Genomic DNA, 56,063 nt, shown 5'->3' with positions numbered 1-56,063 from the left:
ACGTTGTCGGGCGATACCTACAGCGCCAGTGAAGCCAAACAGGTTCAGAGTGTTTCATACGGTACGTTGGTGTCCGTGCGTCCGGTTAAAATTCAGGGCGGCGATGACAGTAACATCATCGGCGCAATCGGCGGTGCGGTGCTGGGTGGCTTCTTAGGCAACACCATCGGCGGTGGCGCAGGACGCAGTCTGGCAACGGCCGGCGGTGCGGTGCTGGGTGGCGTTGCAGGTCAGGGCGTACAAGGTGCGATGAATAAATCTGATGGTGTCGAGCTGGAAATCCGCAAGGATGACGGCAATACCATCATGGTGGTGCAGAAACAGGCGGCCAGTCGTTACTCCGTCGGACAACGTGTGGCAATGGCGACTGACGGCAGCCAGGTTACCGTTTCTCCACGCTAACGCAGTAACCTACCGACGCCAGTGCTGCCGCACTGCGCGTCGGTGTTATTTCTCTTTGTTCTGTAGCTCGAGGATATTCTTCTCAAGGCGTGCAATCAGCGACACCATCTGATTGATTTCATCGCGGCTGATACCGGAGAGGATGTCATCCCGGGTAATATCAATCACGTGTTCAACCTGCTGAATAACCGGCTCTGCCTGCTGCGTCAGTTTGATGCGTTTGGCACGGCGATCGTGCGCACAGGTGGTGCGGGTAATTAACCCTTTTTCTTCCAGTTGATCTAAGGTTCTGACCAGCGAAGGTTGCTCGATGCCAATGGCTTTGGCTAACTGAATTTGTGACTGCTCAGGGGGAAGCTGATGGATATTGTGCAGTGTGACCCAGTGCGTTTGAGTCAGGTCGAGCGGTTTCAGGCGCTGATCTATCAGTGCGCGCCAGATGCGTACCAGTCTGGACAGGTCCGTTCCGAGAGGGGTATCCATGTTATCTCCTTATAATTTAGTATGCTAGCTATCAAGCGGCATTGTATAGTATTTTGCAAGCTTGAAGGTTAAATTACAAATAACTAAGTGAACAGTTTCGGCTGAAAATATTTCACCATCCGGTTCCAGGATGCACCACCATAATGGATATCATCAACCACGGATTTCTTACTGTTCACCCGCTCACGGAACTGATTTTCGGGGCGTCACTTTACTTCCCTCCCCTGTTTAAAGCGGTGCTGGCCGGTTTTTTTCTCTGGTTGCTGATTCACCCACTGCTGCGCGGCTGGCTCGCCTCCGGCGAAGTCTGGCATCCCACACTGTTTGATCTCTCCATGTTCGTGCTGTGCGTAACTGGCTCACTCTGGCTGATGGATCACGGATGAAAAAGATGACATTTTCCGGATTAAAGTACTTCTCCACGCTGATTGTTTTCACCATCGCGTTGCTCAGCGCCTGGTGGGCCTGGAATTACTACATGCAGTCACCCTGGACACGGGATGGAAAAGTCCGTGCCGAGTTGGTGGATATCACACCACAGATATCAGGGCGCATCGTTGCGCTAAAAGTGACAGATAACCAGTTTGTCCATCAGGGAGACACCTTATTCACACTGGACCCGGTGCCGTGGCAGATCGAACTGAACAAAGCCGATGCGCAACTCAGCCAGGCAAAAGCCGACCTCGCCAAAGCCCAACATGAATTCAGCAGACGAAGTAAACTGCCGCGCAATACGATTTCTGGCGAAGATCTGGATGTGGCTCGCCTGAATGCGGATGCGGCGCTGGCCAGCGTGAAAGCCGCGCAGGCACAGCGGGATCAGGCGCAGTGGAATGTGCAGCAAACCACCGTTACTGCCCCCACTGACGGTTGGATAAGTAATCTGACCCTGCGACCCGGTAACTACGCCAGCGCGGGCACGCCGCTCTTTGCCCTTGTCGACAGCCATTCTTATTATGTTGTGGGCTATTTTGAAGAGACCAAGTTGCGCCATATTCATCCCGGCGCCGCTGCCCAGGTGGTACTGTACAGCAGTGGTATGCAGTTGCCCGGCCAGGTCGAAAGCGTGGGACGGGCTATTTACGATCAAAGCCTGGAGGCGGATAACGGTTTACTGCCGGATATCAAACCTAACGTGCCCTGGGTTCGCCTGGCGCAGCGTGTCCCTGTTCGCATTCGCCTCACCGCACTTCCCGATCACGCGCGTTTAATCGCTGGCACGACCTGCACGATTACGATACAGCCATGAATCTCAATGGACTGGCCTGGGGAAACCTGCCCTGGGTGAAGGCGGATCGCAATCAATGGCGCTATGCCCTTCGTAATGCCAGCGCGATGTGTCTTGCCCTGAGCATTGCCTATGGCCTGAATCTGGATGAGCCTTACTGGGCCATGACCTCGGCAGCCGTTGTCAGCTTTCCGACCATCGGCGGTGTGATCAGTAAAAGTCTGGGTCGCATTGTGGGCAGTGTGTTGGGTGCGACGGCTGCCCTGTTGATTGCGGGCCATACGTTGAATGAGCCCTGGCTGTTCGCCTTTTATATTGCCGGCTGGCTGGCGCTGTGCACCTGGGTGGCAAACCACTACCAGAACAACGTGGCGTACGGTTTTTCGCTGGCAGGTTATACCGCGGCGATTATTGCCTTCAGCTGCGTCAATCTCACCGATATCGCCAGCCTGTGGGACATCGCGCAGGCTCGGGTGTGCGAAGTGATTTCCGGGCTGCTGTGCGCGGGCTTTATGATGATGCTCTTGCCCAGCACTTCTGACGGCGATGCGTTAATCAACGCGCTAAAACAGATGCACACTCGCCTGTTGGAGCACGCCACGCTGCTGCTGCAGGACACCCGCAATGACGGGATACGCACGGCGCATGAAGCGGTGATTGGGCAGATCCTCACCATGAATTTATTACGCATTCAGGCCTTCTGGAGTCATTACCGCTTTCGCCGCCAAAATAACGTGCTGAATTACATCCTGCATCAACAGTTACGGTTGACCAGCGTACTGTCCAGCCTGCGTCGTATGCTGCTGAACTGGCCCGACGCGCCTGAGACGGTGTTTGTGGCGTTAGAGAGCCTCACACGTGAGCTGGCGAAACCAGACTGTAATAAGTACCGCCTGGCAGCACTGCTCCGCACCATTACGCCAGCCGGTGACGGCGACTATCGGCAACGCGCTTTTTGTCAGCGGCTGCGCTATTTCTGCTGGATGTATCTCAACGTATTACGCTGGATACGGTTGCTGGAGCACGCCGATGGGGAGAGGCGCTTTCAGCCACCCGCCGTGTCGGCGCTCGCCAGTGAAAGCGACAGTGCGGAAGCGGGCTGGAGTGCACTGCGCACCTTTACTGTGGTGGTTGCGGGCTGCGCATTCTGGATGACGACGCAATGGTCCTCTGGCGCGTCGGCATTGACCTTTACGGCAATTGCCTGCGTGCTTTACGCCTCGGCGCCCTCGCCCACGGGCAGTATCACATTATTACTGAAAACGCTGCTGTGGCTGTTTGCGTTTAGCTTTGTTTTTAAATTCGGTCTTATGGTGCAGTTTGATCAGCTGTGGCAGCTGCTGGCGATCTTATTTCCGCTGCTGTTGACTCTGCAACTGTTTCGGGTGCAACAGAAACAGCGGGCCGCCATGTGGGGCCAGTTTATTGTTTTCCTGGGATCGTTTCTGGCCGTCACCAACCCACCCGACTGGGATTACCAAACGTTTTTTGACGGTAATATCGCCAAAGTGTGTGGCGTGCTGCTGGCCTGGCTGGCGTTTCAGATACTTCGGCCCAGTTCAGACAGCCGCCGTAGCCGACGCCATATTCAGTCTTTACGTATGGCGTTTCTGGATCAGCTTCGTCCCCGACCTCACCTGAGCGAAAACCGCTTCGAGTCACTGATCTATCATAAGATTGGTCAACTCAGCAGCAGTCGGGATGAAACGGCGCGCGTCTGGTTACTGCGCTGGGGCGTGGTCCTGCTCAACTGTTCACATCTCGTCTGGCAGCTGCGCGACTGGCAAACCGGATCATCGAGACTGAATGCCTGCCGCGTGCGCGCGATGCAGGATCTGCAGCACGTGATGAGCCTTCGCGGTGTGCAGCACCGGCAACTGGATGCGGCGCTGGACGCGCTACAGACGATGATCGAGGAAACTCTGCGGGAAAATACCCGCGAAGCCAGCACGCTTGCGGGATTGCTGTGGCGATTACGCTGTTCGCTGGATCAACTGAAGCAGGCGATTCCCGACTGATTACTGGCAATACTGCTGATGCTGCCGGTTAAAATCATCCTGCAGCTGCTGCACGGTTTTTTGTCCTTCAAACCGGGTTTTATCCGCCTCTGATACGGGCTCAATAACCAGTGCTTTTTCGTCAGGAGAGAAAATAAAGCGCCGCGAAATAAAGGTGCCGGTAAAGCTTTTCCCGGTAATCCCCCCACAAATCATCACCGCATTATGATGATAGATAGTGGTATCCGTGAAATTGGTCTCAGTGGCGCTACGCAGAACATTCTGGCAATGCGCGTCTTGAAGTTTTTGCATCACATCCCGACTCAACCGCTCACGCCCTCTCGCGATGTGTTCACACCGAATGCGCGCAGGATTGGTATCAATGGTGCGCTGAAGTTCACGTCCGGTTTCGGTGACCAACTGCGTATCATTCGGTTTATCGCATCCTGCCAGCAGCAAGCACAGTAACCATGCGCCCTTCCATTTCATCTGTCCTGCTCCTCAGGTTGTCAGGCTTTATGACGGGAATCAGTATCATAGGGGGGAATAAGGCGATGATGCTACAACAAATGTTCAACAAGCGAAAAGCATTGCTGGCGGCCACCTGCGCCGCCAGACTGGCCCGTCAGATAACGCCGCAGGCAAACCGGGCACCGCCGCCGCCAAGCGGTTTCGGATGATCTGCATGATTATCGCCACCGACATGGATCATCAGCGCTTTGCCTTTCACCTCACTGAGGGTTTTGATGCGTGGTGCCAGCACGGGGTAGCTTGCCTTGCCCTGCTCATCGACATAGAGAGCAGGCAGATCGCCCAAATGCCCTTCACCGTAAGGCCCGAGGTGTTTACCGGTATTTTCCGGGTCCAGATGGCCCCCCGCAGCCCCTGCGGCTACCGTTTTCCCCTCTGACTCACCGGGTTCACAGCTGCCTTTGGCATGAACATGGAAGCCGTGAATGCCCGGTTTGAGCCCTGTCAGCATGGGCGTAAACGTTAAACCATACTTCGTTTCTTCGATCTTCACCGTCCCCACGGATTTGCCGATCCCCTGCGGCGACACGTCATGAATCGTCACCTCTTCACTCGCGGCCTGGGCGACGCCGCAGGTTAACAGTGTTAATAACGCGATGGCTTTACCTTTCATTGTGGCTCCTTTCTGCTTTGGGTTTCAGCTTAAGCCTGGCCCCGTCCTGCAAAGATTGCCGCAAATTGACGAATGTTTACGCTCAGGGTACGTCATAGCCCAGGGCAGCTTTACGGATGCGGAACCACTGCTGGCGACTGAGCGACAGATCGGCGGCGCCTGCCGCTTCGGTGACGCGATGTGCCTTGCCCGATCCAATAATAGGTAAAGGTTTACTCGGTAAGCGCATAACCCACGCATACACCACCTGTTCCAGGCTGGATGCGCCTGTCTCCTCGCGGATTTGCGCCAGTTCGTCGCGCAAAGGCTGGAAATGGGGATCGCTAAACAGGCGGCCGCCGCCCAGACATGACCAGGCCATCGGGCGCAGGCGATGCTGCTGGCAGTGGTCCAGCGATCCATCCAGCAGGACGTTTTGCTGAACGGGGGAAATTTCAAGTTGGTTAGTCACCAGGCTAAAGGGCAGCCGCGACTGTAACAGCGCAAACTGCGCAGGCGTAAAATTGGATACACCGAAGTGCAGTACCTTACCGGCCTGGCGCAGTTGCTGAAATGCCTCAGCGACCTCGTCGGCGTCCATGAGCGGATCGGGGCGATGAATCAGTAACAGATCGATATGGTCGGTGTTGAAATAGCGAAGTGAACGTTCGGCGCTGGCAAGAATGTGCGCGGTGTCCGTCACGTAATGACCAATCTGATGTTCTGGTTTAGCCCGGGTTGCAATGCCGCATTTGGTGACGATTTGCAGCCGATGGCGCAAAGCCGGCGCGCATTTTAACGCTTCGCCAAACGCCGCCTCACAGCGGTAGTCACCATAAATATCGGCATGATCGACCGTGGAAACCCCCAGTGAAAGATGGTGTTCAATAAATCCCACCAGCTGCTGAGGCGTCATGCCCCACTCCATCAGACGCCAATAGCCCATAATGAGCGGTGAAAAGTCGGGTCCCTGCGGAGCAATGGCTTGCGGTTGTAACATGGTGTTCTCCCTGTGGCACAAAAAGCGGCTGGTTAGGGAGTATAACGGAAATCGCGCAGGGGTCAGAACAAGGTAGGTTGCTGCGGTTCCTGAGGATCGTCTTTATGCTGTTGGCGCAGCTGGCGCAGGCGGCGCTGGTGGCAGAGACGCAGCACCTCGCGCTTTTGGCTGTCGGTGTAGCGCATCCAGTTAAAACGCTCATCACGGCTGCGCAGGCACCCCACACAGTAGCCGCGTGTATCTGTCTGACAAATACTCCGGCATGGACTGGGCACCGGAAAAAACTCTAGCTGCTCTGCCACGACTGCTCCCACTCAAACGTTAATCCTTCTATTGAAGACAGACTGATGCATTTGTGCAAGAAATAATCACCGCACGCGCCATTTATTCACTTTTCGTCCGTGATGATTTAGCACTCTGTGCCTGCGACGCGATTAAGATTTGCATTAGACCGATTGGTCTACCAGGATAAAGCCCATGAATAAGATGCCACAACGTAATGAGACACGGGAACACTTGCTGGCTACGGGCGAATCGCTTTGCCTGCAGCGCGGGTTTACCGCCATGGGCCTGAACCAGTTGCTGACTCAGGCGGCCATCCCGAAGGGATCGTTTTATTACTATTTCCAGTCTAAAGAAGCCTTTGGCGTCGCCCTGCTGGAGCGCTACTTTATCCGCTACCTGCATGAGGTTGAGCAGCAACTGTCTCACCCCGTGGGTAAGGTCAGTGAACGATTGCTGGGCCATTTCAGGCATGCGCTTGAAATCTTTGAACAACAGGGGCATATCGTCGGTTGTCTGAGTGTAAAACTGTCAGCCGAAGTGTGTGACCTGTCTGAGCCCATGCGCATGGCCCTGCAGCAAGGTGCCAGTCATGTTATTGCCGCGTATGCGCGTGCGCTCAAACTGGCACAGCAGGATGAAGGATTGCAATTGCCTCATCCACCCGAGCAACTGGCTGAACTGCTCTATGTGTTGTGGCTCGGCGCCAGTTTGCAGAGCAAGCTTTCCCGTAAAGCACAGCCCATGAGGCTTGCATTTATTACCCTCGAACAGTGGCTGAAAAATCCGCTGGTATAAAAAACCACAGTTTGTAGACGACCGGTCTACTTGAAAGGAGTTGTTATGGCGAGTACGCAGTTGTTTCGTCCGTTAAAAGTGGGCGCAATTACCGTTCCTAACCGTGTATTTATGGCACCACTGACGCGCTTACGCAGCATTGAGCCAGGAGATATCCCTACTCCGCTGATGGCTGAATACTACCGTCAACGCGCAGGTGCTGGCTTAATTATTACCGAAGCAACACAGATCTCTTTCCAGGCCAAAGGCTATGCGGGCGCACCAGGCTTGCACACGCAGCAGCAAATCGCCGCGTGGAAAGCCATCAATGAAGGTATCCATCAGGCAGGCGGACACAGTGCCGTGCAGCTGTGGCACACCGGCCGTATTTCGCATAACAGCGTGCAGCCAGAAGGCAAAGCACCGGTTGCGCCTTCGGCGATTCCGGCAGGCACCCGCACCTCACTGCGTGCTGAAGACGGCAGCGTTTATCGTGAAGATACGTCAACCCCGCGCGAACTGAGCATCAGCGAAATTCAGCAGATCGTGGCCGATTTCGGTCAGGCTGCCGCCAATGCCCGCGAAGCGGACTTTGACATGCTGGAGCTGCACTCAGCCCATGGCTATCTGATGCACCAGTTCCTGTCTCCGTCATCTAATCTGCGCACCGATGAATACGGCGGCAGCGTTGAAAAACGCGGACGTTTTGCGCTGGAAGTGGTTGATGCCGCGATTGCCAACTGGTCAGCAGACCGCGTAGGTATCCGTGTCTCCCCTGTCGGCAGCTTCCAGAATCTGGATAACGGCCCGAACGAAGAAGAAGATGCGCTGTGGTATATCGCTGAACTGGCGAAACGCAACATCGCTTATCTGCACATGTCAGAACCTGACTGGGCAGGTGGTACACCTTACAGCGATGCATTCCGTCAGAAAGTGCGTGACACCTTCCCTGGCGTGATCATTGGCGCTGGCGCTTATACCGTCGAAAAAGCCGATGACCTCATCAGCCGTGGCTTGATCGATGCCGTTGCCTTTGGTCGTGACTATATTGCGAACCCGGATCTGGCGCAGCGGTTACAAAAAGATGCCCCGCTCAATCCACAACGCCCAGAGTCATTCTACGGCGGCGGCGCAGAAGGCTATACTGATTATCCTGCCCTGTAACATGCATGCAGCCGTGAGACGTTCTCACGGCTGCGGTTATTCTTTCACGGTTATCGTCGCTATACTTAGTAGTTGTGTCATCCGGGAATGACGTTTTAAAAAGAGGAAGCTATGCGTTTACTTCACACCATGCTGCGCGTTGGCGATTTGCAACGCTCCATTGATTTCTACACTCGTGTGCTGGGCATGCGCCTGCTGCGTCAAAGCGAAAACGCTGAATATAAATATACCCTGGCGTTTGTTGGCTACACCGAAGAGAGCGAAGGTGCTGTCATTGAGCTGACCTATAACTGGGGCGTTGACAGCTATGACCTTGGCAATGCCTATGGCCATATTGCACTGGGCGTTGACGATGTTGCCGCCACCTGCGAGCGCATCCGTAAAGACGGCGGTAACGTCACGCGTGAAGCCGGCCCGGTTAAAGGCGGCACCACAGTGATTGCCTTCGTTGAAGATCCCGATGGTTATAAAATCGAACTGATCGAAAATAAACATGCTGGACACGGCCTCAGAAGTTAAGCCGTACAATATCAGCCCGCGCCACGCGGGCTGATTCTCGTTTCCCCTCTCTCTACCTGCTGCAGACGGTGCGCTTTTTTGGCATACTACGCGTTGCCCTTTTTCTGCAATGAGATCCTGATGTCTGAATCGTCTTCCCCCAACGCACTTAATCAACGCTTTCGTGGTTTCTATCCCGTGGTTATCGATGTGGAAACGGCGGGCTTTAATGCGCAAACCGATGCGCTGCTGGAAGTCGCCGCCATTACGCTGAAAATGGATGACGAGGGTTGGCTTCTTCACGACCAGACACTGCATTTTCACGTTGAACCTTTTGTTGGCTCCCTGCTGCATCCGGAAGCGCTCGCCTTTACGGGCATTGATCCCAGCAATCCATTGCGGGGTGCGGTAAGTGAATACGATGCGCTGCACGCCATTTTTAAGATGGTGCGCAAAGGCATTAAAGACAACGATTGCAACCGCGCGATTATGGTGGCGCACAATGCGACTTTTGATCTTAATTTTATTAATGCCGCGGCCGAGCGTGCCAGCCTGAAACGTAACCCGTTTCACCCTTTTGCCACCTTTGATACCGCAGCGTTAAGCGGACTGGTGCTAGGTCAGACGGTACTGGCGAAAGCCTGTAAAGCAGCGGGAATGGAATTTGACAGCAGTCAGGCGCACTCTGCCCTTTATGATACGCAGCAGACGGCTACGCTGTTTTGCGAACTGGTAAACCGCTGGAAGCGTTTAGGTGGCTGGCCATTGGCCATCGCTGAAGAGGCAACGGAAGGGAAAGAGACGGCGGAGTAAAATCCAGTCAAAAGAAAAGGCCGACGATGTCGGCCTTTTTTGTTATTCCGCTTCTTTAAACTTCTCAGCGGTTTCTTTCACCAGCGGCTGCAGTTCGCCGCGCTGGAACATCTCAACAATAATGTCGCAGCCGCCGACCAGTTCACCATCCACCCACAACTGCGGAAAGGTTGGCCAGTTGGCAAATTTTGGCAGCTCTGCGCGAATATCCGGGTTCTGCAGAATATCCACGTAAGCGAAGCGCTCACCACAGGCTGACAGCGCCTGAACCGCCTGAGCAGAGAAACCGCAGCTTGGCAGTTTCGGCGAACCTTTCATGTACAGCAGGATCGGGTTTTCTGCGATCTGGCGCTGAATTTTTTCTACAGTACTCATTATTGCCTTCCTTAATTCGTCACTTCGTGTTTCTTTATTGTAGCGACTTCCCTCCAGGACTGAAAACGAGATTTTGTGCCGGCCAGGGGTAAATCGCCATGTTTGTTAAGTCTGCTGGGGGTTTACTCCCGGGACAAGAATGATAGCCGGAATGAACTCATTAATAATTTGCAATAATTTTGCTGACTTAAGCTACTGAAATTGCTTATTTATGCCTGATTTTTACCCAAGTCATTAATTAATAAAAAAAGGACTTACTGTTTTAAAAAAAACTGGACTAGAATGTCCTCGGCACTGATCCTTGATCAGATTTTTCTTACCCTTGTCAGACACCTGTTGGATCTGACAGCTTAACCAGTAAACGGACTATGCGTTCAATTATTACGCTTCTTATTCTGGCTTTTGCGCAACTGTTCTTTAATGTCGCCGCGGCATCACCGCAGGCGCCGGTTAAGGCCAGCTTGCATAAGGTAGAGAAAAAAAGTGCGCGCGAAGATGAGCGGCGCAAACGACGCACGGTTAAAGCCTCGGCGAAAAAGAGCCGTCCCTCTACAGTGCAAAAAGCCAGTAAAACACTTAAAACCAGTAAAAATGCCACTCACACGGTTCCCTCTCATAAAACCCTCACCAAAACAGCGAGTTCACGTAAGGCGCTAACGAAGAAAGTCGCGGCCAACGCCACCAGTAAAAAACGTTACGGTCATCAACGTGCGGTGAAAGTGGCCAGTGCCGACAGCAAAGAAACCGGCACCATCAAAATGAGCAGTGCACACCGCCAGCGTTATCAAAAAGCGCGTGAAACCGCGATGGCGAAGCTGATGGGCCAACTGGGTAAGCGCTATCAGTGGGGCGGTAAATCACCCCATACCGGTTTTGATTGCAGCGGCCTGGTCTGGTACGCGTACAAAGATGTCGTGAAGTTTAAAATCCCACGTACCGCTAACGAAATGTATCATCTGCGTGATGCTGCGCCGGTGAATCGTGAAGCGCTGGAGAAAGGCGATCTGGTGTTCTTCCGCATTAATGGACGAGGCACCGCCGATCACGTTGGGGTTTACCTGGGCAACGGTAAATTTATTCAGTCACCGCGCACCGGTAAAGATATTCAAATCAGTGCGTTAAGCGAAGATTATTGGCAGCGCCACTACATTGGTGCGCGTCGGGTTATGACGCCAAAAACCGTTCGCTAAACGTCATTATTTAAAAAGCCGGGAAAGGGAAACCTTCCCGGCTTTTTTATTAGTTCAGAATAGCGGTAAAGCTAAACGCGATAATCATCAACAGTGCTGCTGCCGTTGTCATTAATGACAGTTTCAAATCGGTACTCATCACAACTCCTTAGCCATGCGTTTTGTAGGGTTAAGGGATTTTCCCATACGCGCGGGTAAAAATCTCGTTTTATCCGTGCAGCCTTGTTAGAATCCCCCCTTTGTTGCGCAACAGCGCGCAACATCGGTTGCACCAGCACTTTTTTCAGACGTTATTTCCTGCCCCGATATCCCATTACCGGCCAGAAAAACGCTTTTTTTGCAGAAATAACCGTCCGCTGACGCAAACGTTTAACAACATGCTTATCAACATGTTAGGTAAGCCCGGGAGTTTGATTTTCATGGCAACAATTAAAGATGTGGCGAAACGCGCAGGTGTGTCCACCACAACCGTTTCTCACGTGATTAATAAAACCCGCTTTGTTGCGGAAAATACTCGCGAAGCAGTATGGGAAGCGATTCGGGAATTACATTATTCGCCAAGCGCCGTGGCACGCAGCCTGAAGGTGAATCACACCAAAACGCTGGGCTTGTTAGCGACGTCCAGCGAAGCGCCCTACTTCGCCGAAATTATCGAAGCCGTTGAGAATCACTGCTTTGAAAAAGGCTATACCCTGATTCTGGGTAACGCGCATAACGACCTGCAAAAACAGCGCGCCTATCTGTCGATGATGGCGCAAAAACGCGTTGATGGGCTGCTGGTGATGTGTTCGGAGTATCCGGATGATTTGCTGCAAATGCTGGAAGCCAACCGCAATATTCCTATGGTAGTCATGGACTGGGGCGAATCACGTGCCGACTTTACCGATACCGTACTGGATAACGCTTTTCAGGGCGGCTACCTGGCCGGTCGCTATTTGATTGAGCGCGGGCATCGTGACATTGGCGCGATTCCGGGGCAGATGGAGCGTAATACCGGCGGCGGTCGTCATGCGGGTTTCCTTAAGGCGCTGGAAGAAGCTGGTATTCAGCCCCGTTCAGAATGGATTGTGCAGGGTGACTTTGAACCAGAATCCGGTTATCAGGCTATGCAGCAAATCCTGTCGCAAAAACAACGGCCCAGTGCCGTCTTCTGCGGAGGCGATATTATGGCCATGGGCGCTATCTGTGCGGCAGATGAAATGGGCCTGCGCGTTCCCCAGGATATTTCGGTGATTGGTTACGACAACGTGCGCAATGCGCGCTACTTCACGCCCGCACTGACAACCGTACATCAGCCCAAAGCGCAGTTAGGCGAGAAAGCGCTGGAGATGCTGCTGGACCGCATCACCAGCAAGCGCGAAGAGTCACAAACTATCGAAGTCCACCCGACGCTGATTGAGCGACGCTCTGTGGGCTATGGCCCTTACCGCGATTACCGCCGTTAATCCTCGCTTAACCACTCCTGATTTAGCGTTTGCGCATCACCCAGGTAATTGAGAAGCCAGCCCAATGCCGGTGATGCGCGATCTTCCGCCCAGCTGACGCAGCAAGGGCTTTCAGGAAAAGCCTGAGGCAAGGCAAGTTCGCTCACCTCGCCGCTATCCAGCAGCGGCCGGGCTAAATGCCCGGGCACCATCGCCACGCAGAGTCCGGCACGAACGCAGTCCAGCCCGGTCTGCCATTCAGGCACCACCAGCCGACGTTGATTATCCAGCGCCCAGGTCATGCGGCGCGGCAAAGCACGCGAGGTGTCTTCCAGCACCAGCGACGGCCAGTTGCGCAACGCATCATCATCCAGTCTGCTCACCTGAGTTAACGGATGCTGTCGCGCGACAATACAGCGCCAGTTCAGGGTGCCCATATCGCGAAACGCAAACCGACCGCCCACCGGAATAGCCTGCGTTGCCCCTATCGCCACATCGACCCGTCCGTCTGCCAACGCATCCCAGACACCGTTAAACACTTCATAACTGATGTGCAGCTCCATATCGGGAAAGTGGCGATAGAAATCCCTGACAAATTGCCGGGTCCGCTGCGGTTTGACAATACAGTCGACGGCTATGCCTATCTGACCGCGCCAGCCATTGGCTAACTGCTGGCACTGCCGCCGGGTGGCATCCATTTTTTTGATGACGCTGCGCCCTTCGCGCACAAAATGTTCTCCCGCAGGGGTTAAAACCACCTCACGGTGCTGACGTTCAAACAGCGGCACGGCCAGCCAGGTTTCAAGCTGGCGGACGGTATAGCTGATAGCAGAAGGCACACGGTGCAACTCCTGTGCGGCGGCACTGAAACTGCCACCGCGCGCGACGGCATCGACCACTTCAAGCGCATATTCAGACCACATATTCTGCCTTCAAATTTTTTAACAGCAACAGGCAAATTTTACCGTTTCACAGCATGAAGTACAGCTTTTACACTCCCCCGCGTTTATCCTGCAAAAAAGAGAATCAGATGTCAGCTTCAAAAGGATTCATTCCCTATCTTGCCGTGCTCAGTATGCTGGGCTTTCTGGCGACCGACATGTATCTGCCTGCCTTCGGGGCTATGCAGCAAAGTTTCAACACCTCTGCGGGTATGATCAGCGCCAGCATGAGCCTGTTTCTGGCGGGTTTTGCCTGCGGTCAACTGGTATGGGGCCCGCTGTCTGACCGTATTGGGCGTAAACCGGTATTGCTTGCCGGTCTGAGCTTGTTTGCCCTGGGTTGCGCAGGGATGCTATGGGTGGAGGATGTGGTGCTGATGCTGGTGCTGCGCTTTATCCAGGCCATTGGCGTGTGCGCGGCCGCCGTCAGTTGGCAGGCACTGGTGGTCGATCGCTATCCTCCGTCCCGTGCCAATAAAGTCTTTGCCACCATTATGCCGCTGGTCGCGTTGTCTCCTGCGTTGGCCCCTTTGCTGGGTGCCTGGCTGATTGGCCATTTTCACTGGCGTTCGATTTTCGTTGTGCTGACCTTTATCGCGGCAGCCCTGATTATAATTACGCTGCGCCTGCCTTCGGTGCAAAAAACAAGCCGTGCAACACCCTCACAGCCCGGGTTTATGACGCTGCTGCGTTCACGCGCCTATAGCGGCAACGTGCTGATCTATTCTGCCTGTTCCGCCAGTTTTTTTGCCTGGCTGACCGGATCGCCGTTTATCCTGGCGGATATTGGCCTGTCGCCCGCCGATATTGGCTTAAGTTACATCCCGCAGACGATTGCCTTTTTAATCGGTGGTTTTGGCTGCCGCGCGCTGCTTAACCGTTTTAACGGCGCTCGGCTACTGCCGTGGCTGCTGCTCGTCTACAGCCTGAGCGTGCTGGCGCTGTTCGCCGTCGCACTCTCAGGCAGCGTTTCGCTGGCCGCTTTGCTGGTGCCGTTTTGCGGCATGGCAATGGCTAATGGCGCGATTTATCCCATCGTGGTGTCCAGTGCCCTTCTCCCGTTCCCGCATGCCACTGGCAAAGCCGCCGCCCTGCAAAACACATTGCAGCTTGGCCTGTGTTTTGTCGCCAGCCTGGCCGTATCGGCGGGACTGAGCCACGCGCTGTTGACCACCACGCTCATTATGGCGATAACGATTATACTGGCGCTGATGGGCTATCAGTTCCAGCGCCGCGTCTGCGCACAAACTGATATTGCCTCCGCGGCGCATCCCTGCCAGGATAATCACTGAGGCAACGACTTTCTGTCGTCGCAGTGATCAACACGTGATGGGCCCGCCAGCGCCTCCTGTGCCGGGCCCTGACTCGCAGTATCATCATAATAAATAGTGAATCGCAGCGTCGTTGCTGTGACGGTGTCGGTGTGGGCAATGCCCTCTGCGGACATCGGTTTGATGTCATTTCTCTGTACTCTTTTGTTGTCTGGCGCAAGGCGTCATCTGTGACTTTTCTCATAACCCTGAGAAACGGCTCCTGCTCTTCCTCAGGTTCTGACAGTTCTGGTGATGGAGTGGCTATGAGTTCATCATGTGTAGCAGAAGTGGATATTGAACGAAACCATTGGTACCGCATCGTTCATGAGTTACTGCAAAAAGCAGATATCGACATTAACGGTTCGCGTCCGTGGGATATTCAGGTTAAACATCCCGATTTTTTCAAACGCGTCCTGCAAAAAGGCTCTCTCGGGCTGGGCGAGAGTTATATGGATGGCTGGTGGGAGTGCGAACGGCTGGATATGTTTTTTCATCGGGCGCTGAAACATAAACTGGATGAACAACTCCCCCATCACATCCAGGATATCGCCCGCATTGCGCTGGCGCGTCTGATTAACCTGCAGTCAAAAAAACGTGCCTGGCAGGTGGGCAAAGCCCATTATGACCTTGGTAACGATCTTTTTACCCTGATGCTCGATCCCTACATGCAATATTCCTGCGGCTACTGGAAAGACGCCACCACGCTTGAAGCGGCGCAGGAAGCAAAACTGGATATGATTTGCCGCAAACTGGCGTTGAAACCCGGTATGACGCTGCTGGATATTGGCTGTGGCTGGGGCGGTCTGGCGGCCTTTGCGGCGAAGAATTATGGCGTCAGCGTACAGGGCGTGACCATTTCTGCAGAGCAGCAAAAGCTGGCGCAACAGCGCTGTGAAGGGTTGGATGTTACCATCCTGCTGCAGGATTATCGGGATTTAAATCAACAGTTTGACCGCATCGTGTCGGTGGGCATGTTCGAACATGTCGGCCCGAAAAATTACCCCACGTATTTTGCAACGGTCGATCGCAACCTTAAACCTGACGGCATCTTCCTGCTGCACACGATTGGCGCGATCAAAACCGATATGCATGTTGACCCGTGGATCGGGAAGTATATTTTCCCTAACGGCTGCCTGCCTTCTTTGCGCCATATCGCCGACGTCAGCGAACCGCATTTTATCATGGAAGACTGGCATAACTTTGGCGTCGACTACGATACAACCCTGATGGCCTGGCATGAACGTTTCCAGCGCGCCTGGCCAGCGCTGGCTGAACGCTATGAAGAACGTTTCCGGCGGATGTTCTCGTATTACCTGAACGCCTGCGCGGGGGCGTTTCGCGCGCGTGAGATTCAGCTCTGGCAGATCGTGTTTAGTCGTGGCGTCGAAGGCGGATTGCGTGTTGCCCGCTAGGACCGATAAAGGCGGACTGCGGCGAATGCGGTGAGGTTGTGGGCAGGTGCCGCGAGCGGCCCGGTCATACCTGTTCATCGGTTTACCGGGTGCCTCGGCCATCGCGTTCAGGACGACGGCGACGACAAACCGCTGCCGGGCGACGGTAAACATACCGTTTCCGTCTCCCGGCACCGCCTTATGGTTGGCATGTCCATAAGTTAGCCGTCCCGAAAGACGGCTTTTGTCGGTCCATCATCGGGTCACTGACCGTATGCCGCAAACGGCTTAGCGGCTGCTATTCATCCCGTTCCTCGTCGGGCTGATCGGCCTGATCGGCCAGCGCCTTCACTGCGGCGTTTTCACGCTGCGCCAGAACACGTTCAACCGTATCGACTATCGCCTGGGTGTGGGGATCGATTTCGATATTGACCCGGTCGCCGAAGGTTTTGGCACCCAGCGTTGTTCGCTCCAGTGTCTCGGGGATCAAATGAACGCAGAATTTGGTTTTCGTCACATCACCCACGGTCAGGCTGATGCCATCAATGCCCACAAATCCCTTGTGCAGGATGTACTTCATCTGCGCGGCATCCTGGATCTTAAACCAGATTTCACGGTTGTTTTCAGAACGGATAATTTTGCAGATTTCGGCCGTGGTCATGATATGACCGGACATCAGGTGTCCTCCGATTTCATCGCTAAATTTAGCCGCACGCTCGATATTCACCACATCGCCCTGACTCAGGTCGCCAAGATTGGTCACGCGCAATGTTTCTTTAATCAGATCAAAACTAACCCGATCGCCATTAATGTCGGTTACGGTCAGACAGCAGCCGTTATGGGCGACGGATGCGCCCAACGCTAAGCCCGGCAGCAGTTCGGCGGGAAGTCTCACAACGTGAGTACGGAACAGACCTTTATCTTCAATGGACACGATTTCTGCGGTGCCCTGCACAATACCGGTAAACATAGTCTTTGCCTCTGCGAAGTTTGTGTCAGTTTACCACAGCCCTGCTTAAGTGTTAGGTTTCAACAGCCTGAGTGACAGGCCGCAAAGGATGAAACCGCATTGCGTGACAAAGATTGGAGAAATCAGTCGCGCCAGTTACACTAGGGCTTGCTTCCGCTGAAGCATTCCTCATTTCTTTATTAATCAGACAAGTCAGGTGTTTACGTGCAGAAGTATTTAACAGAAGCGCGTCAATTGCTGGCCCTCGCGATCCCCGTTATCCTGGCTCAGGTGGCGCAAACCGCGATGGGATTTGTAGATACCATTATGGCCGGCGCAGTCAGCGCCACGGATATGGCCGCCGTCGCTGTTGGCACGTCCATTTGGCTTCCCGCCATCCTGTTTGGTCATGGTGTTTTACTGGCATTGACGCCCACCATTGCGCAACTCAATGGTTCAGGTCGCCGCGAGCGAATCGCTGAACAGCTTCGTCAGGGCTTTTGGCTGGCGTTTTTCCTCTCGCTGCTCATCATGCTGGTGCTGTGGAACGCCGGGTATTTTATCCGCTCCATGCATGACATCGATCCGCTACTGGCGGAGAAAGCCGAAGGCTATCTGCATGCCCTGCTGTTTGGTGCGCCGGGTTACCTGTTTTTCCAGGTCATGCGTAACCAGTGCGAAGGGCTATCCAAAACCAAACCCGCTATGGTGCTGGGTTTTCTTGGGCTGATGCTGAATATCCCGCTGAACTATATCTTTATCTACGGTCACTTCGGCATGCCGGCACTGGGCGGCGTGGGCTGTGGCGTAGCAACCGCTTCGGTCTACTGGGCGATGTTTTTCTGTATGCGCTTTTGGGTACGGCGGATGCGCAGCATGCGGGACATCCGCGTGGAGAGCCGCTGGTCGGCACCCTCACGCGCTATCCTGCAACGTCTTACAGGATTAGGTTTGCCGGTCGCCCTGGCACTGTTTTTTGAAGTGACCCTGTTTGCTGTGGTGGCGTTGTTAGTGTCGCCGCTAGGCATTGTGAACGTTGCCGGGCACCAGATTGCCCTGAACTTTAGCTCGTTGATGTTCGTGCTGCCGCTGTCGTTGGGCGTGGCCGCCACCATTCGCGTGGGTTATCGTCTGGGTCAGGGTTCGACAGAGCAGGCGCGCGTGGCGGCCTGGACCGCGCAAGGCGTCGGTGTCGGCATGGCGGTGATCACGGCGATCTTTACCGTGACGTTTCGCCATCAAATCGCCCTGCTTTACAACGACAATCCCGCCGTGGTGACGCTGGCTGCGCAACTCATGCTGCTGGCGGCCATTTATCAGATTTCAGATTCTATTCAGGTCATTGGCAGCGGAATTTTACGTGGCTATAAAGATACCCGTTCGATTTTCTTTATCACCTTTATTGCCTACTGGCTGCTGGGTCTGCCGTCGGGTTACATCCTGGCGTTGACCGACTGGGTTGTCCCGCGCATGGGGCCGGCGGGGTTCTGGTGCGGGTTTATCGTTGGCCTGACCTCGGCCGCCGTGATGATGCTGTGGCGGGTACGACGTTTACAGCAATTACCTGCGGCGTTGATCCTGACACGCGCGTCTCGCTAACTGACTGAACGGGCCGGAAAAGGCCCGTTACGTTCAAAAAAACGGCGCATCGTGCAGATGATGTTCATTCATTGGCAAATTTGTATTTTTCTCCTTGCCAGCCTCTTACGCTGCCGTTAATATTCGTCCCCGCTGTCGCCCTGACAGCATGTTGCGCTCTTAGCTCAGTTGGTTAGAGCACCACCTTGACATGGTGGGGGTCGATGGTTCGAGTCCATTAGAGCGCACCAAGTGCGTCCGTAGCTCAGTTGGTTAGAGCACCACCTTGACATGGTGGGGGTCGGTGGTTCGAGTCCACTCGGACGCACCAAATTTGATATGCGCTCTTAGCTCAGTTGGTTAGAGCACCACCTTGACATGGTGGGGGTCGATGGTTCGAGTCCATTAGAGCGCACCACTCTTTTATTTATGTCCTTTCTTCTTTTGCGCAACAACCCCTTTCTTGATTTACATTACCTTTAGTGACTGTTTTTCGATTGGTTTTCGCATACTTAGTGATTATACTGGCGGCGTTGTTTACTTGAAAGGTTTCAGCGACTACGTGCTTATGACGATAACTAAGATTGTTTGCGCAACAACGTCACGGTGGTTAACCCGGCTAACCACGCAACTTCCCTGCACGCCTGGCCTTCGTCACCTATTCTTATCTTGTACCGCCCTTATCGCTTTCAATCAGAGTTCTCATTTCGGTGCGCTGTCATCGAAATCCTGTTTCTCATCCATCACAACTTACAGATAACCCGTCATGAAAAAGACTAAGATCGTTTGTACTATCGGTCCAAAAACCGAATCCGAAGAGATGCTGACCCAGCTGCTTGAAGCAGGCATGAACGTTATGCGTCTTAACTTCTCTCACGGTGACTATGCAGAACACGGCCAGCGTATTACTAACATGCGTGCCGTGACGAAAAAAACCGGTATTCCTGCGGCTATTCTGTTGGATACGAAAGGCCCGGAAATCCGCACCATGAAGCTGGAAGGTGGCAACGATGTGTCCCTGAAAGCCGGTCAAACCTTTACCTTTACTACCGACCAGAGCGTGATTGGTAACAGCGAGCGCGTTGCCGTTACCTACTCAGGTTTTGCCAACGATCTCAAAATCGGTAACACCGTGCTGGTCGATGATGGTCTGATCGGCATGCAGGTCACCGAAGTCACTGAGAACAGCGTCGTCTGTGAAGTCCTCAACAACGGCGATCTGGGCGAAAACAAAGGCGTTAACCTGCCTGGCGTTTCTATTCAGTTGCCTGCGCTGGCGGAAAAAGACAAACGCGACCTGATTTTTGGATGCGAGCAAGGCGTTGATTTTGTCGCGGCGTCGTTCATCCGTAAACGTTCAGACGTGCTGGAAATCCGTGAGCACCTGAAGCAGCACGGCGGCGAACACATTCAAATCATCTCTAAGATTGAAAACCAGGAAGGCCTGAATAACTTCGATGAAATCCTCGAAGCCTCTGACGGCATCATGGTTGCGCGTGGCGATCTGGGCGTGGAAATCCCGGTTGAAGAAGTGATCTTCGCGCAGAAGATGATGATCAAAAAATGTAATAAGGCCCGTAAAGTCGTGATCACCGCGACACAGATGTTGGATTCGATGATTAAGAACCCACGTCCAACCCGCGCTGAAGCCGGCGACGTGGCTAACGCCATCCTTGATGGTACTGATGCCGTTATGCTTTCCGGAGAGAGTGCTAAAGGTCGCTATCCGCTGGAATCGGTAACCATTATGGCCACTATCTGTGAACGCACCGATCGTGTGATGAAGCCGCGTATCGACGGTCAGAATGACAGCCGTAAGCTGCGCATTACTGAAGCTGTCTGCCGTGGTGCCGTTGAGACAGCGGAAAAACTGGAAGCGCCCCTGATTGTCGTCGCAACGGAAGGCGGTAAATCAGCCAAGGCCGTGCGTAAGTACTTCCCGAACGCAACCATCCTGGCATTGACGACCAATGCCACCACGGCCCGCCAGTTGATTCTGAGCAAAGGTATTGAGACACGTATGGTCAGCGAAATCGCCTCTACCGATGATTTCTATCATCTGGGTAAACAAGCGGCGCTGGAAAGCGGTTTCGCTCAGAAAGGTGATGTTGTGGTGCTGGTTTCCGGTGCGCTGGTCCCAAGCGGAACCACCAATACGGCGTCGGTGCACGTTCTGTAATAGCGCATTTAACGCCTCTTTTTTAAAAAGCGCCTTAAAAGGCGCTTTTTTATTGGCTAAACAATTGCGATTCTGGAAAACCTCAGCCTAAAGTCACAATAAAAATGCCCTTAAAATTAAGGTTAATCCGATTAAATCTCTCTGTTTTAGCTAAATTTTTTTACGTTCATCTTCAATTCGCTGTTTCTTTGAGCGAACGATCATGTTTAAGCATGTTCTTATCAAAAAATTATTCTCAAGTTAAAAAGCTTTGTGTAATACTTGTAACGCTACATGGAGATTAACTCAATCTAGAGGGTATAAATAATGAATCGTACTAAACTGGTACTGGGCGCGGTAATTCTGGGTTCAACTCTGCTGGCTGGTTGCTCAAGCAACGCTAAAATCGACCAGCTGTCTTCAGACGTTCAGACTCTGAACGCTAAAGTTGACCAGCTGAGCAACGACGTGAACGCAGTGCGTTCTGACGTTCAGGCTGCTAAAGACGACGCAGCTCGCGCTAACCAGCGTCTGGACAACCAGGCTCACTCTTACCGTAAGTAAGAGTTCTGGTTTTAAAAATGGTGCCCTTGTGGCACCATTTTTTTTGCCTGCTATTCAGCGGTCAAGGCTCGCGCGCTCCCCTCTCCAGCCGTCTCAGGGCGACGATAAGACCGCAGCCTCATTCTGCACCGGCTCTCCCGCACTGACCAGTACAGGCATCCCTGAGCGACGCGTCAGGGTGGCTTTGATCAATGCCCCGTCACTCTGCTCGCTTTTCATAAACGTCCTGAAGCCACCACTGAGCGCGATTGGCGCGGTTTGCGGATCATCCTTCTCACTGTGCGACAGCGGCTGATGCACCTCGACATAACGTTTACCATCGGGTTCAACGCTGTATTTCACCGGCTGATTGATAATTTGTACCCGCGTGCCAACCGGCACTGCATTATAGAGCGCCTCGATATCCTCAGTACGTAAGCGAATGCATCCTGAACTCACGCGCATACCGATACCAAAGTTCGCGTTGGTGCCGTGGATAAGGTACTGCCCCGTACCACGGGCCATACGCAGCGCATGCAGCCCCATAGGGTTATCCGGGCCTGCCGGGAACACGGCGGGCAGCGTGATGCCCTCTTTGGCGTAACGCTTGCGGATATTCGCCGTTGGCGTCCAGGTGGGATTGGGGATTTTCTGACTGATACTGGTCACCATGATGGGCGTCATTATCCCTAACTGGCCAATGCCAATGGGATACACGATGACTTTGTTTTCGCCTTTCGGATAGTAGTACAAACGCAGTTCGGCCATGTTAACCACGATGCCTTCGCGCGGCGTATCCGGCAAAATCATTTGTAGCGGAATGGTGAGTTGGGTGCCCGGCTTCGGTAACCAGGGATCGGTGCCGGGATTCGCTTCTAACATCCCCAGCAAGCCCACCTGGTAGCGCGCAGCAATGTCTTCCAGCGGGCGTTTGTTATCCGGCACCTGCGTCAGGACATTTTCACCTATCAGGCGACTGTCAGGTGGCGGTAACGGGTATTCCGTGGCAAAAACGGGTGCAGAGAGCCCAAAACAGGTCAGCAGCAATGCACCGGCTAAACACAAAGCAGGTTTCATGCGGTTTTCTCGTCAGATAGTAAAAAGACGCCGGATGGCGTCTTTAGAGTGTATCTTAGCTGAGGTTCTGAGCGGTATGGCGAATTGCCTTAATCATCGCTTCCAGCCCCTGCGAACGCGTTGGCGTGAGGTGCTGAACAAGGGCCAGTTCGCCGAACCAGTGGCGAACATCCAGTGCCACGATCTCAGCGGGTTGCAGATTTTGATAGAGACTAAATACGATAGCTATCAATCCCTTAACAATAGCTGCATCACTGTCACCTTCAAAGCCGATGGTGCCATCTGCCTGCGGCGTCATTTTGATCCACACCTGGCTCTGACAGCCGGTAATGGCATGTTCAGGCTGGTGCAGTGTTTCAGATGATTCCGGGAGTTTGGCACCCAACTCAATGATGTACAGATACTTCTCTTCCCAGTTGGCGCAACGATTGAAGTTGCGCACCAGTTTCTCTTTTTCTGGCAACGTCGCCATTAATCACTCCGTTTACTCTGCTCAACCGCCCAGCAGACGATGAATACGCGTCAACCCAGCCGCCAGGCGATCGACCTCTTCTTCACTGTTATAAAAGGTGAACGACGCGCGGCACATCGCCGGGACCTGATAGTGGCGCAGTAGCGGCATAGCACAATGATGTCCGGTACGAATCGCAATACCGTACTGATCAAGGAAGCTGCCGACGTCAAACGCGTGGTGTTTGCCAAGGTTAAAGGCAATCACGCCTGCGCGCTGCTGCGGACCGTATATCTGAATATCAGGCACGGATGAGAGTTTATCAAGGGCATAGTTCATCAGGGCCGTTTCGCGCTGATGAATGGTATCCAGACCCAGCGCCTGCACGTAGTCCAGCGCCGCACCCAGCCCGATGATTCCGCCGGTGTTTGGCGTACCGGCTTCAAAACGCCAGGGCGCGGTATTCCATGTGGTGCCGGTGGGCAGCAGCACTTCACCAATCATCGATCCCCCGCCTTCCCAGGGTGGCATCGCATCCAGAAGGGCCTTACGACCATAAAGCACGCCAATACCATTTGGGCCATAGAGCTTATGGGCGGAAAAGACATAGAAGTCGCAGTCGATATCCTGCACGTCGACCTTGTCATGCATCACGGCCTGAGCGCCATCAATGAGCGTGACCAGACCAGCGGCCTTCGCCTGCGCAACGATAGCTTTAACCGGGTTTACGGTGCCCAGCACGTTTGAAACGTGCGTAACCGCCAGCAGCCGGGTCCGGCTGTCAATTAATCCAGCCAGTTGCGCCAGGGCCAGCTCACCGTTGTCAGTGAGCGGCAGTACCCGGATCTCTGCTCCACAGCGCTCTGCCACCATCTGCCAGGGCACGATATTCGCGTGGTGTTCCATCTGGGTGATGATCAGATTATCACCAGGCTGGAGCTGACTGCCGCCCCAGCTGTTCGCGACCAGGTTGATGCCTTCCGTCGTACCCTTTACAAAGACGATCTCTTCCGACGACGATGCATTGAGAAAACGTGCCGCCTGTTCGCGAACGTTTTCCATGTCGCTGGTCGCCTGCTGGCTGAGCGTATGGATACCACGGTGCACGGCCGCATAGCCGTGCTGGTAAAAATGACTTTCGGCATTGATGACCGACAAAGGGCGCTGTGCGCTGGCCGCGCTGTCAAGGTAGGCCAGCGGATGACCGTTGACCTCACGCTTCAGAACGGGGAAATCCGCCCTGATACGCTCGAGATCGAAGTGCATCATGAGTCGTCTCCTGGAAAGCGCTGCGCAATGCGCTGCAGCACAGCCTGTCGTAGCACCGGGTTTTCCAGCGTTTCGGTCAACTCGGCAGCAAAGGCATGAATGATCATGGTTTGCGCCGCGTCCTGATCAATACCGCGCGAGCGCAGATAGAACATCTGTTCGTCATCAATACGGCCCACGGTCGCGCCGTGGCTGCACTTCACATCATCCGCATAAATTTCCAGCTGCGGTTTGGTGTCGACTTCTGCCAGACGGCCTAATAACAGGTTGTTATTGGTCATCTGTCCGTCTGTTTTCAGTGCATGCTGAGCCACTTTGATATGGCCGTTAAATACGGCACGCCCTTTATCACGCACGATGGTTTTGTGCATCTGACGACTCAGGCAGTGGCCTTTGTTGTGTTCAAGATAGGTGCGGGTATCCGCCACTTCCTGATTCACCGGCAGCACCAGGCTGTTCAGGGACAGCTGAGTATTTTCACCATTGAGCTGCGTACTGGTATTGTGACGGCTTAAGCCGGCACCCAGTAAGAAGCTGGTACTGGTGACTTGCGCATCACGATTAATGACGATGTCGTTATGGGCAAAGTGATAGCTTTTGGTGCTCTCAAAGGCCAGCTTGGTGTGCTTGAGCCTGGCATTGTCCGCGACGGCAAACGTAAAACGGGCACCGGTGAAATGCGCGCTGTCGTTCAGCGTCACAAAGTGCTCGATCACTTCAGCTTCAGCGCTCTCTTCCAGTTGCAGATGGTGACGATGATGCACGGTATTCATGCCGTCGTCTTTGCCGCTGGTGATGTGCAGCAGATAAAGCGGACGTGCTGCTGCCTTTCCGCGCGCCAGGCGAATACAGGTCACTTCTTCAGCCAGGCTTTCGGTCAGATGCAGGAAAATTTCTGGCTGAACAGCCGCAGGTAAATCACGACGCTCGGCCGCTACGCTGTGCTGAATCTCAAACAGTTCAGTATCACGCGTACTCAGCGCAGGCTGGAATTTACCGTCAACAAACACCAGACGGATCGCATCCAGCGCCAGGGCCAGGTCGTCAACCTGCGAGGCGCTGAGTTCATGCGCGTCAGGCAACACAAAGTGCTCCGCCAGCAGGCCATCCAGCGGGGTGTATTTCCAGTTTTCATGTTTGCGGGTGGGCAAACCCAAACGCATTAGCTGCTGCCAGTGTTGCTGAGCCTGCATTGAACGCATTTCACCGCGTGATTCAAACAGGTGGTGCCACTGTTGCAGCGCAGAATCACTCTTCGTCGGTAAGCCAGCCATAGCCCTGCTCCTCCAACTGTTTCACCAGCGAGAAGTCGCCAGATTTTATGATTTTGCCCTGATACAACACGTGCACGAAGTCTGGCTTGATGTAATCCAGAATACGCTGGTAGTGCGTCACGATAATGAATGCACGCTTTTCGTTGCGCAGGCTGTTTACGCCGTTGGCCACGATTTTCAGGGCATCGATATCCAGACCAGAGTCGGTTTCATCGAGAATGCACAGATCGGGTTCCAGTGCGGCCATCTGCAGGATATCGTTACGTTTCTTCTCGCCACCGGAGAAGCCAACGTTAACGGAACGCGTCAGCAAATCTTCTGGCATCTGCAGCAGATCAATTTTTTCTTCAATGAAGTCCTGGAAATCAAAGCGATCCAGCTCGTCCTGCTGACGATATTTGCGCACCGCATTCACGGAGGTCTGCAGGAAAAACTGGTTGCTGACGCCGGGAATTTCAACCGGGTACTGGAAAGCCATAAAGATGCCTTCGCCTGCACGTTCCTCAGGTTCCAGCTCCAGCAGGTCTTTGCCCTTAAAGGTGACTGAACCGCCGGTCACTTCATAGTCTTCACGGCCGGCTAGGGTCGCAGACAGCGTACTTTTACCCGAACCGTTTGGTCCCATGATGGCGTGAACTTCACCGGGTTTAATCTCAAGGTTCAGACCACGTAAAATCGCTTTGTCTTCAACGCTAACCTGTAAATCTTTGATACTTAACATGCTTATTCCTTCACATTGCTTCCGGCAACGCGTGTGACGGCGTCAATCAGCCCACACTGTGCTCAAGGCTGATGGCTAACAGTTTTTGTGCTTCCACTGCAAATTCCAGCGGCAGCTCAGAGAATACGTCTTTACAGAAACCGTTCACGATCATTGAGATAGCATCTTCTTCACTGATGCCACGTTGCAGACAGTAGAACATCTGATCTTCGCCGATACGTGAGGTGGTCGCTTCGTGCTCCAGCTGGGCGGTATTGTTACGGGTTTCAACATACGGGAAGGTATGCGCACCGCAATCCGGGCCAATCAGCATGGAATCACACTGGGTAAAGTTACGTGCGTTGGTTGCCGTGGGCATGATTTTCACCAGGCCACGGTAGGTGTTCTGGCTTTTCCCGGCTGAGATACCTTTAGAGATGATGGTCGACCTGGTGTTTTTGCCGATGTGGATCATCTTGGTACCGGTGTCCGCCTGCTGGCGGCCGCTGGTCAGTGCCACCGAGTAAAATTCGCCCACCGAGTTATCGCCACGCAGAATACAGCTTGGGTATTTCCAGGTAATGGCCGAGCCGGTTTCCGACTGGGTCCATGACATTTTGCTGTAGTCACCTTCGCAAAGCGCGCGCTTGGTCACGAAGTTGAGAATACCGCCCTCGCCTTCGCCACCCGGGAACCAGTTCTGAACGGTGGAATATTTTACTTCCGCGTTCTTATGAATAATGACCTCGACCACCGCCGCATGAAGCTGGTAAGTATCACGCACGGGCGCAGAGCAGCCTTCGATATAGCTGACGTAGCTGTCTTCATCTGCAATCAGAATCGTACGTTCAAACTGACCGGTTTTCGCGGCGTTGATACGGAAATAGGTCGACAGCTCCATCGGGCAACGCACCCCTTTCGGGATGTAGACGAAGGTACCGTCAGACGCCACGGCAGAGTTCAGTGCAGCAAAGAAGTTGTCGTTGGGTGGCACCACGGTACCCAGATACTTTTTCACCAGTTCGGGATGATCGTGGATGGCTTCGCCAAACGAACAGAAGATAATCCCCTGCTCTGCCAGCTTGCCACGATAGGTGGTCGACACGGAGACGGAGTCAAAAATGGCGTCAACCGCCACTTCTTTGCCTTCACGTACCGGAACGCCTAACTGATTAAACGCGTTCTCAACTTCCTGCGTCAGATAATCACTGGCAGATGCGCTACCGGATGCCTGAGTCGCGCCGGGTTCGGAGGCGCAGGTGTCATCGCAGTTTCCGCACGATGGCGCGGAATAGTAGCTGTAATCCTGATAATCAAGCTTTTCGTAATGGGCTTTCAGCCAGTGTGGCTCTTCCATTTCCAGCCAGGCACGAAAGGCTTTAAGACGAAACTCCAGCATCCACTCTGGCTCGTTACGCTTAGCCGAAATTGCCCGCACCACATCTTCATTGATGCCGTTGGCAAATTCTTCGGTTTGCAATTGGGTAAAGAAGCCCTCTTTGTAATTGAGCTTACCTTCCCACATTTGTACATCGTCAGATGTTTCGCTGTGTCGTGACATATTTCACTTACTCGACGCCAAAGCTTTCACCGCACCCGCAGGCGTGCTGAGCTTTAGGGTTATTGAATTTAAAAATCTGATTCAGGCCTTCGCGGACATAGTCCACTTCGGTGCCATCGATAAATGGCATTGCCTGAAGCGGCACAAACAGCGTTGCGCCGTAGTAGGAAAACTGCAGATCATCATCTTCTGGCTGCTTCACCAGATCCATCACATAACCAAAACCGGCACAGCCGGATTGTTTAATTGCTAAACGCAGGCCCTTGACTTCTGGGTTTTCTGCGGCCAGATTTAGAATTTGTTTCGCTGCGGTTTCAGTCAGCGTTAACCCTTTCCACACATAATCGTCGGGTGAGAAAGAGTCTGCATTCACGGATGACATGTTGATACCTCTTGAGTCCGGACCTTTTCAGGCTATCCCCCTATGGTAGTGATCTGACAAATCACTTCAACCTCTTGTTTTGCAGGGATAATCATAAGGTGCTGTTTTTGACAGCGCATTTATTAAGCATAGCCGTTTCAGGCAGGCTTGCAGAGGCAAGCGCTGGACGAAATACGGTGCTGTAACCTGTTAATAATTCGTGAATTTTTAAATAACCACTTTAGGATAACGCCCTTATTGATAGGTTACGCCTTTCTGCATTGTAAATAGATTGTTATTTCCGATTATACCGACAGGTGAGATAAATCGAAAAAAATTTCTTCCCGGGTGATTGCAATCCCGCTTTGGATGAATATGATAATCATTATCATTCAATATTGAGGCGCGTTATGTCGTTATCCGTTTCCGCCTGGCTTCAGCATAAACTTGATGAATACCGATTTTCGGTACGCGATCTCACCGTCGATTTCTACCTGGCTCAGGCCAAACTTAACCGGGCTGAATGTACCCTTCAGCAACTGCGTCAGTTTAATGATACCTGCCTGGATATGGCAGAGATCTGCCAGCTAAATGGCGATGACCAGAGTTATCTGCATGCGATGGGCAAACTTCACCACCGACTGGTGGACGAAATGCAAAACCCCGACCGCGATCGCCTGTTTCGTCTTCAGGCTTACCAACTGGCAAGGCTGTCTCTGACGCAGCTGTGCCACCAGCTTGCCCGCTGCGGTGAATGGGAACAGGCCACCCTGTTGCAGCGTGAATTTGTCCGTCACGCAGGCTGGATATTCTAATCCAACCTGCGATCGGCGTCGCCTACCCGTTTTACACTAATTCAAGCAGTGCCTGAAGCGGATGACGCATCCCGTTGCCCTCTACCCGTTTGACCTGACTGCGGCAGGAAAAACCGGTTGCCAGACAGCGTTGACGCGGCAGTTTTTGCAACTGTGGATGCCATGACAGCGCATAAATCCCCAGCGAATTCTCCAGATTCTGGCTTTCGTGACCATAGGTGCCTGCCATTCCGCAGCAGCCCACGTTAATGTTTTCGAGCTTTGCGCCGAAGCGCGAGAAAATCGCCTGCCACTGACCGGGCGTTGCCGGAAGGGCCGTGACCTCCGTGCAGTGGGCAAACAGATACCATGATTCCCCGCCGGTGACCTGTACCTCACGTTCCTGCAGCGCATTCTGCAGCCACTCGTGCACCAGTAACACAGTAAAGTCACCGCGGGCCTCGCCCAGTGTCTGACGATACTCATCGCGGTAACACAGCACCGTTGCCGGATCGATCCCCACCATCGGCATCCCCAGCTTTGCCACACGATTCAGGAAATCGGCAGTTTTACTGGCCGTGCGGGCAAAGCGTTGTAAAAAGCCTTTCACGTGCTGCGCTTTGCCGTTAGGCGTGAACGGCAGCAGAACCGGCTGATAACCCAGTTTTTCAATCAGCGTAATAAAATCGTGCACCAGCCTGGCTTCATAGAAGCTGGTAAAGGGGTCCTGCACCACCAGCACTTTTTTGGCTCGCTGTGTGTCACTGAGCGCTTCAAGCTGCTCCAGCGTCATATTCATGGCCGGGTGCCCGCTCAACTGCTGCTTGAGCGTCGGCGATGACAGTAACGGCAAGTCGACCATGCCGATGTGCGTTTTACTGAAGGAAGAGGCCCAGGGCTGCTTCAGAAAAAAGTTAAACACGCCCGGCGCTTTTGCCATGAGTGGCGCATAGCTTTCGACCGCTGCGACCAGGTGGTCGCTGAGCGGGCGCAGATAGCGCGTATGGTAGAGCTGTAAAAAGCGGGAACGAAAATCCGGGACGTCAATCTTAATCGGGCACTGGGTGGAACAGGCTTTACAGGCCAGGCAACCTGACATCGCCTCCTTCACCTCATGTGAAAAGTCATATTCCCCTTTGTTCGCATACCAGGTGTTGCGCATTCTGCTTATCAGCGCGCGGAGCGACAGGGTGTTTTCCGGCAGCTTTTTCTCCAGCATCAGCGGATCAACCCCCTGTTCCGCCAGTAAACGCAGCCATTCCCGCGTTAAGGTCGCGCGCCCTTTGGGCGAGTGAATGCGGTTACGGGTGATTTTCATGGAGGGGCACATCGGGCTGCGGGCATCAAAATTAAAGCATAGTCCGTTGCCATTACACTCCAGCGCGCCACGCCAGGTTTCACGCACCTGAAGGGGAATCTGGCGATCGTAGCTGCCACGCTTGGTCGCATCGACCTGCATCATTGCCGCATCGCTGTCGAACGGTGTACAAATCTTGCCGGGATTAAGTCGGTTATCGGGATCGAAGACGGCTTTGATGCGGCGCAGCTCATTAAACAGCGTTTCACCAAAAAAGGCCGGGCTGTACTCTGCGCGGAAGCCCTTGCCATGTTCGCCCCAAAGCAGGCCACCATAGCGTGCGGTTAAGGCAACCACCTCATCGGAAATTTGCTTCATCATCATTTCCTGATGAGGATCGCACATATCCAGCGCCGGGCGGACGTGAAGCACGCCGGCATCTACATGACCAAACATGCCATAACTCAGGCCATTGCTGTCCAGAAGCGCACGGAACTCGACGATATAATCGGCAAGATGTTCAGGTGGAACGGCCGTGTCTTCAACAAACGGGATCGGCTTGGCACGCCCTTTGGCATTGCCAAGTAAGCCCACGGCTTTTTTACGCATGTTGTAGATGCGCTCGATCCCATCAAGATCGTCACAGAGCTGGTAGCCGATAACGCCGCCCTGCTGCGCTGCCATTAAGGTATCCAGACGGGCACAAAGCTGCGTCATTTGCCGATCGATCTGCGGGGCATCATCTCCGGCAAACTCCACAATATTCAGCCCCAGCATCTCTTTATCCGGAATATCCGTAATCAGCTCGCGAACGGAATGCCAGACAATGTCTTCCCGCGCCAGATTCAGGACTTTGGAGTCAACCGTTTCTACCGACAGTGCCTGGGCTTCTACCATCAGCGGCGCGTTACGTAGCGCGGAATCGAAAGCGTCATACTTGATATTGACGATGCGCCGCACCTTGGGCAGAGGCGTAATATCCAGACGGGCTTCAGTGATAAACGCCAGCGTCCCTTCCGCGCCACATAACAGCCGCGTCAGGTCAAAGGTCTGCATATCATCGCTAAACACATGGCGCAGATCGTAACCGGTCAGGAAACGGTTAAGTTTGGGAAACTTTTCCAGAATCAGTTCGCGATGCTCACGGCAACGACTCAGTACCTGCTGATAAATCCGGCCTTCCGGGGGTTGGCGTTTGCGCCAGATGCTCGGCCAGCGCGGTGGGTACCGGTCGGGTATCCAGAATATCCCCGCCGAGCAGCACGGCCCGCAGGCCCAAAACATGGTCAGAGGTTTTGCCGTAGACCAGCGAACCCTGCCCGGATGCATCGGTGTTAATCATCCCGCCGAGCGTGGCTCGGTTACTGGTCGATAACTCTGGCGAAAAGAAGAAGCCAAAAGGTTTCAGGTAAGCATTAAGCTGGTCTTTAACCACGCCGGCTTCAACGCGTACCCATCCCTGTTCGGTATTGATCTCCAGGATGCGGTTCATGTGGCGCGACATGTCGACAATAATGCCCTGATTCAGCGACTGGCCGTTGGTGCCAGTGCCACCGCCGCGCGGGGTAAAGACCAGGCCTGAAAAGGGCGCTTCACCCGCAAGCCGGGCTATCAGGGCAACATCTGCAGTGGAACGCGGGAAAAGCACCGCATCGGGCAGAAGCTGATAGATGCTGTTGTCGGTGGAAAGCGAAAGTCTGTCGGCGTAACTGGTGGCGGTATCGCCAGTGAAACCCTGCGCTTTGAGGGTTTCAAGAAATGTCAGCACCCGCTGGATAAGACCCGGTGCCTGAGAAATCTGTGGGATCATTATTATGTGACCAAAGATGTTGGGTAGGTTTGCGTCTGTATCTTGCTTTACGCCTCAGTTTTATCACATTTCCAACGGCGCTGTCGTTTTTTCAGGGGAAGCTGAAACCATTTCTTTACAAGCCTGTATAAACGCCATGAAATGGCTCATGATTATGGGGCACCGTTATCCCCTGAGTTGACGGATTCCAATGAGGTAATGCCTAAGATGAAAAGCCTGGAACGGCAGATAGATCTTCCCCAGATGTTATTCACGTTGATGTTCATTTTACTCTTAATCGCCGCCTGTTTATGGGTGGTTCAGCCGTTCATATTGGGTTTTGCCTGGGCAAGCATGGTGGTCATCGCCACCTGGCCACTAATGCTGAAAATTCAGCGGCTGCTCTGGGGACAGCGCTTTCTGGCGGTGATTGTTATGACCATTCTGCTGCTGCTGTTGTTTATTATTCCGGTTGCCCTGCTGGTTAACAGCCTGATCGATAACAGCGCACCGGTTATCGCCTGGGCAACCCAGGGACATATGTTGCCAACCCTGAGCTGGCTTAACGATATTCCCATGGTGGGCGAGAAGCTGTATGCCAGTTACCAAAAACTGGTGGCGGGCGGCGGCGCGGCCATCATGGCAAAACTGCAGCCCTATGTGGGCCGCACCACCGGCTTCTTTGTTGCGCAGGCCGGACACTTTGGCCGCTTTATGATTCATCTGGCCGTGATGCTGCTGTTCAGCGTGCTGCTGTACTGGCGCGGTGAGCAAGCGGCGCTGGGTATCCGTCATTTTGCCTGGCGCATGGCGGGCAGACGGGGTGATGCCGCGGTTTTGCTGGCCGGACAGGCCGTACGAGCCGTCGCGCTCGGCGTGGTCGTTACCGCGCTGGTACAGGGCGTACTGGGCGGCATCGGGCTGGCAGTCTCTGGCATCCCCTATGCCACCCTGCTGACCGTGTTGATGATTCTCTGTTGCCTGGTGCAAATCGGTCCTCTGCTGGTGCTGGTTCCCGCCATTATTTATCTCTACTGGAGTGGAGATACCACCTGGGGCACGGTACTGCTGATCTGGAGTTGCGTGGTCGGTACGCTGGATAACATTCTGCGTCCGGTGCTGATTCGTATGGGCGCGGATCTCCCCCTGATTTTGATTCTGTCCGGCGTCATCGGGGGATTAATCGCCTTCGGTATGATTGGTCTGTTTATTGGACCGGTTGTGCTGGCCGTTTCTTATCGACTGGTCTCCGTCTGGATGCATGAAGTGCCTGCCCCGAGCGCCGATCCCCTGCGGGTCGCAAAGGAATCACCGGAAGAACAGCCCTGATTCTTGATTTTATATGATTAGTAGTCGTTAAGTTGGCTGGCTGATTAAGATATCGCCAGCCATTTTTTCATTAGCAGATTTTAAGATAAAACGCATATTTCACGTCTCTGGCCCATTCCTCACGCTAAAATGATTACTTTCTAAACATAATAACGGTCCGGAACGCTCTAGCCAGTCGTCAAAATATTATTTCTTTTAAACTAATAAGAGGATTCTTAAAGACGCCAGCGAGCCGTGTGAATAACATATTTCCTATGTTGGAAATCAATTTACTGGTTTCTAAACACCCTAATTTCCCCTGAGTAGCGTAAAGAATTGCTGTGTGTAGTCTTTGCCCATCCCCTGTGATGGGCTTTTTTTTGCCTGTCGAAAAGTGAAACCAAAAAGGCCAGCATTCGCTGGCCTTCAGGCAATAATCTTACTAATAACGTCAGGCGGTTTTGTTCAGGGCCGCCAGGCTTAACCAGGTTTCAACAACGGTATCCGGATTCAGTGACAGGCTGTCAATGCCCTGCTCCATTAACCAGGCAGCAAAATCCTGATGGTCGGAAGGTCCCTGACCACATATCCCAACGTATTTCCCCTGTTTTTTCGCCGCCTGAATCGCCATGGACAGCAACGCTTTTACCGCCTCATTCCGTTCATCAAACAAGGCTGAGACGACCCCGGAATCGCGATCCAGCCCCAGCGCCAGCTGAGTCATGTCATTAGATCCAATGGAGAAACCGTCAAAGTGTTGTAAGAACTGCTCGGCCAACAGCGCATTCGACGGTATTTCACACATCATAATGACCTTAAGCCCGTTCTCTCCGCGCTTCAGCCCCTGGCGACCTAACTCCTCTACCACCGCCTGAGCCTGATCGACCGTACGTACAAACGGCACCATGATCTCGACGTTGGTCAGTCCCATCTCGTTTCGTACCCGCTTCACCGCTTCGCACTCCAGCGCAAAACAGTCGCGGAAGCTTTCGGACACGTAACGGCCCGCGCCACGGAATCCCAGCATCGGGTTCTCTTCTTCCGGTTCGTAACGTTCCCCACCCACCAGATTGGCGTATTCATTAGTTTTAAAATCCGACAGGCGCACAATCACCCGTTTTGGTGCGAAAGCCGCGCCCAGCGTCGCGATCCCTTCGGTCAGGCGAGCAATGTAGAACTCAACCGGATCGTCGAAGCCTTTCATCAACTGACGAATTTGCTTCTGCAACTCGGGGGTTTGCTGATCAAACTCCAGTAACGCTTTGGGGTGCACGCCAATCATGCGGTTGATGATAAATTCCAGACGCGCCAGCCCGACACCTTCGTTGGGCAGGCAGGCGAAATCAAAGGCGCGATCCGGGTTACCCACGTTCATCATGATCTTAAGCGGCAAATCCGGCATGGTATCGACCTGCGAACTGGTGACATCGAAGTCGAGCAGTTCGTCATAGACATAGCCGGTATCGCCTTCTGCACAGGAAACGGTGACGTTGTGGCCTTCTTTGAGGCGCTCAGTGGCATCGCCGCATCCCACCACCGCTGGAATACCCAGCTCACGCGCGATAATCGCAGCATGACAGGTACGGCCGCCGCGATTGGTCACAATGGCTGAGGCCTTTTTCATGATCGGTTCCCAGTCGGGATCGGTCATATCCGTCACCAGCACGTCGCCTTTTTCAATGCGGTTCATCTCGCTGATATCATGAATGACCTTAACCGGACCAGCACCAATACGGTGGCCGATAGCGCGGCCTTCAATCACCACATTACCCTGCCCTTGCAGGCTGTAACGCTCCATCACCTGACCATTGGAACGCACAGTTTCAGGGCGCGCCTGGACGATAAACAGCTTGCCGGTATGGCCGTCTTTAGCCCACTCGATATCCATCGGCCGTTTGTAGTGTTGCTCAATCAGCACCGCCTGATGGGCCAGCGCCTCAACTTCGGCATCGCTCAGACAGAAACGGTCGCGCTCGGCTTCCGCAACGTCTTCAATGCGCACCTGCTCGCCATGTTCCCGTGAGTCGGCGTAAACCATCCGCACTTTTTTCGAGCCCATGTTGCGACGCACGATGGCAGGACGTTTCGCGGCCAGCGTCGGCTTGTGCACATAAAACTCGTCCGGATTCACCGCTCCCTGCACCACCATTTCGCCCAGGCCCAGCGCGGCGGTAATAAACACCACCTGATCAAAGCCTGATTCCGTATCAATGGTGAACATCACACCGGATGAGGCCAGGTCAGACCGCACCATGCGCTGAATCCCCGCCGACAGCGCCACGCCGCGATGATCGTAGCCCTGATGGACGCGGTAAGAGATGGCACGGTCATTAAACAGCGAGGCATAAACGTGTTTGACCGCTACCATGACTGACTCAATGCCCTGCACGTTCAGGAAGGTTTCCTGCTGTCCGGCGAAGGACGCATCAGGCATATCTTCAGCGGTGGCGGATGAACGCACGGCGAAGGACGCGTCTGCATCATCCGCAGAGAGTTGGTCATACGCCGCAAGAATGGCGGCTTCGAGTTCAGGCTGGAATGGGGTTTCGACTACCCACTGGCGTATTTGTTTCCCTGCTTTCGCCAGTTGATCAACATCATCAATATTGGTGTCATCCAGCAAAGCATAGATACGCTGGTTCAGACCGCTCTGCTCAAGAAACTGATTAAAGGCCCAGGACGTGGTGGCAAAACCATTCGGTACTGACACACCTAAAGATGACAAATTGGTAATCATCTCACCCAGAGAGGCATTTTTGCCCCCCACCCGATCAACATCATGCATGCCAAGCTGGTTGTACCAAAGTACTAAGGGCTGTTCGCCTTTATTGGACATTGAACTGATCCTTTATTAATGAATGGGCACATGGAAAATCCTGCTATTAACACATTCAGCCTGGCATAACGTCTGACGAAACACGATCTGTTGAATCGTTAAAGCAGATTCTCTGAGGCAGTTTCAGAATTGCGCCTGGTTTTTTGCAACGTTGCGCAAAGCAATCGTTTCTCAATAACATCTTGATAATAAATCACTTATTATTTTTACCGTCGCATATGCCGCTTTTGTTGTTGCGCAACACGCGCCGCCCGTGTTTATCGCCAAAGGCCACCAGATGAGGAAATATGCAGGCAGGAACAGAGATAGCCTTACGGTGAAAAGGGAAAAGCGGCTGGCACAGAATGAGAGAGCTACACTTGCGCCTGAAGGCATGGTTATATTGACTGAACCATCCAATTTTTATCACGACTTCTCTGCCCGAGGCACGACTCATGACCACTGACAGAAGCGTTTTCTATATTTCCGACGGCACAGCAATTACAGCCGAAGTGCTGGGCCACGCCGTGTTATCTCAGTTTCCGGTAAATACCACCAGCGTTACCCTGCCGTTTGTTGAAAACGTGCAGCGTGCGCAGGCCGTTAAGGCGCAAATCAATGCGCTTTACCAGCAAAGTGGCGTGCGCCCGTTGGTATTTTTTTCCATTGTGACGCCTGAAGTACGCGACATCATTGTTCAGAGTGAAGGCTTTTGTCAGGACATTGTCCAGGCGCTGGTCGCTCCACTTCAGCAGGAGCTGGGCCTGTCACCGGCACCGGTCGCGCACCGAACGCACGGGCTTGATGCCAGCAATCTGGGTAAATATGACGCCCGTATCGCGGCGATCGATTACACCCTGGCGCACGATGACGGCATCTCTCTGCGCGGCCTGGAAGATGCGCAGGTGATCCTGATTGGCGTTTCCCGCTGTGGCAAAACGCCAACCAGCCTGTATCTGGCGATGCAGTTTGGTATCCGTGCTGCTAACTATCCGTTTATCGCCGACGACATGGATAATCTGAAATTGCCCCCGGCTCTGCGTCAGCATCAACACAAACTGTTTGGCCTGACAATCGACCCGGAACGCCTGGCGGCTATCCGACAGGAACGTGCGGAAAATACCCGTTATGCTTCTCTGCGCCAGTGTCGGCTCGAAGTGGGCGAAGTCGAAGCGCTGTTTCGCACTCACCAGATTCGCTATCTCAACAGTACCAATTATTCCGTGGAAGAGATTGCCACCAAAATCCTCGACATTATGGGCCTGACGCGCCGCATGTATTAATGATCCCCAGGCGGCGGGGCTGTAACGCGCCGCTGCCGCAATTTTACCGTGCATCGTCACGTTGTGGCTTGAATTCACAGGCTAATGGTTTATTGTGACCATCATCACTTCCCGGTATTTCACCGCTGCGAAGACAAAGCTTAGAGAACAACATGAATAAAACTGACGAACTGCGCACGGCGCGCATTGGCAGCCTGATTTCCCCTGCCAGTCTGGCAGCAGAACATCCGCTTTCACCTGCCATGGCCGACAACATCACCGCCGCACGCAAACGTATTGCCCGCATCCTCACAGGCGACGATCCCCGTTTACTGGTCGTCATCGGCCCCTGCTCCCTGCATGATCCGGTCGCCGCGCTGGACTACGCTCAGCGTTTAGTTGCCCTACGTGAACGTTATCAGGATCGGCTGGAAATCGTGATGCGCACCTATTTCGAAAAACCGCGTACGGTGGTCGGCTGGAAAGGCCTGATATCCGATCCCGACCTGGACGGCAGCTTTGATGTGAATCGCGGCATCAGTATTGCCCGCAAGCTTCTGATTGATATCAACGCGCTGGGCTTGCCGACCGCCACCGAATTCCTGGATATGGTGATCGGCCAGTTTATTGCCGACCTGATTAGCTGGGGCGCCATTGGTGCACGCACCACAGAAAGCCAGATCCACCGTGAAATGGCGTCGGCGCTCTCCTGCCCGGTCGGTTTTAAAAACGGTACGGATGGAAACGTGCGTATCGCCGTGGATGCCATTCGTGCATCCCGTGCCAGCCATATGTTTCTGTCGCCGGATAAGGAAGGCCAGATGACCATTTACCAGACCAGCGGTAACCCGCATGGCCATGTCATCTTACGAGGCGGTAAGCAGCCCAACTATCATGCCAGCGACGTAGCCGACGCCGCTGCCTGTTTAAATGAATTCGGTCTGTCGCCACAGTTGGTCATCGATTTCAGCCACGGCAACTGCCTGAAGCAACATCGCCGCCAGCGTGACGTCGCCATCGACGTCGCCGAACAGATTAAAAGCGGTTCGCGTGCGGTCGCCGGCGTGATGATTGAGAGTTTTATCGAGGAAGGCAATCAGAAAGTGGTGAGCGGTGAACCCCTGACCTACGGCCAGTCGATCACCGATCCCTGCCTGAACTGGCAAGACAGCGAAGACGTGCTCGCGCTGTTAGCGGACGCCGTTTCTCACCGTCTGTAAATCAGCTGGAGCAGCTTACCTCCAGCGTTTTGCCCCAGTCCGGCGGCCGTTGACGATATTCAGCGGCCGTCGCGTCACTAAAAGGCTGTTGAAGCGCCTGATGTAAACGCGCCAGTGCCCCGCTTTCGCCCTTTTCCGCCTCGTCTATGGCCTGTTGAGCAAGATAGTTACGCAGCACCACGGCGGGATTGGCCGCTTTCATCGCCTGCTGCCGTTCAGCATCGCCGATTTGCTCCTGCAATAAGCGGTTACGGTAATGCTGATACCAACGGTCAAAGGCGGGACGATCGATGAATTCATCTCGCAGCGGCGAACGGCTCTCAGCCTGCTGGGTCTCACTCAATAAACGAAACGTCAGCGTATAATCGCTGCGTTCCTGACTCATCAGGCCGAGCAAACCGGTCAGAATATCATTATCGCCGGCATCTGCTGTCAGCAAGCCCAGTTTTGCCCGCATCCGCTCTCCCCATTCGCGCATCAGCTCATTTTCATAACCGCTCAGCGCCTGCCGGAGCTGTTCAGTCGTCAGCAACCCTGACAACGCATGGGCCAGACGATTAAGATTCCACAAACCAATCATGGGCTGATTTTCGAAGCTGTAGCGCCCTTGATAATCGCTGTGATTGCAGATGTAGTCTGGCTGGTAGTCATCCAGGAATCCGTAAGGACCGTAGTCGATGGTCAGACCGAGGATCGACATATTATCGGTATTCATTACACCATGAGCGAAGCCCACGCTTTGCCACTGAGCAATCAGCCGTGCGGTGCGCAGCACAATATCGGAAAACCACAGTTGATAACGATCGGCTTCGTCGACCAGGTGCGGCCAGTGATGACGAATGGCATAGTCCGCCAACTGCCTGACCTGTTCAGGTTGCTGGCTATAGAAGAAGTGCTCAAAATGACCAAAGCGTAGATGGCCTGGTGCAATGCGCATCAACATCGCGCCGCGTTCGGCGGTTTCGCGGTAAACGGGTTCATCGCTGATGGCAACGCTCAGCGCGCGCGTGGTAGGAATGCCCAGATGATGCAGCGCCTCAGAAGCCAGAAACTCGCGCACCGTTGACCGGACAACAGCCCGGCCATCGCCCATTCGTGAATACGGCGTCAGCCCTGCGCCTTTCAGATGCCAGTCGAGCCGGCGGCCGTCGTCCAGGTATTGTTCACCCAGTAACATACCGCGGCCATCGCCCAGTTGACCTGCCCAGACGCCAAACTGATGCCCGCTGTAAACCTGAGCCAGCGGTTGCATGCCGGGCAACAGCGCGGCGCCATACCAAACGCCATGCCCCTGCCCGGCAAAAAGATCGCTGTCCAGCGCCATCTCATTCGCCAGGGCTGCGTTGTGGTACAACAGTCGACCGCCTGCAAGCGGCGTAGGATGTAACGCGGTGTAGCTGCCCGGAAGCTCACGGAACCAGCTATTGTCAAAGACCATTATTTCTCCCCAACGACACCGGGTATCGTGTGATAAAACCCACAGTGTAGCGTTGATGGCCAGGATTGGACAGGCGACAGTCGTGCGGGTATCAGGGCGTGTGCAGGAATTGTTCGGAGTAGATTAAGGTCTCGAAGGCGTCTGATTTTACGACCGGAAACAGCGTGCCCTGGAGATGGACATTGCTGAGTTGACTCACCTTATCCAGTAACATTTCATCATCCACACCGCAAATAATCATCCGATCACAATGGGGCCGGAAATTATCGATGATGCTTTGCATAAATGGTAAAAAAGAAGCACGTTTAGAAAGGGCGTGAATAAAGTGTTTATCCAGCCTGATGCAGCTAAACAGATTATCATAAACCGCTGTTGTCGATGATTTCCCTGCGCCAAAGTGGGACAAGGACAATTTAAACTCACGATTTAATGCCGCGATTAATGGATTATTTTTTCCCAAATTTAGCGAGAGAAACGTTTCGCTGATATCGAGCATTAAAAAAGGAAGCTGTTTTATTTTACGGGTCAGAAACTCACTTTCAAGAAGGGTGTTCGCCATGCCTTCATCCACAGGCATAAAAGCCAGTAGGTGATGGCTTTCGAAAAACGTCTGGTGCTTTTCCAGCAGGGAAATCTGACGCTGCAGCAGGCGCAGGCGCTGTGTTTCATCAAGCTGAGGCAACAGGACATCCTGCGGCAACGTGATCGGCGCACTCTCATGCACGAACTGTGTAGCCAGCTCAATAGCGGTTAAGTGCCCTTCCTGAGAGCAGGCGGCATAAAACCAAATTTCCGACTGATAGTCGGCAGATAGGTGAATTTTCATTTTACAGCCAGAATATGTGGCGATAGTGCATCGTATATGATTAAAAACAGGCTGGCAATAGTAGCAAAGGACTGATGAGATGGATATTTTTATCGCTTCATTATCGTTAGGCTAAAAAAATAAACCTTAAGCCAAATAAATTCCCAAATAATTCTGTTAACGATGAAAAACATTCTTAGGTCCGGCGGTATAAATAAAAAGAGTAAGTTAAATCCGAATGAGTAATAATTTTTCAGGTCCGCTATTTTTCTGATTTAACCCCTACAAATCTGCTGGGCTTGCAGGCAGAAAATTAGATGCGGCGCGCCTGCCAAAATACTTTTCGCCAGTAGACATTATCCAGCGAAGAGCGAATCACCCCCTGGCTGGTGGAGGCATGAATGAACGCGTTATCCGTATCATAAATGCCTACGTGCAAGCCATTCTCGCCGCTGCCGGTTTTGAAGAACACCAGGTCACCGGGCAAGAGGTCATCTTTGCTGATGCGCGTCCCAATGTCGCTTTGTGCCGCGGTGGTGCGTGGGAGTTGCAGATCAAACTTATCGCGGAATGTCAGGTAAACAAAGCCAGAGCAGTCCACGCCACCGCGGCTCATCCCGCCATAACGGTAAGGCGTTCCTCGCCAGTTACCCAGTTGATCGTTAAGTTGCGCTATTACAGTGATGGAGTCAGAGAGGCGACCATTAATGGGCGGCGCATGATGGCTACAGCCCACCAACAGCAAAACGAATAACAGCAACCCCGTGCGCATCACAGCTCATCCTTACTAAATAATAACCAAATTACTGTAGCGGCAAAGCGCGCCAGGTGGCAAGTATCAGGGCAAAACAGTCAGCAGAGGCCGACCGTCTAACATTAACTGGCGGAACGGAATGCCATACAGGGGCGAAAGCTGTTCCGGCCGAAGGACGTCTGCTGGCTCACCCTGTAATACCACCTGGCCCTGATGTAACAACCAAACCTGCGTTGCGTGCCATAAACTGTGGTTAAGGTCGTGGCTGCTGGCGACCACGCAAACGCCAGCCTGGCAGAGTTCACCAATCAGATCATCGACCGCTTTCTGCTGCGCAATATCCAGCGCCGTCATGGGTTCATCCAGGATCAGCAACTGACCATGGGCGTTGATCTGCGGATCGATTTGCATCATGACCGCAGCAATCCGCACCCGCTGCCACTCTCCACCGGAGAGCCGGGTCAATGGCCAGGCTAATTTGTCATCCAGTTGCAGCCGCGACAGTATTGAGGCTAACCGAGCGTCGTGAGGTAAAGCGGGAGACGGGAGATGCAGGCGAAGATAGTGATAAACCGGCATCTGTCCCGGGGGCAACTGTTGCTGGGGCAGCCAGCTGCGCACCCTGGCCAGCGCCGGGCCTTTCCAACTGGACAGCGGGTTATTCAGAAGCGTCGCCTTGCCGGTAACGGGTTCCAGTCCGGCCAGCGCGGAGAGCAAAGTACTCTTCCCTGCGCCATTCGGCCCCACCAGATGCACCCACTGCCCGGCCTGCAGGGTGCCAGTTACCGGTTGCAGCCGTCCGGGAACGGCTGCATTTTCCAGGCTCAGCAACATTTATTTTGCCAGTGCCTGCTTGATGGTTTCGAGAATAATCGGATCTTCTGGTGACATATCCGGAGAGAAACGCTGAATGACACTGCCATCCCGACCAATCAGGAATTTTTCGAAGTTCCACAGGATATCGCCTGGGACTTTGGGCGCACGTCCTTTACTTTCCATGCGCTCATAAAAACCACTCTCTTCCGGGCGAACCGCCTCAGGTTTTGCCGCCACCAGCTGCGCATAAAGCGGGTGACGATGCTCACCATTAACGTCACACTTTTCGAACATCGGAAAGGTCACACCATACGTGGTGCTGCAAAAGGTTTTGATCTCTTCGCTACTGCCCGGCTCCTGCTCCAGAAACTGGTTGCAGGGGAAACCCAGCACGCTGAAGCCTTGCTCATGCCAGGCTTTATGAATGTTTTCCAGCGCTTCATATTGTGGCGTTAAGCCGCATTTTGAGGCCACGTTAACGACCAGCAGCACCTGTCCCTGCCAGGATGACAGCGAGGTTTTCTCACCATCCAGTGTAACCAGTTCAGTTTGATAAATGCTCATACGGAGTTCCTGTGGTTAATGCAAGTATGCCAGCTAAAGCTGACGCGACGATTTGACTAACAGTACGATAAACAGCGGTGCGCCCAGGGTTGCCGTGACGACACCGATAGGTAACTCGGCAGAAGCCAGCGCCAGGCGGGCAATAATATCGGCGCCAAGCAACACGCTGGCTCCCGCCAGCGCGGAGGCTGGCAACAAGGCACGGTGATCGTTCAGGCCTGCCAGCCGCAGCAGATGGGGAATCACCAGACCGACAAAGCCGATTGCCCCGGCAAGGGCAACGCTGACCCCGACCAGCCAGCCCATCGCTAATACCAGTAAATTACGCCAGTAAAACAGGGACAGCCCCAACTGGCGGGCTGAGGTTTCCCCCAGCGCTAACAGGTTGAGTACCCTGGCCGCCGAGGTTAACGCCAGGATAACCGGCAGCAGCGCCAGCATCATCCAGCCATAGCGCCAGTCGATGCCGCTGAAGCCGCCCATCATCCAGTACATTAACTGTCGCAGGTCGAGGCTGCTGCTGAAATACACCGCCCAGGTCATGATGGCGCTGCAGATAATGCCCAGCGCCACGCCAGTAAGCAGCAAACGCGTGACGGATAAGTGACGATGGGCAAAGTGCAGCAGGATAAGCGTGATCACCAGCGCACCGGCCATCGCCGAAACGCTGAGGCTCCAGAGTGAACCGCCGCCAAACAGCACCGCCGCCACCAGACCAATGCCCGCGCCGTTGGAGACGCCAAGCAGCCCCGGTTCGGCCAGGGGATTAGTAAACAGCGCCTGCATGACAACGCCGCTCAGCGCCAGCGCCGCGCCAACCAGTATGACCGCAAGGCTGCGCGGCAGGCGAAGCTGACCGACGAACAGTCTGCCGCTGTCGCTAAACCACTGGGATGGGCTTATCCAGCTTTCACCCGCACACAGGCTGATCATAAATAAGACAAGCAACGTGCCACTCAGACCCAAAAGCCAGGTCCTGCTGCGACGATCGCGTTGAAGCGCAAGTTGTTCAAGCTGGGACATAAGCCGGATTAGCCAGGATAACAGAGGGTTGATTGTAAAAGGATTGCAAAAAAAAGAAATGAAAAAGGCCGCTTGCGCGGCCTTTTTAAAACACTGGGATCAGTCACTGTCTTTTGGTGTGGCGTTCTCAACGCGACTTTTAAGCTTCTGCCCTGGACGGAATGTCACTACGCGACGCGCAGTAATTGGAATATCCTCTCCCGTTTTTGGGTTTCTGCCTGGACGTTGGTTTTTGTCACGCAGGTCAAAATTACCAAACCCCGACAGTTTAACCTGTTCTCCATTTTCCAAAGCGCGGCGAACCTCTTCGAAAAACAACTCCACTAACTCTTTTGCATCACGTTTGCTCAGCCCGAGTTTTTCAAACAGGTATTCTGACATCTCAGCTTTTGTAAGCGCCATAGGTTCAATCCCTCAAGGTTGCCTGGAATCGCTCTTTTAATGCCGCAACGCATTTGGCAACCGTCGCGGCAATCTCCTCTTCTTCGAGTGTCCGGCTGGTATCCTGCAAAATCAGGCTGATTGCGAGGCTCTTATAGCCCTCGGAAACACCCTTACCTCGGTACACGTCAAACAAGTTTACGCCAACTACCTGATTTACGCCAACTTTCTTACACTCCGCGATGATATCTGCTGCAGGCACGTTTTCGGCCACAACAACAGCGATATCACGACGGTTTGCCGGGAAGCGTGAAATCTCTTGCGCATCAGGCAGGACGCGGTCTGCGACCTTATTCCAAAGTAGTTCAAAGACTAAGGTACGACCGTTGAGATCCAGCTTACGTTCAAGTTCGGGATGAACCACTCCGATAAATCCGATTCGTTCATCGTGTAAATAAATTGCCGCACTTTGTCCAGGATGCAACGCCGGATTCGCTTCAGCGCGGAAGCTAATCACATTCATCTTGCCGGTTAAATCCAGCAGCGACTCTAAATCGCCTTTCAAATCATAGAAGTCAACGGTCTGGCGCGCCAGGTCCCAATGTTCTTCATAGCGGTTGCCACTCAGCACGCCTGCCAGCATCAAATCCTGGCGAATACCGAGATCCGCCTGCGTATCAGGCACAAAGCGCAGGCCGCTCTCAAACAGGCGCACGCGGCTCTGCTGACGGTTCTGGTTATACACCACCGCGCTGAGTAAGCCGGTCCACAGTGACAGACGCATCGTGGACATATCGCTGGAGATCGGGCTTGGCAGCAGCAGTGCCTCTTCACCCGGATGCAGCAACTGCTGCACTTTCGGGTCCACGAAGCTGTAGGTGATCGCTTCCTGATAACCTTTGTCTACCAGCAGCATCTTCGCCCGCTTCAGCGACAGGTTCGCTTCACGGTGCTTCGTCATCACCAGGCCAGCATGGACAGGCACATCCGGGATGTTGTTGTAACCATAAATACGGGCGATCTCTTCCACCAGGTCTTCTTCGATAGCCATATCGAAGCGCCAGGTCGGTGCCACTGCACGCCATTCACCGTTACCTACGCTGACCTGACAGCCCAGGCGCGTTAAAATGTCGGTTACCTGCTCATCGCTGACCACATGACCAATTAACCGATCCAGCTTTTCACGACGCAGCGTGATAGTCGCGGGCTGTGGTAATGCGTCCGCCGACGTCTGATCGATAACCGGCCCCGCTTCACCGCCGCAAATGGTCAGCAGCAACTGGGTGGCGCGCTCCATCGCCTTATGCTGCAGCGCGGCATCCACACCGCGCTCGTAGCGATGGGAGGCATCGGTATGTAAGCCATGGCGACGAGCACGGCCCGCAATCGCCAGGGGTTCAAACCAGGCGCACTCCAGTAAAACATTTTGCGTTTCCGCGTTTACACCGGAATGTTCACCGCCGAAAATGCCGCCCATCGCCAGAGCTTTCTGGTGATCGGCAATAACCAGCGTATCGCTGCTGAGTTTAACCGCGGTGCCATCCAGTAACGTCAGTGCTTCACCGTCTTTCGCCATGCGTACCACGATTCCGCCGTCAATGCGGTCGAGATCGAAAGCGTGCATGGGCTGGCCCAGCTCAAGCAATACATAGTTAGTGATGTCGACCACCGGATCGATAGAGCGAATACCACAACGACGCAGTTTCTCTTTCATCCACAGCGGTGTGGCAGCGGCAACGTTAATGCCTTTAACGACCCGGCCTAAATAACGTGGACAGGCTGCGTTCGCCTCGACATTGATCGGGACAGTATCAGAAATCGTCGCTGCAACCGGCTCAATGGCAGGTGCGTTAAGCGGCAGGCTGTTCAGTACCGCCACATCACGGGCAATACCAATAATTCCCAGGCAGTCGGCGCGGTTAGGCGTGACGCTGATTTCAATGGTGTTGTCGTCCAGCTGCAGGTAGTCACGAATATCTGTGCCAACCGGTGCATCGGCGGGCAATTCGATAATGCCACTGTGATCGTCGGAAATACCCAGCTCCGAGAACGAACACAGCATGCCTTCCGACGGTTCGCCACGCAGCTTGGCCGCTTTAATTTTAAAATCGCCCGGCAGCACAGCACCCACGGTGGCGACCGCAACTTTCAGGCCCTGACGGCAGTTTGGTGCGCCGCAGACGATATCCAGCAGACGATCGCCGCCGGTATTAATTTTGGTCACGCGCAGTTTGTCAGCATTAGGATGCTGACCGCACTCCACGACCTCGCCAACCACAACACCGTGAAACGCGCCCGCGACCGGCTCAACGCCGTCCACTTCCAGGCCGGCCATGGTGATCTGTTCAGATAAGGCTGCACTGTCAAGGGCGGGATTTACCCATTCGCGTAACCAGAGTTCACTGAATTTCATTGGATAACCTGCCCTTACTTAAATTGTTTGAGAAAACGTAAATCATTTTCGAAGAATGCGCGCAAATCGGTCACGCCGTAGCGCAGCATGGTCAGGCGCTCCATGCCCATGCCAAAGGCGAAGCCTGAATAGATTTCCGGATCGATACCGACATTACGCAGGACATTCGGATGTACCATGCCGCAACCCAGCACTTCGAGCCACTTGCCATTTTTACCCATGACATCCACTTCCGCGGACGGTTCGGTAAATGGGAAATAGGAAGGACGGAAACGAATCTGCAAGTCTTCCTCAAAGAAGTTGTTCAGGAAATCGTGCAGCGTGCCCTTCAGGTTGGTGAAGTTGATATTTTTATCAACGATCAGACCTTCCATTTGATGGAACATCGGCGTGTGCGTCTGATCGTAGTCGTTACGATAAACTCGGCCCGGTGCAATAATGCGCAGCGGTGGCTGCTGGTTCTTCATGGTACGGATTTGCACGCCAGAGGTTTGGGTACGCAGCAGACGCGTGGCATCGAACCAGAAGGTGTCATGATCGGCGCGCGCCGGGTGATGGCCTGGGATATTGAGTGCATCGAAGTTATGATAATCGTCTTCAATTTCCGGCCCCGTAACGACCGCAAAGCCCAGTTCGCCAAAAAAGGTTTCAATACGATCGATGGTACGGGTAACCGGATGCAGGCCGCCGTTCTCGATACGACGTCCCGGCAGGGAGACGTCGATGGTTTCTGCCGCCAGACGCGCGTTGAGCACCGCTGACTCCATCTCTTCTTTACGCGCGTTCAGGCGTTCCGTTACCTGCTGTTTGGCTTCGTTAATCACGGCACCTGCGGCAGGACGCTCTTCCGCTGGCAGCTCGCGCAGTGTGGTCATCTGCAGTGTCAGATGCCCTTTCTTCCCCAGATATTCGACGCGCACCGCGTCAAGGGCGGCGATATCGGTCGCCCCATCGATGGCCGCCGTGGCGTTCGCCACCAGTTCTGCTAGTTGGGACATGTTTTCCTCTTTTTCCAGTCAGGCTGGTTAGTACGTGTTGGGACCTGGCGGTCCAATATGCCAGCGCCAAAAACAAAAAAAGCCTCCACGTGGGAGGCTTTCAGCGCGATTTTTCGTTTCTTTTCTTATGCGCAAAAGCCCCTGATTGTCAGGCGCTAAAGTAAAAAAAGAAACGGAAAATAGCAGCATTCATGCTTGCGTTACCTTGTCGTGATTCTCAACGGCACTATTGAAATGCGCAGCGGTGAAAAAGTCAATCTTTTGCTCAGGTTACAGATAATAAAAAAGGGAGCAAGCTCCCTTTTTCAACTGACTTACGCCAGCGCTGATTTCGCTTTTTCTACCAGTGCAGTAAATGCCACTTTGTCGAATACGGCGATGTCGGCCAGGATTTTACGGTCAATTTCAATGGCTGCTTTTTTCAGACCATTGATGAAACGGCTGTAAGACATACCGTTCTGACGCGCCGCTGCGTTGATACGCGCGATCCACAGCTGACGGAACTGACGCTTACGTTGACGACGGTCGCGGTAAGCATACTGACCAGCTTTGATAACAGCCTGGAAGGCAACGCGGTAAACACGTGAACGTGCACCGTAGTAACCTTTAGCTTGTTTTAAGATTTTTTTGTGACGTGCGCGAGCAACTACACCACGTTTTACACGAGCCATTTAGCTCTCCTGTTTAATATTCTGAATTAATTAAAAAATTTACTTATGCGTACGGCAGGCAGGCGATAACCAGACCCAGATCGCCTTTAGACACCATGCCTTTCGGACGCAGGTGACGTTTACGCTTAGTAGATTTTTTAGTCAGAATATGACGCAGGTTTGCGTGTTTACGCTTGAAGCCGCCAGAAGCGGTCTTCTTGAAGCGCTTAGCCGCGCCACGTACAGTTTTAATCTTTGGCATTTTTAAAAATATCCACTTCGCATTGTTGATAACATGACCCAGACAGGCGAACAACAAACCGCGCAACGCAAGCGCTGCGCGGCCATTGCTACTTGAATGCCTACTGTTTCTTCTTAGGAGCGAGCACCATGATCATCTGGCGGCCTTCGATCTTCGAAGGGAAGGATTCGACAATGGCCAAATCCAGATCTTCACACAGGTCTTTACGGACGCGGTTAAGCACTTCCATACCGATCTGCTGGTGCGCCATCTCACGACCGCGGAAACGGAGCGTGATTTTAGCTTTATCGCCATCTTCCAGAAAGCGAATCAGGTTGCGTAGTTTGACCTGATAGTCGCCATCATCGGTTCCAGGACGGAATTTGATTTCCTTAACCTGAATAACTTTTTGCTTCTTCTTCTGTTCCTTAGAAGATTTGCTTTTTTCATAGAGGAACTTGCCGTAATCCATAATTCGGCAGACCGGCGGTTCGGCGTTCGGGCTAATTTCGACTAAGTCGCCACCCGCTTCCTCGGCTTTTTCCAAAGCTTCGCGTAATGTGACAATGCCAATCGGCTCACCATCCATGCCTGTTAAGCGCACTTCGGTCGCGCGGATTTCACTGTTAATTTTGTTCGGACGCGTAGGTAGTACTCGTTTTCCGCCTTTAATACTTTATTCCTCCAATTGTTGAAGATTTCGGCTGCGAACCTCTTGTTGCAACTTCTCAACAAACACATCGACATCCATCGACCCAAGGTCTTTACCACGGCGGGTGCGAACGGCAACTTTGCCAGCTTCCACCTCTTTATCACCGCAGACCAACATATAAGGGACGCGACGTAATGTGTGCTCGCGGATTTTAAAGCCTATCTTCTCATTTCTCAAGTCTGCTTTCACACGAATGCCAGCATTCTGCAATTTACGTGTCAAAGTCTCAACATATTCTGCCTGACCGTCGGTAATATTCATTACCACAGCCTGCATCGGTGCCAGCCAGCTTGGGAAGAAACCCGCGAACTCTTCGGTCAAAATACCGATGAAGCGCTCCATCGATCCCAGAATCGCACGGTGAATCATCACCGGGGTCTGACGATCGTTGTTTTCTCCCACGTAGGTAGCATCCAGTCGTTTAGGCAGGGAAAAGTCTAGCTGAACTGTTCCACACTGCCAGGCACGGTCAAGGCAATCGTATAGTGTAAATTCAATTTTAGGGCCATAAAACGCACCCTCACCCGGCTGATATTCAAACTCAATGTTGTTTTCATTGAGCGCCGCAGCCAGGTCTTCTTCTGCACGATCCCAGGTTTCATCAGAACCGATGCGCTTTTCAGGACGCGTGGACAGTTTCACCACGATCTTTTCAAAGCCAAAGGTGCTGTACATGTCGTAAACCATGCGGATACAGCTGTTAACTTCAGTACGCAGCTGGTCTTCAGTACAGAAAATATGGGCATCATCCTGGGTAAAGCCACGAACACGCATCAGACCGTGCAAAGCACCTGATGGTTCATTACGGTGGCAGCTACCGAACTCAGCCATACGCAGCGGCAAATCGCGATAGGATTTTAACCCCTGGTTAAAAATTTGCACATGCCCCGGGCAGTTCATTGGTTTGATGCAGTACTCACGGTTCTCAGATGAGGTCGTGAACATCGCATCTTTGTAGTTTTCCCAGTGACCCGTTTTTTCCCACAGGACGCGATCCATCATAAACGGACCTTTAACTTCCTGATACTGGTACTCTTTTAGCTTACTACGGACGAACACTTCCAGCTCGCGGAAAATAGTCCAGCCGTCATTATGCCAGAAAACCATGCCCGGCGCTTCTTCCTGCATATGGTAAAGGTCGAGTTGCTTACCAATCTTACGATGGTCGCGCTTCGCCGCCTCTTCCAGACGCTGCAGGTAAGCTGCCAACTGTTTCTTGTCTGCCCATGCTGTACCGTAGATACGCTGCAGCATTTTGTTATCGCTGTCACCGCGCCAGTAAGCACCCGAAATTTTCTGCAGTTTGAAATGATGGCAGAAACGCATATTCGGCACGTGCGGGCCACGGCACATATCGACGTATTCTTCATGATGATAGAGCCCTGGGCGATCATCATGACTGATGTTCTCATCCAGGATGGTGGTCTTATAGACTTCACCGCGCGCAGCAAAGACATCACGCGCTTCCTGCCAGCTGACTTTTTTCTTCACCACATCGTAGTTGGTCTCGGCCAACTGATGCATGCGTTTTTCCAGCAGCTCGATATCTTCCTGCGTCAGGGTACGATCAATATCGACGTCATAATAGAAGCCGTTATCGATAACTGGACCAATCGCCATTTTCGTATCGGGCCACAGTTGCTTAATGGCATGGCCTAACAGATGCGCGCAAGAGTGGCGAATAATCTCAAGACCCGCTTCGTCTTTTGCTGTGATAATGGCAACAGACGCGTCTTCGGTGATGGGATCAACCGCATCAACCAGTTCACCGTTAACCCGTCCAGCGATACAGGCTTTTGCCAGACCGGGACCAATATCAAGCGCGATGTCCATAACGCTGACAGGGCGATCGTACGAACGCTGACTGCCATCAGGAAGCGTAATTACAGGCATAGAATGTCCTTAGTTGCAGTGGTAAGCCACACGAAAGCTTACATACAAAATTGAGTAGTTTTATTGACCTGGCGGTATATCAGACCCACATTGTCGGAATGTCGCCAGGAGTGTAATGCGGTACGGATAATAGCAGTTTTCAGGCGCGAGCAAAACCCATGCGTTTTACGCTAACCCTCAGAGAGATCAAAAAAAAGCGGCCAGGCACTCTGCCAGACCGCGATTGATCAGCCATTGTGAACGCGCATTACATTGCGTAGGACAGCATGACAGAGGTTCGGGTATCGGTATGGTCTGGCGCAGAAGCCGGTGGGTTGTTGTTCCAGGTCACGTTATAAGCCAGTTTCAGGGCAAAGTGATCGTTGATGGCAACCTGCAAACCGGTTTCTGAGTTGACCGTGGTATCTTCGCCCAGTGAACTCAGCACAGATACGCCCTGAATAAACTTGGTCGTATCGGTCAGTTGCCACTGGTAGCTTACCGCACCGTAGGCCAGGCCTTGGGTTTTGTGATCGCCGCCGCGGTAATCGTCGTAACGCACGCCCGGACCGAATTCAGCACGCAGCGAATGCACCGGACCATTCAGAATCTGACGACCGTAACCGGCGGTCAGCACATCACGGGAATCATAGCCGTTGTAACGGTCGCTTAACCAACTCGCCTGACCGAACAGATAGTCATAGGCGCTCATGTTGTAACGGGAACGTGCGCCAACGTTATAGGTTTCAGAAGAGCGCTCATCGTTAGCAGAGGTGTTTGCGGCATTGCCCCACAAGCTGTAGGCCATTGATTCTGTGTACCAGGTCATATTGCTTTGTGCGGTCAATGATGAACTGGTGGTGTTACCACTTTGTGCCAGGTAACCCGCAGAGGCAGAACCTTCAAAAGGCTTTTTAGCCGTGGATGGGTCATCCATTGCGGTAAAGACAGCATTATCGGCCAGCGCCTGGTGACAAAACGCTCCGGCAGAGAGCAAAAGAACAGCAGACAGCTTGTTAAAGGCTTTCATTAAATGTGATCCGTGCGGCAGTTTTAAAAACGAAGATTCTGAAGGGTTTCCCAATGCGATCAATGCAATTTACGGTAACTTTTGTAAAAAAACATGAATTCGCTCAGAACGGCATACATTAGCGTAACGCCGTGCATTCACTGGGCGTTAACCTGATTTCGGCGCGCATTATAGAGCCATTTTTACCAAATGGCATCTGTTCATTTACAAGATTTACATTGGGTTTCTTTCGCATTCCCGCCGTGACTTGCGCACAGATTGATCTGATTTTAAGGCTCATCTCCTTCATTATTCGCCTGTTTTTTCACCATGTACTACGCTGTGTGTTATTTAACCATGTCGAGGTGCAAAATGAGTAACGGGGATTTACACCGCTATGTCGTCACGTTTCATTATCAGGAAAGCGGACTCGCTGACGTTCTGACACTAACCGGCGCGCTGACATCAGGCGGCTTCTCTACCACGTTGATGGATGATAAGGGGAACCCCCACGAGCTTGGCACCAACAGTTTTGGCATTGTCACCACGCTTACCCACGAAGATTTAAAACAGCAAGCCATTGCCGCTGGCGAAAGCGCGCTGGGCCAGAAACCCGACGTTACGTTGACCACGCTTGAAGATTTTCTGCGCGACGCTGCCCGTTCGCCAGAATAGTCTGTGCGCAAGCGCAGATTTTCGAGAGAGGTTACAGGTTACAATCGAACTCAGGCAGCGAATAAAGAGGATAACCCGATGTGGTCAGCCATTAGTCGTCTGTTAAACGAGCCATTTGGTCATGCCGATATTACCCAACGTCTTGAACTTCCCGGTGGGGACGTACATCCTGCCTGGCTGATTCGCTATGGCGACCAGGATGTATTTGTAAAATGTAACAGCCGCGACAAGGTGACGCTTTTCAGTTGGGAAGCCGATCAACTCGCCCTGCTGCGCCGAACGCAGACCGTCCGCGTGCCGGAAGTATACGGCGTCGGCAGCGATCGGGATTACAGTTTCATTCTGCTGGAGTACATCAAGCCTGAGCCTCTCGACGCGCACAGCGCGCATCAGTTAGGACAGCAGCTGGCGCGCCTGCATCAGTGGAGCGAGCAGCCCCAGTTCGGTCTTGATTTTGACAATAACCTGACGACCACGCCACAACCTAACAGCTGGCTACGGCGCTGGTCTGCTTTTTTTGCAGAACAGCGCATCGGCTGGCAGCTGCAAATCGCCGCAGAGAAAGGCATCCTGTATGGCGATGCCGATCTGATTGTCGACTGCGTGCAGCGAACGCTGGCATCACATCATCCCCAACCTTCTCTGCTCCATGGCGATCTGTGGCCCACCAATTGCGCAGCCAGCCAGAGTGGGCCATGGATTTTTGATCCGGCCTGTTACTGGGGAGATCGGGAATGTGACCTGGCCATGCTGAGCTGGTTTAACGATCTGCCCAGAGAAATCTTTGACGGTTATAACCAGACCTGGCCGTTACCGGATGGCTTCTCACAGCGCCAGCCGGTCTATCAGCTTTATTATCTGCTAAATCGGGCGAACGTCTTTGGCGGCAACTGGCTGGGAGCCGCGCAGCTTGCCGTAGGTCAGCTACTGGATGATGATGCACTGGCGGCCGGTCAGGCTAAACCGGCCTGACCGGTTACAGAAAACCCAGCAGAGAAAGCAGGAAATATCCCGCGATGGCAATCACCACCGGCAGAATATAGAGCGGGAAAATCTGCAGGAAAATGGTGTGGCGAGGTACGCGCACCTTCCCTTCTAACTGCTGACGTGTGCGCCCTTCACTGCCCTTAGCCTGTTCAAGAATCATCTGGTCTTCAATGCCTTCCCGCACGTGGCGCGCCTGGCGTCCCATGCGGGAACCTGAAGCTTCCAGCGCCAGACCGACGAAGATCAAAATATAGACAAGCCAGAATCCCAGATTCATCTGTCCGTTAAAGTCCGGCACAGGTGAGTTATGCCAGAAAACGTTCAGGAACGGCGTATTAAAACGAATCATGTCGACCATAACATGAATAAAATCAAGCATAACGGCATCAATGCCAGGCTTCTTTTCACTGTGCTTAAATAAAAAACTCAGCAGTGAGATTATTGTGGATACTAACGCCAGTAAAAAAACTATCCAGCCGACGACACGCTTAAGGATGGCAATGCGGCCAGCCTGTTGATAGGTCATGATATCTCCTGAACCCAAAATCCTGTTAGCCTCTAGTCTACCTGCCCTTAGGGCGTTTTCCCAAAAAAAAGCGCGGGCTGCGCCCGTAATGCCTCTCCTGAGCGAGCCTCCCCCGTTCGTGATAAAGTAGGCCGTCATGTTTACGGGAGAGCCTCATGCCTTACCACCGCCCTGTTTATGCTGCTTTATTTGATATGGATGGATTGCTGATCGATTCGGAACCGCTTTGGGACAGAGCCGAAATGGATATCTTTTCAACCCTGAATCTCGATCTGACGCGCCGCCATGAGCTCCCCGATACGCTGGGGCTGCGCATCGACCAGACCGTGCGCATGTGGTACGAAACCCTGCCCTGGTCAGGGCCGAGCCAGCAAGAAGTGACTCAGCGCATCATCGCCCGTGCGATGGAACTGATCGCCACGCAGCGCCCGCTGCTACCCGGCGTTGAATCCGCACTGACACTGTGCAAACAGCACGGCCTGAAAATCGGCCTTGTCTCGGCTTCGCCACTGTTTATGCTGGAAGGCGTGCTGGAAATGTTCAACCTGCGCCACTATTTTGACGTGCTGTCATCGGCGGAGAATCTGCCCTACAGTAAGCCGCATCCGCAGGTGTATTTACATGCTGCCGACGCGTTGCGTATCGATCCGCTTCACTGTGTCGCCCTGGAAGACTCTGTCAACGGAATGGTCGCGAGCAAAGCGGCGCGCATGCGCGCGGTTGTCGTCCCGGCTGCCGCGCATCAGGACGATGCCCGCTGGTCGCTGGCCGATGTTAAACTCAGCAGCCTGACACAGCTGACGCGCGCACATTTGCTGGGTTAATTGTGGCTACGCTGTAACCTGTTGCACAACCTTAAAAAATTAACGCTTCGTTACAGCGTCACGGGTTCTCATTTACTGGATAAATCCCTATACTGGATGCATCGACAGTTTTTCTTCCAGCCAGGTTTTATCATGACGGCCGAGGGCCATATCTTTTTTGCTGTTGCCAGCGCTATTTTCGCTAAACGGGCCGAACTTACCCCAGTGATGGCGCATGCCGACTGGTGGCATTTGATTCCGGCCACGTTACTGACCTGCCTGCTTCCCGATATCGACCATCCTAAATCCCTGTTAGGACAGCGGCTGCGCTGGCTGTCGCACCCTATTGCGCGGGTGTTTGGCCATCGCGGATTTACCCACAGCCTGCTTGCCGTGGCAGCCAGCCTGTGGTTGTTCCAGATCAACGTGCCGAAAAGCTGGCCTGTCCCGGCGGATGTGTTGCAGGGCATGACGCTCGGTTATCTGAGCCATATTGTGGCTGATATGCTCACCCCCGCCGGCGTTCCCCTGCTCTGGCCCTGCCGCTGGCGTTTTCGCCTGCCAGTGCTTAACAGTCAGAAAGGCAATC

56 protein-coding genes, 3 tRNA genes, 1 other RNA gene, 1 pseudogene and 1 other annotated feature (2 of these 62 only partly in view) are annotated in these 56,063 nt (G+C 53.4%); of the genes and pseudogenes, 27 read left to right on the top strand and 34 right to left on the bottom strand.

The features are described 5' to 3' along the window. Window positions 1–402, top strand: partial view of an outer membrane lipoprotein gene (locus A6A26_RS14700; protein WP_063879410.1) — the 3' portion only. 66 nt of this gene lie to the left of the window's left edge; only the last 402 of its 468 coding nucleotides appear in the window; the start codon falls outside the window, past its left edge; the stop codon is at window positions 400–402. 45 nt (window positions 403–447) lie between these two features. On the opposite strand, the gene slyA is transcribed toward A6A26_RS14700, so the two are convergent. Next, complete coding sequence (slyA, locus tag A6A26_RS14695; RefSeq protein WP_063879409.1) at window positions 448–885, bottom strand: transcriptional regulator SlyA; 438 nt, start codon at window positions 883–885, stop codon at window positions 448–450. 143 nt (window positions 886–1,028) lie between these two features. Here slyA and A6A26_RS14690 point away from each other — a divergent pair, with 143 nt between their 5' ends. The 3 genes from A6A26_RS14690 to A6A26_RS14680 are packed head-to-tail and all read left to right on the top strand — an operon-like array spanning window position 1,029 to window position 4,131. Then, on the top strand, window positions 1,029–1,271 hold the full coding sequence (locus A6A26_RS14690) for a DUF1656 domain-containing protein (protein ID WP_063879408.1): 243 nt from the start codon (window positions 1,029–1,031) through the stop codon (window positions 1,269–1,271). 5 nt (window positions 1,272–1,276) lie between these two features. Continuing rightward, window positions 1,277–2,134: an HlyD family secretion protein gene (locus tag A6A26_RS14685; RefSeq protein WP_216639869.1), complete on the top strand. Its 858-nt coding sequence runs from the start codon at window positions 1,277–1,279 to the stop codon at window positions 2,132–2,134. Next, window positions 2,131–4,131 (top strand): FUSC family protein, encoded by a 2,001-nt coding sequence (locus tag A6A26_RS14680; RefSeq protein WP_063879406.1) that lies wholly within the window; start codon window positions 2,131–2,133, stop codon window positions 4,129–4,131. Before A6A26_RS14685 ends, A6A26_RS14680 begins: the two co-directional genes overlap by 4 nt. Here the strand turns inward: A6A26_RS14680 and A6A26_RS14675 are convergent, their stop codons facing one another. The 4 genes from A6A26_RS14675 to A6A26_RS14660 form a co-directional block, all read right to left on the bottom strand. Then, complete coding sequence (locus tag A6A26_RS14675) at window positions 4,132–4,599, bottom strand: hypothetical protein (RefSeq protein WP_063879405.1); 468 nt, start codon at window positions 4,597–4,599, stop codon at window positions 4,132–4,134. It abuts the gene before it with no gap. Between the two features lie 136 nt (window positions 4,600–4,735). After that, window positions 4,736–5,254, bottom strand: coding sequence for a superoxide dismutase family protein (gene sodC, locus A6A26_RS14670; protein WP_063879404.1), 519 nt, complete (start codon window positions 5,252–5,254; stop codon window positions 4,736–4,738). Window positions 5,255–5,336: 82 nt separating this feature from the next. Then, a complete protein-coding gene (locus A6A26_RS14665) occupies window positions 5,337–6,233 on the bottom strand; it encodes an aldo/keto reductase (RefSeq protein ID WP_063879403.1) in 897 nt (298 codons plus the stop codon). A 62-nt stretch (window positions 6,234–6,295) separates the two neighbouring features. After that, window positions 6,296–6,535 carry a DUF1289 domain-containing protein gene (locus A6A26_RS14660; protein ID WP_063881168.1) on the bottom strand — a complete coding sequence of 80 codons (240 nt, stop codon included), beginning with the start codon at window positions 6,533–6,535 and terminating at the stop codon, window positions 6,296–6,298. Window positions 6,536–6,710: 175 nt separating this feature from the next. Between A6A26_RS14660 and A6A26_RS14655 the strand changes: the two genes are divergently transcribed. From A6A26_RS14655 to rnt, 4 genes are all read left to right on the top strand, one after another. After that, window positions 6,711–7,313, top strand: coding sequence for a TetR/AcrR family transcriptional regulator (locus A6A26_RS14655; protein WP_063879402.1), 603 nt, complete (start codon window positions 6,711–6,713; stop codon window positions 7,311–7,313). Between the two features lie 45 nt (window positions 7,314–7,358). Then, entirely contained in the window at window positions 7,359–8,456 is a 1,098-nt protein-coding gene (locus tag A6A26_RS14650; RefSeq protein WP_063879401.1) for an alkene reductase, read from the top strand. Between the two features lie 111 nt (window positions 8,457–8,567). Beyond that, complete coding sequence (gene gloA, locus A6A26_RS14645; RefSeq protein WP_063879400.1) at window positions 8,568–8,975, top strand: lactoylglutathione lyase; 408 nt, start codon at window positions 8,568–8,570, stop codon at window positions 8,973–8,975. A gap of 120 nt (window positions 8,976–9,095) precedes the next feature. After that, entirely contained in the window at window positions 9,096–9,767 is a 672-nt protein-coding gene (gene rnt, locus A6A26_RS14640) for a ribonuclease T (protein ID WP_063879399.1), read from the top strand. Window positions 9,768–9,809: 42 nt separating this feature from the next. Here the strand turns inward: rnt and A6A26_RS14635 are convergent, their stop codons facing one another. Further along, window positions 9,810–10,145, bottom strand: coding sequence for a Grx4 family monothiol glutaredoxin (locus A6A26_RS14635; RefSeq protein ID WP_172823923.1), 336 nt, complete (start codon window positions 10,143–10,145; stop codon window positions 9,810–9,812). Between the two features lie 365 nt (window positions 10,146–10,510). Here A6A26_RS14635 and A6A26_RS14630 point away from each other — a divergent pair, with 365 nt between their 5' ends. Continuing rightward, on the top strand, window positions 10,511–11,332 hold the full coding sequence (locus tag A6A26_RS14630; protein ID WP_063879397.1) for a C40 family peptidase: 822 nt from the start codon (window positions 10,511–10,513) through the stop codon (window positions 11,330–11,332). Between the two features lie 49 nt (window positions 11,333–11,381). On the opposite strand, the gene A6A26_RS25530 is transcribed toward A6A26_RS14630, so the two are convergent. Further along, on the bottom strand, window positions 11,382–11,471 hold the full coding sequence (locus A6A26_RS25530; RefSeq protein ID WP_019105306.1) for a cytochrome bd-I oxidase subunit CydH: 90 nt from the start codon (window positions 11,469–11,471) through the stop codon (window positions 11,382–11,384). 280 nt (window positions 11,472–11,751) lie between these two features. Here A6A26_RS25530 and purR point away from each other — a divergent pair, with 280 nt between their 5' ends. Continuing rightward, window positions 11,752–12,777 carry an HTH-type transcriptional repressor PurR gene (purR, locus tag A6A26_RS14625; RefSeq protein ID WP_063881167.1) on the top strand — a complete coding sequence of 342 codons (1,026 nt, stop codon included), beginning with the start codon at window positions 11,752–11,754 and terminating at the stop codon, window positions 12,775–12,777. Here purR and punR read toward each other — a convergent pair. Continuing rightward, a complete protein-coding gene (punR, locus tag A6A26_RS14620) occupies window positions 12,774–13,679 on the bottom strand; it encodes a DNA-binding transcriptional activator PunR (protein WP_063879396.1) in 906 nt (301 codons plus the stop codon). The two genes, purR and punR, sit on opposite strands and share 4 nt — an antisense overlap. 107 nt (window positions 13,680–13,786) lie before the next feature. Here punR and punC point away from each other — a divergent pair, with 107 nt between their 5' ends. Next, window positions 13,787–14,989, top strand: coding sequence for a purine nucleoside transporter PunC (gene punC / locus A6A26_RS14615; RefSeq protein ID WP_063881166.1), 1,203 nt, complete (start codon window positions 13,787–13,789; stop codon window positions 14,987–14,989). Between the two features lie 284 nt (window positions 14,990–15,273). After that, window positions 15,274–16,422: a cyclopropane fatty acyl phospholipid synthase gene (gene cfa, locus A6A26_RS14610; protein WP_063879395.1), complete on the top strand. Its 1,149-nt coding sequence runs from the start codon at window positions 15,274–15,276 to the stop codon at window positions 16,420–16,422. Between the two features lie 277 nt (window positions 16,423–16,699). Here cfa and A6A26_RS14605 read toward each other — a convergent pair whose 3' ends face one another. Next, window positions 16,700–17,371 carry a riboflavin synthase gene (locus A6A26_RS14605; RefSeq protein WP_063879394.1) on the bottom strand — a complete coding sequence of 224 codons (672 nt, stop codon included), beginning with the start codon at window positions 17,369–17,371 and terminating at the stop codon, window positions 16,700–16,702. A gap of 204 nt (window positions 17,372–17,575) precedes the next feature. On the opposite strand from A6A26_RS14605, the gene A6A26_RS14600 reads away from it, so the two are divergent. From A6A26_RS14600 to A6A26_RS14575, 6 genes are all read left to right on the top strand, one after another. After that, window positions 17,576–18,949, top strand: coding sequence for an MATE family efflux transporter (locus A6A26_RS14600; protein ID WP_063879393.1), 1,374 nt, complete (start codon window positions 17,576–17,578; stop codon window positions 18,947–18,949). 153 nt (window positions 18,950–19,102) lie between these two features. Then, window positions 19,103–19,179 (top strand) — tRNA-Val (locus tag A6A26_RS14595). Window positions 19,180–19,182: 3 nt separating this feature from the next. Continuing rightward, window positions 19,183–19,259 (top strand) — tRNA-Val (locus A6A26_RS14590). 10 nt (window positions 19,260–19,269) lie between these two features. Beyond that, a tRNA-Val gene (locus A6A26_RS14585) sits at window positions 19,270–19,346 on the top strand. A gap of 348 nt (window positions 19,347–19,694) precedes the next feature. Further along, window positions 19,695–21,107, top strand: coding sequence for a pyruvate kinase PykF (gene pykF / locus A6A26_RS14580; RefSeq protein WP_063879392.1), 1,413 nt, complete (start codon window positions 19,695–19,697; stop codon window positions 21,105–21,107). A gap of 306 nt (window positions 21,108–21,413) precedes the next feature. Further along, window positions 21,414–21,650 carry a major outer membrane lipoprotein gene (locus tag A6A26_RS14575; RefSeq protein WP_006118977.1) on the top strand — a complete coding sequence of 79 codons (237 nt, stop codon included), beginning with the start codon at window positions 21,414–21,416 and terminating at the stop codon, window positions 21,648–21,650. 93 nt (window positions 21,651–21,743) lie between these two features. On the opposite strand, the gene A6A26_RS14570 is transcribed toward A6A26_RS14575, so the two are convergent. The 7 genes from A6A26_RS14570 to sufA are packed head-to-tail and all read right to left on the bottom strand — an operon-like array spanning window position 21,744 to window position 28,343. Next, window positions 21,744–22,706 (bottom strand): L,D-transpeptidase family protein, encoded by a 963-nt coding sequence (locus A6A26_RS14570; protein WP_063879391.1) that lies wholly within the window; start codon window positions 22,704–22,706, stop codon window positions 21,744–21,746. Between the two features lie 55 nt (window positions 22,707–22,761). Further along, window positions 22,762–23,178 (bottom strand): cysteine desulfuration protein SufE, encoded by a 417-nt coding sequence (gene sufE, locus A6A26_RS14565; RefSeq protein WP_063879390.1) that lies wholly within the window; start codon window positions 23,176–23,178, stop codon window positions 22,762–22,764. Window positions 23,179–23,199: 21 nt separating this feature from the next. Beyond that, entirely contained in the window at window positions 23,200–24,423 is a 1,224-nt protein-coding gene (gene sufS / locus A6A26_RS14560; RefSeq protein ID WP_063881165.1) for a cysteine desulfurase SufS, read from the bottom strand. Further along, a complete protein-coding gene (gene sufD, locus A6A26_RS14555; protein ID WP_063879389.1) occupies window positions 24,423–25,700 on the bottom strand; it encodes a Fe-S cluster assembly protein SufD in 1,278 nt (425 codons plus the stop codon). The genes sufS and sufD overlap by 1 nt, the downstream gene beginning before the upstream one ends. Continuing rightward, window positions 25,675–26,421 carry a Fe-S cluster assembly ATPase SufC gene (gene sufC / locus A6A26_RS14550; protein WP_063879388.1) on the bottom strand — a complete coding sequence of 249 codons (747 nt, stop codon included), beginning with the start codon at window positions 26,419–26,421 and terminating at the stop codon, window positions 25,675–25,677. Before sufC ends, sufD begins: the two co-directional genes overlap by 26 nt. Before the next feature lie 46 nt (window positions 26,422–26,467). Beyond that, on the bottom strand, window positions 26,468–27,961 hold the full coding sequence (gene sufB, locus A6A26_RS14545; RefSeq protein ID WP_063879387.1) for a Fe-S cluster assembly protein SufB: 1,494 nt from the start codon (window positions 27,959–27,961) through the stop codon (window positions 26,468–26,470). 7 nt (window positions 27,962–27,968) lie between these two features. Beyond that, window positions 27,969–28,343 carry a Fe-S cluster assembly scaffold SufA gene (sufA, locus tag A6A26_RS14540; RefSeq protein ID WP_063879386.1) on the bottom strand — a complete coding sequence of 125 codons (375 nt, stop codon included), beginning with the start codon at window positions 28,341–28,343 and terminating at the stop codon, window positions 27,969–27,971. Window positions 28,344–28,732: 389 nt separating this feature from the next. On the opposite strand from sufA, the gene A6A26_RS14535 reads away from it, so the two are divergent. Then, window positions 28,733–29,137: a hypothetical protein gene (locus A6A26_RS14535; protein ID WP_063879385.1), complete on the top strand. Its 405-nt coding sequence runs from the start codon at window positions 28,733–28,735 to the stop codon at window positions 29,135–29,137. 31 nt (window positions 29,138–29,168) lie between these two features. Here A6A26_RS14535 and A6A26_RS14530 read toward each other — a convergent pair. Continuing rightward, a pseudogene (locus tag A6A26_RS14530) lies at window positions 29,169–32,223 on the bottom strand (FAD-binding and (Fe-S)-binding domain-containing protein). Window positions 32,224–32,430: 207 nt separating this feature from the next. Between A6A26_RS14530 and ydiK the strand changes: the two are divergent. Both ydiK and rprA read left to right on the top strand, forming a co-directional pair. After that, entirely contained in the window at window positions 32,431–33,531 is a 1,101-nt protein-coding gene (ydiK, locus tag A6A26_RS14525; protein WP_063879384.1) for an AI-2E family transporter YdiK, read from the top strand. Window positions 33,532–33,788: 257 nt separating this feature from the next. Beyond that, an RNA gene (gene rprA, locus A6A26_RS14520) (antisense sRNA RprA) lies at window positions 33,789–33,894 on the top strand. Between the two features lie 67 nt (window positions 33,895–33,961). Here the strand turns inward: rprA and ppsA are convergent. Beyond that, window positions 33,962–36,346, bottom strand: a complete 2,385-nt coding sequence (ppsA, locus tag A6A26_RS14515) for a phosphoenolpyruvate synthase (RefSeq protein WP_063879383.1) — start codon at window positions 36,344–36,346, stop codon at window positions 33,962–33,964. Window positions 36,347–36,780: 434 nt separating this feature from the next. On the opposite strand from ppsA, the gene A6A26_RS14510 reads away from it, so the two are divergent. Both A6A26_RS14510 and A6A26_RS14505 read left to right on the top strand, forming a co-directional pair. Beyond that, window positions 36,781–37,608 carry a posphoenolpyruvate synthetase regulatory kinase/phosphorylase PpsR gene (locus A6A26_RS14510; RefSeq protein ID WP_063879382.1) on the top strand — a complete coding sequence of 276 codons (828 nt, stop codon included), beginning with the start codon at window positions 36,781–36,783 and terminating at the stop codon, window positions 37,606–37,608. Window positions 37,609–37,760: 152 nt separating this feature from the next. After that, entirely contained in the window at window positions 37,761–38,807 is a 1,047-nt protein-coding gene (locus A6A26_RS14505) for a 3-deoxy-7-phosphoheptulonate synthase (RefSeq protein WP_063879381.1), read from the top strand. 1 nt (window position 38,808) lies between these two features. Here the strand turns inward: A6A26_RS14505 and A6A26_RS14500 are convergent, their stop codons facing one another. The 15 genes from A6A26_RS14500 to A6A26_RS14435 all read right to left on the bottom strand — a co-directional run bounded on the left by A6A26_RS14500 (window position 38,809) and on the right by A6A26_RS14435 (window position 52,504). Further along, window positions 38,809–40,245, bottom strand: a complete 1,437-nt coding sequence (locus tag A6A26_RS14500) for a protein adenylyltransferase SelO (RefSeq protein ID WP_063879380.1) — start codon at window positions 40,243–40,245, stop codon at window positions 38,809–38,811. A 91-nt stretch (window positions 40,246–40,336) separates the two neighbouring features. After that, window positions 40,337–41,071, bottom strand: a complete 735-nt coding sequence (locus tag A6A26_RS14495; protein ID WP_063879379.1) for an EAL domain-containing protein — start codon at window positions 41,069–41,071, stop codon at window positions 40,337–40,339. A gap of 292 nt (window positions 41,072–41,363) precedes the next feature. Next, window positions 41,364–41,822, bottom strand: coding sequence for an NlpC/P60 family protein (locus tag A6A26_RS14490; RefSeq protein ID WP_063879378.1), 459 nt, complete (start codon window positions 41,820–41,822; stop codon window positions 41,364–41,366). Between the two features lie 66 nt (window positions 41,823–41,888). After that, window positions 41,889–42,638: a vitamin B12 ABC transporter ATP-binding protein BtuD gene (gene btuD / locus A6A26_RS14485; protein ID WP_063879377.1), complete on the bottom strand. Its 750-nt coding sequence runs from the start codon at window positions 42,636–42,638 to the stop codon at window positions 41,889–41,891. Next, a complete protein-coding gene (locus A6A26_RS14480; protein ID WP_063879376.1) occupies window positions 42,639–43,184 on the bottom strand; it encodes a glutathione peroxidase in 546 nt (181 codons plus the stop codon). It lies immediately after the preceding gene. 33 nt (window positions 43,185–43,217) lie between these two features. Continuing rightward, window positions 43,218–44,207: a vitamin B12 ABC transporter permease BtuC gene (gene btuC, locus A6A26_RS14475; protein ID WP_063879375.1), complete on the bottom strand. Its 990-nt coding sequence runs from the start codon at window positions 44,205–44,207 to the stop codon at window positions 43,218–43,220. Between the two features lie 99 nt (window positions 44,208–44,306). Beyond that, the gene (ihfA, locus tag A6A26_RS14470; RefSeq protein ID WP_006118960.1) at window positions 44,307–44,609 is read right to left on the bottom strand and encodes an integration host factor subunit alpha; all 303 of its coding nucleotides are present in this window, start codon (window positions 44,607–44,609) and stop codon (window positions 44,307–44,309) included. Window positions 44,610–44,613: 4 nt separating this feature from the next. Beyond that, window positions 44,614–47,001, bottom strand: coding sequence for a phenylalanine--tRNA ligase subunit beta (gene pheT, locus A6A26_RS14465; protein ID WP_063879374.1), 2,388 nt, complete (start codon window positions 46,999–47,001; stop codon window positions 44,614–44,616). A gap of 14 nt (window positions 47,002–47,015) precedes the next feature. Then, a complete protein-coding gene (gene pheS, locus A6A26_RS14460) occupies window positions 47,016–47,999 on the bottom strand; it encodes a phenylalanine--tRNA ligase subunit alpha (protein WP_063879373.1) in 984 nt (327 codons plus the stop codon). A 72-nt stretch (window positions 48,000–48,071) separates the two neighbouring features. Next, window positions 48,072–48,197 (bottom strand) — a sequence feature (Phe leader region). Next, on the bottom strand, window positions 48,148–48,192 hold the full coding sequence (gene pheM / locus A6A26_RS25525; RefSeq protein WP_106120997.1) for a pheST operon leader peptide PheM: 45 nt from the start codon (window positions 48,190–48,192) through the stop codon (window positions 48,148–48,150). It overlaps the preceding feature by 45 nt. Before the next feature lie 116 nt (window positions 48,198–48,313). Continuing rightward, window positions 48,314–48,670 carry a 50S ribosomal protein L20 gene (gene rplT / locus A6A26_RS14455; RefSeq protein ID WP_006118956.1) on the bottom strand — a complete coding sequence of 119 codons (357 nt, stop codon included), beginning with the start codon at window positions 48,668–48,670 and terminating at the stop codon, window positions 48,314–48,316. Window positions 48,671–48,713: 43 nt separating this feature from the next. Then, complete coding sequence (gene rpmI, locus A6A26_RS14450) at window positions 48,714–48,911, bottom strand: 50S ribosomal protein L35 (protein WP_004157374.1); 198 nt, start codon at window positions 48,909–48,911, stop codon at window positions 48,714–48,716. Between the two features lie 100 nt (window positions 48,912–49,011). Beyond that, window positions 49,012–49,563 carry a translation initiation factor IF-3 gene (gene infC / locus A6A26_RS14445; RefSeq protein ID WP_033732471.1) on the bottom strand — a complete coding sequence of 184 codons (552 nt, stop codon included), beginning with the start codon at window positions 49,561–49,563 and terminating at the stop codon, window positions 49,012–49,014. Window positions 49,564–49,566: 3 nt separating this feature from the next. Further along, window positions 49,567–51,495, bottom strand: a complete 1,929-nt coding sequence (gene thrS / locus A6A26_RS14440) for a threonine--tRNA ligase (protein WP_063879372.1) — start codon at window positions 51,493–51,495, stop codon at window positions 49,567–49,569. A gap of 247 nt (window positions 51,496–51,742) precedes the next feature. Beyond that, window positions 51,743–52,504, bottom strand: a complete 762-nt coding sequence (locus A6A26_RS14435; RefSeq protein ID WP_063879371.1) for a DUF481 domain-containing protein — start codon at window positions 52,502–52,504, stop codon at window positions 51,743–51,745. Window positions 52,505–52,855: 351 nt separating this feature from the next. Between A6A26_RS14435 and ghoS the strand changes: the two genes are divergently transcribed. Further along, complete coding sequence (gene ghoS / locus A6A26_RS14430) at window positions 52,856–53,158, top strand: type V toxin-antitoxin system endoribonuclease antitoxin GhoS (protein WP_063879370.1); 303 nt, start codon at window positions 52,856–52,858, stop codon at window positions 53,156–53,158. A gap of 78 nt (window positions 53,159–53,236) precedes the next feature. After that, window positions 53,237–54,130 (top strand): fructosamine kinase family protein, encoded by an 894-nt coding sequence (locus A6A26_RS14425; protein ID WP_063879369.1) that lies wholly within the window; start codon window positions 53,237–53,239, stop codon window positions 54,128–54,130. 4 nt (window positions 54,131–54,134) lie between these two features. On the opposite strand, the gene A6A26_RS14420 is transcribed toward A6A26_RS14425, so the two are convergent. Next, window positions 54,135–54,671: a YniB family protein gene (locus A6A26_RS14420; protein ID WP_063879368.1), complete on the bottom strand. Its 537-nt coding sequence runs from the start codon at window positions 54,669–54,671 to the stop codon at window positions 54,135–54,137. Window positions 54,672–54,826: 155 nt separating this feature from the next. On the opposite strand from A6A26_RS14420, the gene hxpB reads away from it, so the two are divergent. Both hxpB and A6A26_RS14410 read left to right on the top strand, forming a co-directional pair. Beyond that, on the top strand, window positions 54,827–55,495 hold the full coding sequence (hxpB, locus tag A6A26_RS14415; RefSeq protein ID WP_063879367.1) for a hexitol phosphatase HxpB: 669 nt from the start codon (window positions 54,827–54,829) through the stop codon (window positions 55,493–55,495). 132 nt (window positions 55,496–55,627) lie between these two features. Continuing rightward, a protein-coding gene (locus A6A26_RS14410; protein ID WP_063881164.1) for a metal-dependent hydrolase crosses the window boundary here: on the top strand, window positions 55,628–56,063 show its 5' portion. Its footprint extends 155 nt past the window's final position; the window shows 436 of its 591 coding nt (coding positions 1–436); the start codon lies at window positions 55,628–55,630; its stop codon lies off the right edge, out of view.

The organism is Pantoea sp. OXWO6B1 (assembly GCF_001641135.1).
Lineage (GTDB): Bacteria > Pseudomonadota > Gammaproteobacteria > Enterobacterales > Enterobacteriaceae > Pantoea > Pantoea allii.
Note: the sequence above shows the minus strand (reverse complement) of the source record. Positions and strands in the feature narration are given on the sequence as shown.

Bases quoted from the DNA above. Each gene is read 5' to 3' on its own strand.
- sufE (WP_063879390.1), bottom strand. From the start codon at position 23,178: ATGGCGACGTTGCCAGAAAAAGAGAAACTGGTGCGCAACTTCAATCGT.
- A6A26_RS14685 (WP_216639869.1), top strand. From the start codon at position 1,277: ATGACATTTTCCGGATTAAAGTACTTCTCCACGCTGATTGTTTTCACC.
- sufD (WP_063879389.1), bottom strand. From the start codon at position 25,700: ATGGCTGGCTTACCGACGAAGAGTGATTCTGCGCTGCAACAGTGGCAC.
- punC (WP_063881166.1), top strand. From the start codon at position 13,787: ATGTCAGCTTCAAAAGGATTCATTCCCTATCTTGCCGTGCTCAGTATG.
- rplT (WP_006118956.1), bottom strand. From the start codon at position 48,670: ATGGCTCGTGTAAAACGTGGTGTAGTTGCTCGCGCACGTCACAAAAAA.
- A6A26_RS14680 (WP_063879406.1), top strand. From the start codon at position 2,131: ATGAATCTCAATGGACTGGCCTGGGGAAACCTGCCCTGGGTGAAGGCG.
- A6A26_RS14690 (WP_063879408.1), top strand. From the start codon at position 1,029: ATGGATATCATCAACCACGGATTTCTTACTGTTCACCCGCTCACGGAA.
- A6A26_RS14490 (WP_063879378.1), bottom strand. From the start codon at position 41,822: ATGCGCACGGGGTTGCTGTTATTCGTTTTGCTGTTGGTGGGCTGTAGC.
- A6A26_RS25530 (WP_019105306.1), bottom strand. From the start codon at position 11,471: ATGAGTACCGATTTGAAACTGTCATTAATGACAACGGCAGCAGCACTG.
- ydiK (WP_063879384.1), top strand. From the start codon at position 32,431: ATGAAAAGCCTGGAACGGCAGATAGATCTTCCCCAGATGTTATTCACG.
- sufB (WP_063879387.1), bottom strand. From the start codon at position 27,961: ATGTCACGACACAGCGAAACATCTGACGATGTACAAATGTGGGAAGGT.
- ppsA (WP_063879383.1), bottom strand. From the start codon at position 36,346: ATGTCCAATAAAGGCGAACAGCCCTTAGTACTTTGGTACAACCAGCTT.
- A6A26_RS14500 (WP_063879380.1), bottom strand. From the start codon at position 40,245: ATGGTCTTTGACAATAGCTGGTTCCGTGAGCTTCCGGGCAGCTACACC.
- A6A26_RS14535 (WP_063879385.1), top strand. From the start codon at position 28,733: ATGTCGTTATCCGTTTCCGCCTGGCTTCAGCATAAACTTGATGAATAC.
- punR (WP_063879396.1), bottom strand. From the start codon at position 13,679: ATGTGGTCTGAATATGCGCTTGAAGTGGTCGATGCCGTCGCGCGCGGT.
- pykF (WP_063879392.1), top strand. From the start codon at position 19,695: ATGAAAAAGACTAAGATCGTTTGTACTATCGGTCCAAAAACCGAATCC.
- btuD (WP_063879377.1), bottom strand. From the start codon at position 42,638: ATGTTGCTGAGCCTGGAAAATGCAGCCGTTCCCGGACGGCTGCAACCG.
- A6A26_RS14655 (WP_063879402.1), top strand. From the start codon at position 6,711: ATGAATAAGATGCCACAACGTAATGAGACACGGGAACACTTGCTGGCT.
- A6A26_RS14425 (WP_063879369.1), top strand. From the start codon at position 53,237: ATGTGGTCAGCCATTAGTCGTCTGTTAAACGAGCCATTTGGTCATGCC.
- A6A26_RS14675 (WP_063879405.1), bottom strand. From the start codon at position 4,599: ATGAAATGGAAGGGCGCATGGTTACTGTGCTTGCTGCTGGCAGGATGC.
- pheS (WP_063879373.1), bottom strand. From the start codon at position 47,999: ATGTCCCAACTAGCAGAACTGGTGGCGAACGCCACGGCGGCCATCGAT.
- ihfA (WP_006118960.1), bottom strand. From the start codon at position 44,609: ATGGCGCTTACAAAAGCTGAGATGTCAGAATACCTGTTTGAAAAACTC.
- sodC (WP_063879404.1), bottom strand. From the start codon at position 5,254: ATGAAAGGTAAAGCCATCGCGTTATTAACACTGTTAACCTGCGGCGTC.
- hxpB (WP_063879367.1), top strand. From the start codon at position 54,827: ATGCCTTACCACCGCCCTGTTTATGCTGCTTTATTTGATATGGATGGA.
- gloA (WP_063879400.1), top strand. From the start codon at position 8,568: ATGCGTTTACTTCACACCATGCTGCGCGTTGGCGATTTGCAACGCTCC.
- rnt (WP_063879399.1), top strand. From the start codon at position 9,096: ATGTCTGAATCGTCTTCCCCCAACGCACTTAATCAACGCTTTCGTGGT.
- A6A26_RS14650 (WP_063879401.1), top strand. From the start codon at position 7,359: ATGGCGAGTACGCAGTTGTTTCGTCCGTTAAAAGTGGGCGCAATTACC.
- A6A26_RS14480 (WP_063879376.1), bottom strand. From the start codon at position 43,184: ATGAGCATTTATCAAACTGAACTGGTTACACTGGATGGTGAGAAAACC.
- pheT (WP_063879374.1), bottom strand. From the start codon at position 47,001: ATGAAATTCAGTGAACTCTGGTTACGCGAATGGGTAAATCCCGCCCTT.
- btuC (WP_063879375.1), bottom strand. From the start codon at position 44,207: ATGTCCCAGCTTGAACAACTTGCGCTTCAACGCGATCGTCGCAGCAGG.
- sufA (WP_063879386.1), bottom strand. From the start codon at position 28,343: ATGTCATCCGTGAATGCAGACTCTTTCTCACCCGACGATTATGTGTGG.
- sufS (WP_063881165.1), bottom strand. From the start codon at position 24,423: ATGCACTTCGATCTCGAGCGTATCAGGGCGGATTTCCCCGTTCTGAAG.
- A6A26_RS14630 (WP_063879397.1), top strand. From the start codon at position 10,511: ATGCGTTCAATTATTACGCTTCTTATTCTGGCTTTTGCGCAACTGTTC.
- A6A26_RS14420 (WP_063879368.1), bottom strand. From the start codon at position 54,671: ATGACCTATCAACAGGCTGGCCGCATTGCCATCCTTAAGCGTGTCGTC.
- purR (WP_063881167.1), top strand. From the start codon at position 11,752: ATGGCAACAATTAAAGATGTGGCGAAACGCGCAGGTGTGTCCACCACA.
- ghoS (WP_063879370.1), top strand. From the start codon at position 52,856: ATGAGTAACGGGGATTTACACCGCTATGTCGTCACGTTTCATTATCAG.
- A6A26_RS14570 (WP_063879391.1), bottom strand. From the start codon at position 22,706: ATGAAACCTGCTTTGTGTTTAGCCGGTGCATTGCTGCTGACCTGTTTT.
- A6A26_RS14510 (WP_063879382.1), top strand. From the start codon at position 36,781: ATGACCACTGACAGAAGCGTTTTCTATATTTCCGACGGCACAGCAATT.
- cfa (WP_063879395.1), top strand. From the start codon at position 15,274: ATGAGTTCATCATGTGTAGCAGAAGTGGATATTGAACGAAACCATTGG.
- A6A26_RS14605 (WP_063879394.1), bottom strand. From the start codon at position 17,371: ATGTTTACCGGTATTGTGCAGGGCACCGCAGAAATCGTGTCCATTGAA.
- A6A26_RS14665 (WP_063879403.1), bottom strand. From the start codon at position 6,233: ATGTTACAACCGCAAGCCATTGCTCCGCAGGGACCCGACTTTTCACCG.
- rpmI (WP_004157374.1), bottom strand. From the start codon at position 48,911: ATGCCAAAGATTAAAACTGTACGTGGCGCGGCTAAGCGCTTCAAGAAG.
- A6A26_RS14495 (WP_063879379.1), bottom strand. From the start codon at position 41,071: ATGAAAATTCACCTATCTGCCGACTATCAGTCGGAAATTTGGTTTTAT.
- thrS (WP_063879372.1), bottom strand. From the start codon at position 51,495: ATGCCTGTAATTACGCTTCCTGATGGCAGTCAGCGTTCGTACGATCGC.
- sufC (WP_063879388.1), bottom strand. From the start codon at position 26,421: ATGTTAAGTATCAAAGATTTACAGGTTAGCGTTGAAGACAAAGCGATT.
- A6A26_RS14575 (WP_006118977.1), top strand. From the start codon at position 21,414: ATGAATCGTACTAAACTGGTACTGGGCGCGGTAATTCTGGGTTCAACT.
- A6A26_RS14505 (WP_063879381.1), top strand. From the start codon at position 37,761: ATGAATAAAACTGACGAACTGCGCACGGCGCGCATTGGCAGCCTGATT.
- A6A26_RS14435 (WP_063879371.1), bottom strand. From the start codon at position 52,504: ATGAAAGCCTTTAACAAGCTGTCTGCTGTTCTTTTGCTCTCTGCCGGA.
- slyA (WP_063879409.1), bottom strand. From the start codon at position 885: ATGGATACCCCTCTCGGAACGGACCTGTCCAGACTGGTACGCATCTGG.